Consider the following 57,671-nt stretch of genomic DNA (forward strand, 5'->3'; position numbering starts at 1 on the left):
TGCTGAATGGCGCTGCGCAACTGCACCAAGGGAAAATCCGCCATCGACAGTACGCCACCGCCCAGAATCAGGTACTCGGGATCCAGAATGTTCATTTCGCTGGCGATCAGCTGTGCCAGCCGCTGCACAAACGCCCGCAGATCAGGGTGATCGCCATGCCGGGTAAAGAGTTGCGAAATCCCCGTATCCGGCTGTTGTGCTGCCGCCCAGGTGCTGAGCCAGTGACCGGATATCAGGGTTTCGGCACAGCCCCGGTTGCCGCACGGGCAGGGCAGGTCGTTGTTCGCCAGCGGAATATGGCCCAGCTCGCCTGAGCCGCCATGATGACCATGATAAAAGCGGCCTTCCAGCCACAGGCTGTTACCCAGACCGGTGCCGGGATATAACCCCACGGCATTATTGGGTAACGTCTCCAACTGCAGCAGATCCCACAGCATCAGGTGGTTCACATCTTTATCCATGGCAACCGGAACGCCAAGGCGCGCGCTGAGCCGTGCCACGACGGGTTGTTGATCCAGCGCCTGAATAAAGGGCAGCGAGATCACCTGCTGGCGGTCACGGCTGAGAATGCCGGGCAGGCCAAGCATCACCCCGCTTACCGGCTGCGCCTCCAGCGTTTCGCAAATCAGATCGCCAAGCGCGACCAGCGCATCCGCCTGTTGCGACCAACTGGCGGTCGGCACTTTACGGAAGCCGCACCAGTTCCGGCCTTCTTCCATCAGCTGCAAACGGGTACTGGTGCCGCCAATATCAATGCCAAGCCAGCGTGATTTCATGCAGACTCCTGCGCCAGTCCCTGCGCGGCATCAATACTGTCGCGCATCATTGTCCAGGCGGTGGAGAGATCGTCATGCAGGTTGAACAGGCCCGAGGTGCCGACAATCAGCACTTCCGCTCCGGCTTCCAGCAGGGTGCGATAAGTGCGTTGATTACAGGAGCCATCGATCTCAATCAAATAGTGGTGGCCGTGGGCGCGTTTTAACGCACTGAGTGCCCGAATCTTCTCCACCATTTCCGGTATGAAGGGTTGCCCGGCATAACCCGGATCCACCGTCATCACCGTGATCTTATCCAGCAGATGCAGGTAATGATGAATAAAGGACACCGGCGTGGCGGGGTTCAATACCACGCCCGGTTTTTTCCCCAAACTGCGAATCAGGTTGATCACCCGGAAGGCATCCCGATTGATCGTCTCTGCGTGCGGGCAAATATAGTCCGCTCCGGCGTTGGCGACTGCCTCAATAAAATCGGTGGGCTGCTCAACCATCAAATGCACATCGATAGCCACTGGCGTGTGCGGGCGAATTTGCTCAATAAAGAACGGTGAGAGCGTGATATTTTTGACGTAGTGACCATCCATGATATCAACATGCAGGAAGTCAGCGCGGGTGTTCAGCACAGCCAACTGCTGCTTGATCTCCATCAGGTTCATACACATCAACGACGGGGAGATTTGAATTCGCATCATACTTCCTTTTTCTCAGTCAGAGGATTCAGTACCGCACTCAGGCGCTTGCTGCGCTTCATGGCACGGCGTTCATTGAGTCGGGCTTTACCCTGTTTCACGGCCAGCACCACAATCAGCACTGCGCCCCACATCGCCAGGCTGACGTGCTGGCTGATATTCATCAGGTTGAAGCCGGTTGAGAGGATCTGCAGGGCAATCAGCGCCAGCACGACGCCGGTCACACGGCCAAAACCGCCGTTGGGATCGGTGCCGCCAAGAATAATGGCCAGCACGGTCAGCAGCAGGTACGCATCGCCATAGCCCATACGCGCAGAGTTAAATCGCGCCATCATCACGAGCCCCGCCAGCACGCATAGCAGGCTGGAAATCACATACACCAGCACGATCATGCGATGCGTATTAATTCCGCTAAACCAGGTGGCATTAATGTTGCTTCCGCCCATATAGATGCACTTACCTGCACGGGTTTTCCCCAGGAACACCGCCAGCAGCGCCGCGGCCACGAAAAAGACCCACAGCGGCAGAGGAATGCCCAGCAGCGTGTCGGCGCCCAAAGCGCGCACCACCGGCGGCATGCCGCTCACCGCGGCGCCTTTTGTCAGCCAGATGCCGATGCCGTTGAGGGTAATCATCGTGGCCAGGGTCACCAGAATGGGATGGGCACCGATGCGGGTTACCATCACGCCGGTGATCAGGCCAATCAGTGCAGCAATCAACATGGCACCCAGCACCGCCAGCAGCAGCCAGGCCAGCTGCTGACCGGTTCCCGCCCCGTCTGGCAACATGCCGAGTAGCACCCAGGCGATGAACAGGCTGGTCAGATTGGCGGTGGTAATAATCGCCAGGTTTAATCCGCCACTCAGAATGGCAATAAACATCGCCAGGGTGAGCAAGCCCAGCTCAGGCAGTTGAAAGGCCATGCTGAGAAAGGTGGAATCGGTAAAAAAACGGCCGGGCAGCAGGATGCTGAACAGCGCCAGCGCAAACGCGATGAGCAGCAGCAGGCCGGTATTGGTACCGTCAGGTTTCAACGCAGTTAAAGGTTTCATGTGTGCTTCTCCCATCAGACAAAGCTGACGTCAGTCTCTTTGCGCTTTTTATAGTGCGTGACGGCGATGGCGACCATAATCACGCCACCGACCACGATGTTCATGAAATAGTTGGATACGCCAATCAGGTTGAGGCCGTTCTTTAAAATGGCGATCAGGAAAACCCCCATTAAGGTGCCGCTGACCGTGCCTTTTCCGCCCATCAGGCTGGCACCACCCAGCACGGTGGCAGCCAGCACATCCAGTTCACCGCCGACCAACGCGTTTGGCACCACTTCACCCATGCGATAAACCTGCACCAGTCCGCCAATGGCCGCCATCGCCCCCAGCCAGCCGTAGGCAAAGAGGTGAATCAAACCAACGCGAATCCCGATGCGCCGCGCGGACTCCGCATCACCGCCCACGGCATAAAGCTGGCGGCCCAGATGCGTTTTGTTGAGTAACACGGCCGTCAGGGTGGCGATGACCAGCAGGACGAGCAGGGGCAGGCCAAGCTGAAACGTCTGGCCCTGCCACTCAAACGGCAGCACGCTGCGAAGGGTGATCCACCATTCAGGCAACTGATAGAGGCTGCGTCCGCCGGTTGACCACATCAGCAGCCCAAACAGCAGCGACTGCATGCTGATCGTGATGATGATGGAGACCACCCGCAGCCAGGTAATGAGCCAGGCGTTGATCATGCCGAACAGCGTGCCGCAGGCCACCGCCAGGCCAATACTCAGCAGGGCATGATCAAACTGATAGCGTACAAACAGGGTGGCGATGAAGTACTGCACCACCGAGGCCACGGCAGCAAAGGAGATATCGATGCCGCCGGTGACCAGCACCACAAAGAGTCCAAGTGCGAAGATGCCGGTGACCGCATAGCTTTCGGCTAAATCCAGCAGGTTTTGTACGCTGAGGAACTGGTCGCTGGACAGCGAAAACACCCCAATAAACAGCAGTAAAACCCAGGTCAGCCAGCCCTGGCTGGAATGAGGACGTAAACGGGATAAGTCAGGCATTGATGACCTCCGCCAGTTGCTGTTCTTGCACTCGGTCTGGCTGGTATTCGGCATGGATCGTCCCCTCACGGAAATGCAAAATGCGGTCGCAGTTGTGCCAGACCTCTGGGACTTCATCGGAAATCAACATAATCGATAAGCCTTCTCGCGCCAGTTCGTGGATCAGCTGGTAGATACTGGCCTTCGCGCCGACATCGACGCCGACGGTGGGCGAGTCAAGAATTAACAGGCGAGGTTGAGTGAGTACCCACTTGGCTAAAACAATCTTTTGCTGGTTGCCGCCGGAAAGCGTGGAAATTGCCTGCTCGGGATCGGCAACCCGGACGCCAAGCTGCTGAATCCACTGCAGGATTAGCCTGTTCTTACGGTATTCATCAATCAGGTGAAAGCGGTTTTGCAGCTTATCGAGAATCGGCAACACCATGTTATCGGCCACCGACTGTTGCTGAACCAGCCCCAGCGTCAGACGGTCTTCTGAGACATAGCCAATACCGGCTTTGATGGCGTCTTCATGGCTACGGAAGCGTACCGGTTTCGTGTCCAGCCAAATCTTGCCGCTGTCGGGCTGGGTCATACCAAATAGCGACAGAGCCAGCTCGGTACGACCCGAACCCAGCAGGCCACAGAGCCCCAGCACCTCGCCTTCGTACAAACGAAAATTCACGTCGTGATACTGCCCGCTCCGGCTGAGGTGCTCGACTTCCAGCAACACGCGATCGCGCCTGCGCGTGACGTTTTTCAACGGATATTCCAGCTTCTGTCCGGTCATCAGTTCCGTCAGACGGTGCGGCGTCATGTCCTGTGCTGGCCAACTGCCAACCCTGCGGCCATCCCGAATAACCGTCACCCGATCGGAGATTTCCAGTACTTCATCTAGTCGATGGCTGACAAACACCACACAGATGTTTTTCTGTTTGAGATAGCGCACCGTGCGCAGCAGCTGATTCACTTCTGTTCGGGTTAGCGAGGCTGTGGGTTCGTCCATGATCACCAGCCTGGCATCGGCAACCAGTGCCCGGCAAATCGCGACCTGTTGCCGCTGAGCAATGGAGAGGTGCGCCACTTTCTCGTTGAGATCGAGTTCAAACTGAAGCTCGTCAACGATACGTCGGGCGCTGGCATGCAGCCTTTTACGCTGATGCCAGCCGAACAGGCCACGCAGGTTGTGTTCAAACGCAATGTTTTCGGCCACGCTCAGGTTAGGGAACAGAGACAGATCCTGATAGATCACCTGTATACCAAAGTCTCTGGCCTGCTGGGTTGAGAGGCGGGGCAAAATTTCCCCTTCGCCCAGACGGATCTCGCTGCCCTCATCCGGCGCATGAACGCCTGAAATCACCTTAATGAGCGTGCTTTTGCCACAACCATTGGTCCCGGCAAGGCAGTGCACTTCTCCGGCCAGCAGCGTCAGCGAAATATCGCTCAGCGCACGATGACCACCAAACGTTTTCGACAACGCATCTAACGTCACGAGCGTCTGCGGTGCGACAGGTCTCATCTCTACAACCCCAGCTTAATCAGTTTCGGCAGGTTGGCTTTATCCAGGCTTTCGGTGTTATTGCCCAGAAGGGTATGCGTCGTGTCATCGACCCGGACCTTGCCTAATCCCTCAATGGTCATGCCATCTTTAATGGGCGTGTTTTTCTCCATCATCTCGGCAAGACGGACAAACACTTCACCGGCCGTATGGGGATTCCAGATATAGCCGCCTTTGATCGCGCCCCGATTGACGAGCTGCGCGCCCTGGCCCGGACTGAAGGCTCCGATGACGCACACCTGGTTAACCTTATTGCGGTTCATTACGGCCCGGCCTGCGCCGATAGGGCCCTGTGAGCCAAAGGCTAAAATCCCTTTCAGATTGGGATATTTAGACATCAGCTCGTTGGTGGTACGGATAGAATCATCCAGCGATTCGCCTACGCCAAATTTGTCGGTGACCAACTGCATTTTGGGATAATGCTGTTTTTGATACGCCAGCGCAGCGTCGGTCCACTGCTGGTGGAGCGGCACCGTCAGGCTGCCAACGTACATGGCGTATTGCCCTTCATCGTGCATACAGGCTGCCAGCGCTTTCATATGGTTGATGCCGTGCGTGGCTGCATCCACTAACTCAAAGTCCCAGTTGGCGAATTTCTGACCCGGTGATTCATGGGTAATCACTTTGATGCCCGCATCGCGCGCCCGCTGTAAGACGGGCTCCAGGACTTTAGGATCGTTGGGAACCACGCCAATGATATCGACTTTCTGCGCAATCAAATCCTCAATAGCGCGAACCTGCAAGGCGGGATCGGCTGCGGTGGGTCCGACCATCCATGCATCTATGCCGCTTTTCGCCGCTTCACTTTTAATCCCGGCTTCCATCGCGTTGAACCATGGAATACCGCCAATTTTCACCACGATGCCCATACGTATTTTTTCTGCTGCCTGAGCCTGGAATGCGAATAATGCGATCAGGGAGCAGGCGATAAGCTGTTTTTTCATAGTGACTCCATTTATTGATTAATAAGCTGCACGGACTGAGGCCGTTGTGAACAGTCGATAATATTTACCCCGTTCCACGCCAGTTCCTGTTCCAGCTCTTTATCTTTTAACTGGTCGGTAATAAGAAAATCCACATCGCGATAATGACAAACACGCGCGAATGAGGGCCGAAGAAACTTAGAGCTATCCATTAATAAATGTTTGCGTTCAGCTGCCAGAATGAGTTGTTGTTTTAAATGTGCATTATGTTCATTCCCCTCGCGTAAATAACCGTCGTTGCCCAAACTGCTACAGGAAAAAAAGATTTTATTTATTTGAAACTCTTTTAACGGTTGTTCAGTTACGATGCCGTGAAAATCTTCATAGCGATCGGAATATTCGCCACCCAGGCAGATCGTGCGAATACTGCTGCGCGCCGCCAGGGTCTGCACAATGCGTAAAGAATTAGTTAATACAGTTAATTCAATATCCGGTAACTGTCGGGCCAGATAAAAACACGTGGTACTACTATCGAGTAATAAACAATCGCCTGGGCTAATAAACCCCAGCGCCCGCTTAGCAATGGTCATTTTGGCATCGATATGTTCATTAATTCGCTGCCGGAAAGATGATTCATACTCATTAATGGCCCGGTTATTTATCTGAATGGCTGCATTATATTGTTTAACCGGAACAGCGCCACCATGGCTTCGCTGGAGTATGCCTTTCTTTTCCAGTTGGGCTAAATCCCGACGAATCGTTTCCTGCGAAACCTGACATAAGGCGGTCAGTTCAGCGACAATCACGCGTCCATTACGCATTAATTCATCAATAATTCTCTGCTGGCGTTCAATCGGCAACATGCTGGCCTCCGAGGGTTATAAAGTACTGGAAGGCACGCGGCAAAAATGTGGCCTGAGCGTGGCTACGCAGGTCACTCTTCTCACAGCGTGCGTAAAGAGATATTTGTTGGGTTTTTTATGAAAAACTATGTAATAGGTATATTAAAGACGTGACTGATATCACTAAATTAGGGTTAATTAACCGTAAGAAACAGGGCTGACAGGCTTTTATGCCTGCACCTGTGGCGACTATAACATGTCTGTTTTTGACCGTTTATGTGTATTTGACCGATTCGACTGGCGGGAATGTCCGACGAATCCGATTGAGCGCAACAGAGTGAAACAGCATGATGACTATTCTGCAGAGATCACCGCCTTTCTTTTGTTGTAAAGCGGATGTTTTTTAGTCGGTTAGCTGCGCTTGCTGAGCACTTCACAGAATGCGGCCCTCGTGACGTGCGCTATTGCGCTATCATCTTCCACTCAAAGAAGTTGGGGTTCGATTTTCTTAATGTGGTATGGGATGAAATCGCTGTTTGCGTTGTCTGTTTTTATGGTTGCCGCTGCTCAGGCTGATCCGGTACAGAAGCTGTTTTCTGACTGGCAACTCACCTGCAATAATGCGGCGCATTGCGTTGCGCGCAGCATACCTGGCGACCAGGGCCTGGTTATGACGCTTTCCCGCAGTGCGGGATCCGATGACAAACCGTTACTGCGCATCGATTACGGCAGTGCATACAGCGGCGCGCTGCCCGGCCCGGCGCTGCAAGATAATCTTTTAGTCGATCAACGTCGGCTGCGGCCTGACTTCAAGCACTGGACGGTTGAGCCACACCATCTTGCTACCAGCAATCCTATCGCCATTAACGAATTTCTTGAACTGACCATGGATGCGAAAAGCCTGCAGCTGACGTTCAATGCCGGTCCGCAGATTTCGTTGCGCGGTATGAAAGCCGCGTTGTTATTTATGGACGATGTGCAGGGCCGGGTGAATAGCATGAGTGCCTGGGTCAGGCGCGGAGGAAGAACCGGCGTCCCGGCCGCACCGGCCGTACCGCAACTGCCGCCGGCGATGGCTGCGCCTGCGCCACTGACGCGTGACGAGACCAGCGGGCTGATCGACTACGGAACGTGGCGGGTAAATTCGGATACCTGTTCCCTTGATCCCCTGCGCCGCGAAGTCAGCGTCTCGCCGCTGACAGACAAAAAAGCGCTGCTGCTGGTCAGCTGTGAAATGGGCGCATATAACGTGATCGATCTGGCTTTTGAAGTAACGCGTGCGCCGCCCTATGTGGCGCGTGGGATTACGCTGACCTTGCCTTTTACCCCGCCGGGCGCATCAGAGCGCCAGCTGGAGCTGATTAACGCAGATTATGATGCGGCAAGCGGGCAGCTCTATACCTTTGGCAAAGGACGCGGACTTGGCGACTGTGGTACCGCGACCCGCTGGCAGTTTGACGGCGAGCATTTTGTTTTAGCCGAGTATGCCGAGGAGTCAACCTGCGATGCCTGGCACAGCAGTGACGACTGGCCCACGCTTTGGGTGAGCCAGTCAGCCCCATCAGCGGTGAGCGGTTAGGGAATCGCCTGGACCATCATCGGCGAGCCGTTCTGATTGCCTACCAGCTCAGCGAGCAGGTTGTTTACGCCGTCACTCATCGGCGTAAAGCGCGTCAGAGGCGAGCGGGTAACGACCACAAAAACCCCGACGTTTTGCTGGGGAACCATCGCCATATAGGTGATGAAGCCGCCGCCGCCGCCGGTTTTCTGGATAATGCCAGGGCGACCGTTGGCCGGCCCCATATAAACCCACCCCATTCCCAGCGCGTCGGCTTTGCCCGGCACGTCCATGCCGTCAACTTTATGCAACTGGTCGCGACGGTAGATCAGCGTCTGCAGGCGGTCGATCTGTGGCGTACGGTGATTTACCGAGGAGTTGAGGAACTGCTGCATCCAGCGGCCCATATCATCAGGCGTCGAATATACGCCACCGCTGCCGATGGCCGCCAGCGTGTTATTACACGGGCTGGCGCCTTTTTCCGCCACCATCAGGCGTGCGCACTGCTCAGGTGACGGCGTAAAGGTGGTGTCTTTCATCCCCAGTGGACGGGTAATTAACTGCTGCAGCAGGGCAGGATAAGGCTTACCGGCCGCGCGCGACAGCGCATCGCCCAGCAGGTCATAACCAAGATTGGAATAGGCCGCATTGGTGCCGGGGGCGGCTTTCAGGCTGGCCGTGTTTAACCAACGCCAGCGTTCACTCTGTGTCGGCCAGACAAACACCGGACGATGGGGTTTGCCGCCGGGCTGCTCTCGCGGCAGACCGCTGGTATGGGTAGACAGGTTAATCAGCCGAATGGGCTGACCATCAAAACTGGGCACCCGCTTTCCGGGCGGTGCATATTTACTGAGCGGATCGTCAAGGCGAATCTCCCCGCGCTCGGCCATCTTCACCATGACTTCACTGGTCATCAGCTTGCTGAGTGAGGCAATACGAATTAACGAATCCTTTTGGGGACGAATATTGTTTCCTGGCCGCGTGTCACCAAAGCTGGCGAAAACCCGCTGATTACCATCTATTGCGACCAGCGCCATGCCTGTCGCACCGCTGGCATAGAAGATATGCTCCGCATAGCGGTCAACAATTTGGGATGCCAGCAACGGATCGGGCGCAACCTGCGCCATGCTTTTAAGGGGAAGCAAAGAAACCAGTAGAGCCAGTACGTAAGGAGTGCGCATTTTCAACGGAGAGGGCTTCGCTATAGGAATCGGGTGAAAACCTATAGTAATCAGTTTGCGGATGACGGGAAGAGCAAAGGACAGTTTTTTTTGTTTCGGATTACAGCATGCGGGCCAGACGTACCGGTGACGTCATGGGATTGGCGCCGCATTTTGCCCCTGAAAGCCACCTGACTGAACCGGCGCAGGGCGAGCACGGGACACCCGTTCGGTCAGGTGCGTTTGTACATGCGCCGGGGATGGCCCACCTTGCCATACAGCATTTCGACCGTCAGAAAGCCGGTTTCCACGCAGTGCTCCAGGTAGCGGCGGGCGGTCGTTTTACTCAGCCCGGTTTCTGTCATCACCTCATCGACCGAAAAAAGGCGCGTTGTGGCGGGCGTAAACAGTGTCTGAACCCGGGCCAGGGTATTTTCCTCAATGCCTTTGCTGCCGTTATCGTGCGGGTAGTTCTTCGCCTGCAACTGATACAGCACATCGACATTTTTCTGATCGACAATTTTCCATGTGCGCTGTTGGTCTGCAAAGGCGATGAAGTTGGCAAGCGAGCGGTTAAGGCGTTTCCAGGATACCGGTTTAAGCACGTAATCAAAGGCACCGTTGCGAATGGCCTGGCTGCAGGTATCCATATCACTGGCCGCCGTAATAAAAATAATGGAGCAGTTCGCGTTGGCCAGCAACGGATCGCCAATCAGGGTGATGCCTTTGCCATCAGGCAGGTAGTTATCGAGCAGCACCAACTGTGGCGCGGTCAGTTCAAGCTGCTGTCTGGCTTCTGCCAGGGAGCTGGCTATGCCGACCAGCCTGAGCTCAGGGTGCTTACCAATCAGTTCTGCATGAAGCTGAGCCAGTTCAGGCTCATCTTCAACAATCAGGACGGTAACAGGATCATGTTGCATCGCGGATTTTCTCCGTTTCCGTTACGGGACAGCTGTTGGTTTGCGCACAGGGGATAAACAGCGAAAACACCGCGCCACGGGGCACGTTGTCGCTGACCTCAATGGTTCCCCCTGCACGGGTAATATAGCTTTCGGTTAAATACAACCCGATGCCGTGATCGCCTCGGGTTTTGGTGGTCATGCCACGTTCAAACATGCGCTCGCGGATTGCCGGCGTAATGCCCACGCCGCGATCCGCCACTTCGATGATCAGCTCACGGGTACTGAGTTTAATCAGTACTTCAACAGGTTCATGAGGCAACGGGGCGCGCTGGGTGGCTTCAATGGCGTTGTCAAGCAGGTTGCCAATCACCGAAATCAGTTCGGCATCGGAAAGCGCGGGAAACGGCTTATCCATCAGGCACGCGGGATCAAAGTGGAGAATGACGCCTTTTTCTCTGGCGCGCGCGGCTTTGCCCAGTAATAAGCCGCACAGCAGAGGCGAAGTGAATCGAGCCGAGACAAAGTCCAGCAACTCCTGCTCGTGCTCGGACTGCGCTTCAATGTAACCAATCGCTTCGTCAAAACGCCCCATGTGCAACAGCCCGGAAAGCGTGTTCATGCGGTTAAGCTGTTCATGACGCATGATGCGCAGGTTATCGACATAACGTTTCACCTGGCTGAGTTGGGCGCTGAGGGAATCGATGTCGTTAAAATCGCGAAAGGTGATCACCCATCCCATTAGCGCGTCCTCCAGCATGATACGCACCCGGCTGGCGATGACGGTCAGCGAGTTAAATTGGCAAATCTCATCGTGGGTATCTTTTTCCAGCATTACGGGCTGCGATAAAAAGGGCACCGGGGAGACGATCTGGCTGACAGACTCGCCGCGCAGCGCCTCGGCGGACTGTGACAGTCCCAGCAGCTTGCGGGCAGCCTGATTAATCACTTCGATCCGCAGTTGTTCATTGATAACAATGACGCCTTCATAGATCGATTCCATCATGGCTTTTTGCTGGCGGACCATCAGGCCGATCTCGCGCGGTTCCAGCGAGAAAATCTGTTTTTTAATATTACAGGTAAAAAACCAGGAGAAAATAAACAGGGCAATAAGCACCAGCGCCGCCACGATCAACAGGTTGATCATGTTGCTAAAGGTGATGGCATCCAGATAGCGGGCGAGGTAGCCAACAGAAACAATACCGACGACCTGGCCGCGATCGTTGAGGATAGGCGCCTTACTTCGCAGTGACATTCCCAGGCCGCCTGTCCGAATGGTGGTGATACTTTTCCCTGCCAGCACCGCTGCGTTATCGCCGCCCACCAGCGGTTTGCCAATTCGGTCCGCCGTCACCGAGTGAAAAAGATGCAGGGCCTGGTTATCGCCAATCACAATAAAACTGGCATCGCTTTTCCGGGCTATAGCCTTCATCAGCACATTGATGGTCGTGATATCACGATCCGCCACCGCTTTTTTCAGTTCCGGAATCAGCGCGATCTCGTCTGCCTGAACCTTCGCGCGCATGCTCATCGCCTGATAAAGCTGCCGGGTGATGCTGACGTAATAATAGCTTCCCAGTAACACGAACAGGACAGACGAAAAAACCACGAGCGAAAGAAACAGCTTCGTTTGAAATGACAACTTCATGACTGTCACACGTATTTTGGAATAATAACTTCAATGTATCATCTTTTTAACAATAGGAACTACATCGGTTTAATTATTTGATAAATAGTGATTTTTATCGATTTTTTAGGCTAAAAAAGCCCCTTGAAAGGCTGAATAACGGCAGCGGGGAATAAAAACCATAAACACCACGGCGATTATCACGATGCGGATCACGCTCTGGAAATAACACCATTAAAACTTTATGCCAGATACCTTCTTCTTCACGTAATTCCGCCTTTTTTCCCGGCATCCTGAAAAAAAACGATGACGCAAAGAGGATAATAATGAGCTCACCTGATAATTCTTTTCTGTCTGACACGCTGACCCGTTCACCGCGCAGGAAAACCCTGAAAGAGCAGTGGTGGCATATTATGGATAACTGGAAAGTCGGGATTATTCCTCTGCCGCTGTTTGTGCTGGCCGGTGCGCTCATTGCGGTAGACTGCCTGAGTGGAACGCTAAAAAGCGATATCGTGGTCATGGTCGCCACGCTGGCCTTTTTTGGCTTTGCCTGCGGAGAGTTTGGCAAACGCCTGCCCGTGGTGGGGCGTTTAGGGGCAGCGGCTATCTGCGCCACCTTTATTCCTTCTGCGCTGGTGTACTACGGTTTGCTTCCCGACATCGTGGTAACGTCCACGACGCAATTCTACAAATCGACCAATATTCTCTATCTTTACATTTGCTGCATCATTGTTGGCAGCATCATGAGCATGAACCGCACGGTGCTGATCCAGGGCTTTCTGCGCATCTTTTTCCCCATGCTCTGTGGTGAAATCGTGGGGATGATTGTCGGCATGGGCGTGGGTTTAGCGCTGGGGCTGGAACCCTTCCAGATTTTCTTTTTCATCATTCTGCCCATTATGGCGGGAGGCGTCGGTGAAGGTGCCATTCCGCTCTCCATCGGCTATGCGGCATTGCTCCATATGGATCAGGGCGTGGCGCTGGGCCGCATCCTGCCCATGGTTATGCTGGGTGGCGTGACCGCCATTATTATCTCCGGCTGTCTGAACCAACTGGGTAAACGTTATCCGCACCTCACCGGGGAAGGCCAGCTGATGCCAAACGTGACCAATGTTGAACCCGAGCCGCTGCAGTCCGTTTTCTCCGGTAAAGTTGACGTGACGGCGATTGCGTCCGGGGCGCTGCTGGCGGTGCTGCTCTATATGGTAGGGATGTTAGGGCAGAAGCTGACAGGACTGCCTGCGCCGGTAGGGATGCTGTTCCTGGCCGTGCTGGTAAAACTGGTGAATGGGGTTTCTCCGCGTATTCTGGCCGGTTCTCAGGTGGTCTATCGCTTCTTCCGCACGGCGGTAACCTATCCGGTTCTGTTTGCCGTCGGTGTCGCCATCACGCCCTGGCATATTCTGGTTACCGCGTTTACGCTCACCAACCTGCTGGTGATTATCAGCACGGTCAGTGCGCTGGTCGCAACGGGCTTCTTTGTCGGGAAAAAGATTGGCATGCATCCCATCGATGTTGCCATTGTTTCCTGCTGCCAGAGTGGGCAGGGCGGTACGGGCGATGTGGCGATTCTTACCGCCGGTAACCGCATGGGCCTGATGCCGTTTGCGCAGATCGCCACGCGCATCGGCGGGGCCATTAACGTTTCGCTTTCGTTGTTATTACTGAGCCATTTTCTCAAGTAAACCTGTTACGCCGACTGAAGCGCTCGCAAAGCAGCATGGCTCCCGAACGGTGCAGGCGTGAGATAGCCTGAATCCCTTGCCGGGAGTAGGGCTGAGAAAGCGGGAGAGGCTGAGAGAGACGAAAGCAGGCGTTCAGAAAAGCGACGTGCCAGCGCAGGGCTGGCACGTCGTGTTGGCCAGGCGACCTGAGGCAAAGCAGCAGGTCGCTCAGCAGCAAGTAGATTATGCGGGTTTCAGCAGTGCTTCTGCATGGCTGACGATGTTTTCCACCGTAAAGCCAAATTCAGCAAACAGCTTCTCGGCCGGCGCCGACTCGCCGAAGGTCGTCATGCCCACAATGGCACCGTCCAGGCCAACATATTTATACCAGTAGTCGGCGATGCCTGCTTCTACCGCCACGCGCGCTTTAACCGCAGAAGGCAGCACCGACTCACGGTAAGCGGCATCCTGTGCGTCAAACAGGTCAGTGGAGGGCAGTGAAACCACGCGCACCTTGTGACCGCCAGTTGTCAGCTTCGTCGCGGCACCCAGGGTTATTTCTACCTCGGAGCCGGTCGCAATCAGGATGATGTCTGGCGTGCCGTCGCACTCCTTCAGCACATAACCGCCGCGCTTGATGTTAGCCACCTGCTCTGCGGTACGCTCAGGCTGAGCCAGGTTCTGACGCGACAGGATCAGCGCTGTCGGGCCATGGTGGCGCTCAATCGCTGCCTGCCAGGCGATTGCCGTCTCCACCTGGTCACAGGGGCGCCATACGCTCATGTTTGGCGTCACGCGCAGGCTGGCAATTTGCTCAACCGGCTGGTGGGTTGGGCCGTCCTCGCCCAGGCCAATGGAGTCATGGGTATACACCATGATCTGCCGGGCCTTCATGAGTGCCGCCATGCGCGCCGCGTTACGGGCGTACTCAACGAACATCAGGAAGGTGGCGGTATAGGGCACAAAGCCGCCGTGGTGGGCAATGCCGTTACCGATCGCCGTCATGCCAAATTCACGCACGCCGTAATGGATGTAGTTTCCGGCCGGATCGTCTTTGATGGATTTTGAGCCAGACCAGATGGTGAGGTTGCTCGGTGCCAGGTCGGCAGAACCGCCCAGAAACTCTGGCAGCAGTTTGCCATAGGCTTCCAGGGCATTCTGCGAGGCCTTGCGGCTGGCAATTTTTTGCGGATTGGCCTGCAGCTCGGCAATAAACTTCGCGGTTTCCGCTTCCCAGTTTGCCGGCATGCCGCCGTTCATGCGGCGCTCGTACTCGGCCGCCAGCTCTGGATAAGCCTGCTTATAGGCCGCCAGTTTGTTGTTCCAGGCTTTTTCGCGCTCAGCGCCGGCCTGTTTGGCATCCCACTGCTGGTAAATCTCTTTGGGGATCTCAAACGCCGGATAGTTCCAGCCCAGTTGCTTACGGGTCAGCGCCACTTCTTCTTCGCCTAACGCCGCGCCGTGGGCTTCTTCTTTACCGGCTTTATTCGGTGAGCCGAAGCCAATGACCGTACGGCAGATGATCAGTGACGGCTTGTCGGTGACGCTCTGCGCTTCCTGAATCGCGGCTTTAACCGCATCGGCGTCATGACCGTCGATTTCACCCACAACGTGCCAGTTATAGGCTTCAAAGCGTTTGTGCGTATCGTCGGTAAACCAGCCTTCGGTTTCACCATCAATAGAAATACCGTTGTGATCGTAGAAGCCAATCAGTTTGCCCAGTCCGAGCGTACCGGCCAGCGAGCAGACTTCATGAGAAATGCCTTCCATCAGACAACCGTCGCCCATGAAAACATAGGTGAAGTGATCGACGATATCGTGATCGGGACGGTTAAACTGGGCCGCCAGCGTGCGCTCAGCAATCGCCAGACCAACGGCATTCGCCAGGCCCTGGCCCAGCGGACCTGTGGTCGTTTCCACGCCTGGCGTATAGCCAATTTCCGGGTGGCCCGGCGTTTTAGAGTGGAGCTGGCGGAAGTTTTTCAGTTCTTCAATCGGCAGATCGTATCCGGTCAGGTGCAACAGACTGTACAGCAGCATGGAGCCGTGGCCATTTGAAAGGATAAAGCGGTCACGATCCAGCCAGGCGGGGTTGGTTGGGTTGTGCTGGAGGAAATCGCGCCACAGGACTTCGGCGATATCAGCCATGCCCATTGGCGCACCAGGATGACCTGATTTTGCTTTTTGTACCGCATCCATACTTAATGCGCGAATCGCATTAGCCAACTCTCTGCGTGAGGACATAAAGGGTCTCCCTTGTTAAGCATCAGGGCGGGAGTGCTCCCGCCCGGTAAAAGAGGGGGAAAACTACAGGCGCGCTGCCAGCACATCTTCCAGTTTTTGCTGGTCAACGGCGAACTGACGAATACCGTCTGCCAGTTTCTCTACCGCCATCGGGTCCTGATTATGTTCCCAACGGAATTCGGCTTCGGACAGCGGGGAAGGCTGGTGGAAACATTCGGTTGAGGGTTCGAGCTTGCGCTCTACGGGCTCCTCACTGTTTTGCAACTCTTCCAGCAGGTTAGGCGAAAGCGTCAGGCGGTCACAACCGGCCAGGGCAAGCACCTGCTCAACTTTACGGAAGCTGGCGCCCATGATGATGGTGTCATAGCGGTGCTTCTTGTAGTAATCGTAAATGCGGCGTACGGATTTCACGCCGGGATCTTCATCCACGTGATACGGGTCCATCGGTTTGCGGGTGTTGTACCAGTCGTAAATACGGCCCACAAAAGGTGAAATCAGGTAAACACCGGCTTCGGCACAGGCACGGGCCTGCGCGAAGGAGAACAGCAAGGTCAGGTTGCACTGGATACCATTTTTTTCCAGTTCTTCAGCCGCCTTAATGCCTTCCCAGGTGGAAGCCAGTTTGATCAGGATGCGTGAGCGGTCAATGCCGTGTTCTTCATACATGCGAACCAGCTTTTCCGCTTTCGTGACGCACATGCCACGATCGAAGGAGAGGCGCGCATCCACTTCGGTCGAAACACGGCCCGGTATGCTTTTCAGGATTTCCATACCGAGATTGATTGCCACTTTGTCGCTGGCGTTGATGATCTGCGTCTCTTTGCTGCCGCCCTGCTTTTTCGCATAGTCGATGGCGTCATCAATCAGGTGTTTGTAAGGCTGGAGAGCAGATGCTTTCAGAATAAGCGAGGGGTTGGTGGTCGCATCTTGTGGGTGATAATTTCGAATCGATTCGATATCGCCACTGTCAGCCACCACGGTAGTGAACTGTTTAAGGGCTTCAAGCTGGTTCATTTCTACACTCCTTGAAAAAAACGTTGTAACGAAAGGGAACACCTCTGGCCTCGTGCCCTAATCAGTGCAGACATTACCGGTCGCAGTAACGCCGACTCACCACCTTGCAACAGACTGGGTGCAGTGAAAATGCGTTTTCTCTGAATGTTGTGCGATGAGGGTAGCGCGCAATCATCCGAGATGACATTTCAGCGGATAACGACTGCCCGGTTATTAAGAATAGCAGCCATGACAAATGACGCAGACCAGACTGTAACAATCTGTGCCTTAAGAAATGAGGTTCTTTGAAGCGCCTCACCGCTTTGCGGTTGTCTGCTTTCTATACTGGGCGTTCACTTACCTGGCGAAGAAGGATGTCAAATGGATGACCAACTGAAGCAAAGTGCGCTCGATTTTCACCAGTATCCCACTCCCGGCAAGATTCAGGTCTCGCCCACTAAACCGCTGGCCACTCAGCGCGATCTGGCCCTGGCCTATTCACCCGGCGTCGCCGCACCCTGCTTAGAAATTGCCGCCGATCCCCTGGCCGCCCATAAATACACCGCACGCGGTAATCTGGTGGCGGTTATTTCTAACGGCACGGCGGTGCTGGGCTTGGGCAACATTGGTGCGCTGGCCGGTAAGCCGGTGATGGAAGGCAAGGGCGTTTTATTTAAGAAGTTTGCCGGTATTGACGTCTTTGATATTGAGGTCGATGAGCACGATCCCGATAAGCTGATCGAGATCGTCGCGGCGCTGGAACCCACCTTCGGCGGTATCAACCTGGAAGATATCAAAGCGCCAGAGTGTTTCTACATTGAGCAGCAGCTACGGCAACGCATGAAAATCCCGGTGTTCCACGACGATCAGCACGGCACGGCGATTATCTGCACGGCGGCGGTGTTAAACGGGTTGCGTATTATCAAGAAGGCGATTTCCGACGTGCGGCTGGTGGTCTCCGGCGCGGGCGCCTCGGCGATTGCCTGCATGAATCTGCTGGTCGCGTTGGGTTTGCAGAAGCACAATATTCAGGTGTGCGATTCAAAAGGGCTGATCTATCGTGGGCGCGAGCCCAATATGGCGGAGACCAAGGCCGACTATGCGGTTGAGGATCAGGGAAAACGTACGCTGGCCGAGGTTATTGAGGGCGCCGACATTTTCCTGGGCTGCTCTGGCCCGGACGTCCTGACGCCTGACATGGTCAAAACCATGGGCAGCGATCCGCTAATTCTGGCGCTGGCGAATCCGCAGCCAGAAATTCTGCCGCCGCTCGCTAAGGCCGTGCGGCCCGACGCCATTATCTGCACCGGCCGTTCTGACTATCCTAATCAGGTGAATAACGTCCTGTGCTTTCCGTTTATCTTTCGGGGAGCGCTGGATGTTGGCGCAACGGCCATCAATGAAGAGATGAAGCTGGCGGCGGTGCACGCGATAGCCGAGCTGGCGCAGGCGGAGCAGAGCGATGTGGTGGCTTCGGCCTATAGCGATCAGGACCTGAGTTTTGGCCCGGAATATCTGATCCCCAAACCCTTCGATCCCCGGTTAATTGTGCAGATCGCCCCGGCGGTGGCGAAAGCGGCGATGGATTCCGGTGTGGCGACCCGGCCCATTAGCGACTTCGACGCCTATCGCGAGAAGCTCACGGAATTCGTCTATAAAACCAATCTGTTTATGAAACCGATTTTCTCTCAGGCGCGCAAAGCGCCGAAGCGCGTGGTGCTGGCAGAGGGGGAAGAGGTTCGGGTGCTGCATGCGACGCAGGAATTAGTGTCGTTGGGGCTGGCAAAACCTGTTTTGATAGGCCGCCCGAACGTTATCGCGATGCGCCTTGAAAAGCAGGGGCTGAAGATCGAAGCCGGAAAGGATTTCGAAATCGTCAACAACGAATCCGATCCCCGTTTTAAAGCATACTGGAACGAGTATTACCAGATGATGAAGCGGCGCGGCGTAACGCCCGAGCAGGCACAGCGCGCGGTGATCGGTAATCCGACGCTCATTGGGGCCATCATGGTCTATCGCGGTGAAGCGGATGCGCTCATCTGCGGCACCATCGGGGATTACAACGAGCACTACGAGATTGTGGAGAAAGTGCTGGGCCTGCGTTCCGATGTGAAAGTGGCAGGGGCCATGAATGCCTTGCTGCTGCCGCACGGCAACACCTTTATTGCGGATACCTACGTAAATGAAGATCCCACACCCGAGCAGTTAGCGGACATTACGTTAATGGCGGCCGAAACCGTGCGGCGATTTGGTATTGAACCGCGGGTTGCCCTGCTGTCGCACTCCAGCTTTGGCACCTCAAATTCTCCTGGCGCTCGAAAAATGCGTGACGTACTGGCGCTGGTGCAGCAGCGCGCACCTGAGCTGGAAATTGACGGCGAGATGCACGGCGATGCGGCACTGGTAGAGAGCATTCGTCGGGAGATCATGCCCGACAGCCCGCTGAAAGGCAGCGCCAACCTGTTGATTATGCCCAACGTGGAGGCGGCACGAATCAGCTACAACCTGCTGCGCGTCTCGCACGCTGACGGCGTGACGGTGGGGCCGGTGCTGATGGGGATGACCAAACCGGTGCACGTACTCACCCGTATCGCCTCCGTGCGGCGCATCGTTAATATGGTGGCGCTGGCGGTGGTAGAAGCACAAACCCAGCCGCTGTAACACAACGGGGCCGGATGCAGCCCCAATTTTCACCTTCGCGCATGAAAGCGCTGTTAACTTTGTCTTCCTGCCCGTTACGCGGGGCAGGAAGACGGACGTCACTCGGGCAGGTTAAGCCAGTTCTTCACCGGCAGAAAATCGCGGTAGAGCGCGGCCTCTGGCGAATCCGGCTCAGGATGATAATCATATTCCCAGCGTACCAGAGGCGGCAGAGACATCAGTATCGATTCCGTTCTGCCTCCGGTTTGCAGGCCAAACAGCGTGCCGCGATCCCACACCAGATTAAATTCCACGTAGCGACCACGACGATAGAGCTGAAACTGACGTTCACGCTCGCCAAACGGCAACGACTTGCGGCGTGCCACGATAGGCTGATAGGCGTCCAGGAATCCCCGGCCCACCGCCTGAATCAGCGCGAAGCTTTTTTCAAAGCCAGGCAGATGAACATCATCGAAGAATAGCCCACCAATCCCGCGCTGCTCGTCACGGTGTTTTAGGTAGAAATAGTCGTCGCACCACTTTTTAAAGCGCGGGTACACGTCCTCGCCAAAAGGCTGGCAGAGATCAAAAGCCGTCTGATGCCAGTGCAGCGCATCCTCTTCGAAACCGTAAAACGGTGTCATATCGAAGCCGCCACCAAACCACCAGATAGGCTCGGCACCCGGTTTTTCGGCAATAAAGAAACGGACGTTGGCATGGCTGGTCGGCACATAGGGATTGTGCGGATGAATCACCAGCGACACGCCCATGGCTTCAAAACTGCACCCGGCCAGTTCAGGCCGATGCGCGGTAGCGGACGCGGGCATCTGATCGCCATGAACGTGCGAAAAGTTGACGCCGGCCTGTTCAAAGACGGCGCCATCACGCAGCACGCGGCTTCGTCCGCCGCCGCCGCCGGGGCGCTGCCAGCTGTCTTCAATAAAATGGGCACCGCCGTCTTCGGCGGTCAGCTTGCGACAAATCTCATCCTGCAAATCCAACAGGAACGTTTTTACACGGGAGATATCTGGCATGTGATGAGCTTCTCTTGGTAAAAATTGGACGTGATTATAGCTGATTCATTATGACATTCGGCGATCGTACTCATCAAAGTAGTTGATTATTCCCGTGGCGATAGCCGACGCGATTTTTTGACGAAACGCGCTGGTGCCCAATAGCTGCTCTTCCCGTGGGTTGGTGATAAACGAGGTTTCCACCAGTACCGAGGGAATCGACGGGGATTTTAATACGGCAAAAGCGGCCTGTTCGGTGTGCTGACTGTGAAGGTGGTGCACCGGCCGGATCTGATCCAGCACATGTTTACCCAGCGTCAGGCTGTTCTTAATGGTATCCGTTTGCACCAGGTCAAAGAGGATCTGCTGCAGATAGTGATCCTGCGCTTCCACCTTTGCGCCACCGACCTTGTCGGCATCGTTCTCTCTGTTCGACAGATAGCGCGCCATGCTACTGCTGGCACCGCGGTTGGACAGGGCGAAGACTGAGGCGCCGTTGGCATCGGGGCTGGTGTAGCCATCGGCATGGATGGACATAAACAGATTCGCGCCATGCTGATGGGCAATTTCCACGCGCTGATAAAGCGGAATAAAGTGATCGCTGTCGCGCGTCAGCCGCACTTCAATGCGGGGATGGGACTGCAGCTCACGGCGCACGTTATTGGCAATTTCCAGGACGATATGTTTCTCTTCCGCGCCTTCTTCGCCCACCGCACCCGAATCAATCCCGCCGTGCCCCGGATCGATCATCACAATGCGTTTACCGTTACTGGCGGGTGGCTTGGGTGAGGAGTGACGGGAAGAGAGCGAAGCCTGCTGTTCTTTCGCCTGTACGGCGCGCGGGGACAAAACAGCCAGCGCCAGTCCTGACAGCAGAAGCTGGCGGCGGTGAATCAAACGTTTAAGCAAATGCATGTGCAGGTCCATAAGCAACAATCATGCAAAGTGTTATAGTGTAACGTTAGCGCCAAGGCGATCTTTCAAGCATTTCAGGTTATTACTTTGTATTTCAGCCCACTAACAGCCAAATCCCTTTTTTTTAACGTTGCCGCCAGTGGGGAGGGTTGCGCCCGACGAAGAAAGCGTGATAATCAGCAAATTGTGGTAAATAGCAGGAAAAGAAGATGGAAATCCGCACCTTCCGCCAGGAAGACTTTGAAGAAGTAATCACGCTCTGGGAACGCTGTGATTTGTTACGCCCGTGGAACGATCCGGAACTGGATATCGAACGTAAAATGCATCACGACGCCGATCTTTTTCTGGTGGCTGAAGTGGGCGGTGAAGTTGTCGGAACGGTCATGGGCGGCTACGACGGGCATCGCGGGGCGGCCTACTATCTGGCCGTGCATCCTGATTATCAGGGGCGTGGTTTTGCCAATGCCTTGATGAACCGGCTTGAAAAAAAACTCATTGCGCGCGGCTGCCCAAAAATCCATTTGATGGTACGTGAAGAAAACGATCAGGTCGTCGCCTTCTATGAAAAACTCGACTATGAAACGGTCGATGTGGTGTTGCTGGGTAAACGTTTAATCGAAGACCGTGAATATTAATTCCGTCTGGCCGCCTGAAGAGTACGACGATAAAGGTCAGCTGCGTCTGCCGTTTCTTTTTTGGCTGATTCTGCTGCTGCAGTCGCGTACCTGGCTGTTGCTGATCATGGCTGGCGCCTCACGCCAGCAGGGAAACGATCTTCTGGCGCTCTTTTATCCCGATCGCCAGGCCTTCTGGGTAGGGCTGGCGCTTGGCTTACCGGCGCTGGCGGGCCTGCTGCTGACCGGCTATCGTTCGCGTTTGCCCCGAGTGTGGCGCAGCTGGCGTCAGGTGTTGATGCTTTCCGTAGCAATTAACCTGATTTGGCAAGGCGCACAGCTGTATCTGGCGGACTTCCTCAGTTCACCGCTTCCCCTGTTACTGACGCTATTCGATCTGCTCGCGCTGCTCTGGTTATTCAGCAGCGTTCGGCTTCGCGCCTGCTTTTTACCCCAACCGCATGCTGAATAAACTTTTTGCCGCTTTGCGACTCCAATCAGTTCTGCCTTAATGTTCTTTTATTAACAGGAGTTTTCATGAAAGCTGTTCGTTACACGTTACTGACTGTGGCCATGCTGGTCAGTGGGTGTGCCAGTTCCTCCGGTACTGATGCTAACAGCAGCCAGCAGGTAAGCTGGTGGAATCCACTGAGCTATCACTGGTCTGCCGCGCTGCCGTGGAACTGGTTTGGTTCCTCGCTTACGGCCACAGAGCAGGGCGTGGGCGGCATCAATGGCTCAACGACCATGACCGAAGCCGCCATAAAAGAGGGGTTGAAAGGCAAGTACGATCTGCGTCAGGGCATGCGCGGCCATAACGGCCAGGTGGTGTCGTTCTGGCAGGCTATGGATGACGGCAAAGTGATGCTGGTGATTTATGGTCAGACGCAGGTCGATCGCATTGAGGTGCTGGACAGCCGTATCGCCAGCGCCGATGGCAGCAAAATCGGTGACGCGTTCAGCGCCAAATTCGACAAAGCCTTCAACAACTGCGTGCTGGCGAGCGGACTGGACACCCGTGACGTGGAGTGCCGCGCGCCCAACAGTCAGCATCTTCGCTATGTCTACAGCGGAACCTGGCACGGGCCAGAAGGGTTGATGCCGTCGGATGACACACTCAAGAGCTGGACGCTCAGCAAAATTGTCTGGCAGCGCTAAGTCTTTTTTCACACCGCTCAACCGCAGGGCATAACCGGCCCTGCGCGTCCAATTCTGTTTTTCGTCTTTCTTTTCCCGCCGCCTTATGCCTTTTTCGACTTTGAAATCAGCAAACGATATATAAAACCGTTACGGGTTTACGCTGAGTTATAAATAAACTGCTGTATCTGCAGATGAGATCTGCATCAAATTTCCTCAGGGTGAACCATGACCTTACCAGCGATGAAAAAAATCGTGAGCGGACTCGCACTGTCGCTGAGTCTGGCCGGTGCCGCAAACGCGACCGAGCTGTTGAACAGCTCTTACGATGTCGCACGTGAATTATTTGTCGCCCTGAATGCGCCTTTTGTCAGCCAGTGGGATGCCAGCCATCCTGACGACAAGCTGACCATTAAGATGTCCCATGCCGGGTCATCCAAACAGGCGCTGGCGATCCTGCAAGGCCTGCGTGCCGATGTGGTGACCTATAACCAGGTCACCGATGTGCAGGTGCTGCACGATAAAGGCAAACTGATCCCTGCCGACTGGCAAACCCGCCTGCCGAATAACAGTTCGCCGTTTTACTCCACCATGGCGTTCCTGGTGCGCAAGGGAAACCCAAAGCAGATTCACGACTGGTCCGATTTAACCCGTGACGATGTGAAGCTGATTTTTCCTAATCCCAAAACCTCGGGCAACGGACGTTATACCTATCTTGCTGCCTGGGGCGCCGCCAGCAACGCTGACGGGGGCGATCAGGCTAAAACCCGCGCTTTTATGACAAAATTTCTGAAAAATGTTGAAGTCTTCGATACCGGTGGCCGAGGTGCTACGACCACCTTTGCTGAACGCGGTCTGGGCGATGTGTTGATCAGTTTTGAGTCTGAAGTGAATAACATCCGCAACCAGTACGGCAAAGACGACTACGAAGTCGTGGTGCCTAAAACCGATATTCTCGCGGAGTTTCCTGTTGCCTGGGTAGATAAAAACGTCGAGCAGAATAAAACAGCCGATGCAGCGAAAGCCTATCTGACCTGGCTGTATTCTCCTGCGGCGCAGAAAATTATTACGGATTTCTATTACCGCGTGAACAATCCGCAGTTAATGGCGCAGCAAAAAGCCCGTTTTCCTGCCACGAACCTGTTTCGTGTTGAAGACATTTTTGGCGGCTGGGATAACGTGATGAAAACCCATTTCGCCAGCGGTGGCGAGCTAGACCAGTTATTAGCGGCGGGGCGGTGATCATGTTTGCAGCCAGCCAAAAACGCGTCCTGCCCGGTTTCGGTCTCAGCCTGGGCACCAGCCTGCTCTTTACCTGTCTGGTGCTGCTGCTGCCAATCAGCGCACTGATTATGCAGCTGTCGCAGATGACGTTGCAGCAATACTGGGACGTGGTCACCAATCCGCAGCTCATCGCAGCCTATAAGGTCACGCTGCTGTCGGCCGGTGTGGCCTCACTGTTTAATGCCGTATTCGGCATGTTAATGGCGTGGATCTTAACGCGTTACCGTTTTCCGGGCCGCACGCTGCTCGATGGTCTGATGGATCTGCCGTTTGCGCTGCCGACCGCGGTTGCTGGCCTGACGCTGGCCGGTCTGTTTTCCGTGAACGGCTGGTATGGACAGTGGTTCGCGCATTTTGATATCAAGATCTCCTATACCTGGATCGGTATCGCGCTCGCGATGGCCTTCACCAGTATTCCGTTTGTGGTGCGTACCGTGCAGCCGGTGCTGGAAGAGCTGGGGCCTGAATATGAGGAAGCGGCTCAAACGCTGGGCGCCACGCCCTGGCAGAGCTTCCGCCGGGTCGTTCTGCCTGAAGTGGCACCGGCCTTACTCGCGGGCACCGCGCTGTCGTTTACCCGCAGCCTGGGCGAGTTTGGTGCGGTAATCTTTATTGCCGGCAACATCGCCTGGAAAACCGAAGTGACCTCGCTGATGATCTTCGTGCGCCTGCAGGAGTTTGACTATCCGGCAGCCAGCGCCATTGCCTCGGTCATTCTGGCGGCATCGCTGCTGTTACTTTTCGCTATCAACACTTTACAAAGCCGCTTTGGTCGTCGTCTGGGAGGCCATTAATGGCAGAGATTTCGCAACTCAATCATGCCGACCGCCAGCCTGTTAACTGGGCCAAGTGGCTGCTTATTGGTATTGGTGCGCTGATATCCTTGCTGCTGCTGGTCGTGCCGATGGTGTCCATCTTCTGGGAGGCCCTGCATAAAGGACTGGGCATCACCTTAAGCAATCTGACCGACAGCGACATGCTCCATGCCATATGGCTCACGGTGCTGGTCGCATTGATTACCGTGCCGGTGAATTTAGTGTTCGGCACGCTGCTGGCCTGGCTGGTGACACGCTTTACCTTTCCGGGACGTCAGTTGCTTTTGACGCTGTTCGATATTCCCTTTGCGGTATCGCCTGTGGTCGCCGGTCTGATGTATCTCCTGTTCTGGGGCATTAACGGCCCGGCGGGCGGCTGGCTGGATGCCCATAATATTCAGGTGATGTTCTCCTGGCCTGGCATGGTGCTGGTCACCGTCTTCGTTACCTGTCCGTTTGTGGTGCGCGAACTGGTGCCGGTGATGCTGAGCCAGGGCAGTCATGAAGATGAAGCCGCGGTGCTGTTAGGTGCCTCGGGCTGGCAGATGTTCCGTCGCGTGACGCTGCCGAATATTCGCTGGGCCATGCTGTATGGCGTCGTGCTGACCAACGCCCGCGCGATTGGTGAGTTTGGCGCGGTTTCCGTGGTTTCGGGTTCTATTCGCGGTGAAACCTACACCTTACCGCTTCAGGTTGAATTACTGCATCAGGATTACAACACGGTGGGCGCCTTTACTGCCGCAGCCTTACTGACCGTGATGGCAATCGTGACGCTGTTTCTGAAAAGCATTGTGCAATGGCGTTTAGAGCAACAGCACAAACGCCTGCAACTGGAGGACAATCATGAGCATTGAGATTAACCAGATCAACAAATCCTTTGGTCGCACAGCGGTGCTGAACGATATCTCACTGGATATTCCTTCTGGCCAGATGGTGGCCTTACTGGGGCCGTCCGGTTCCGGTAAAACCACGCTGCTGCGCATCATTGCTGGACTGGAACATCAGAACAGCGGTCAGATTCGTTTTCACGACCACGATGTCAGCCGCCTGCACGCCCGCGATCGCCAGGTCGGATTTGTCTTCCAGCACTATGCGCTGTTCCGTCATATGACGGTCTTCGACAATATTGCCTTTGGCCTGACCGTGCTGCCGCGCCGTGAGCGTCCGTCCAGTGCGGAAATTAAAAAACGCGTCACGCGCCTGCTGGAGATGGTGCAGCTTTCCCATCTGGCGAACCGTTTCCCGGCCCAGCTTTCGGGGGGGCAGAAGCAGCGCGTCGCGCTGGCAAGAGCCCTGGCCGTGGAACCGCAAATCCTGTTGCTGGATGAGCCCTTTGGTGCGCTGGACGCTCAGGTGCGTAAAGAGCTGCGCCGTTGGTTACGTCAGCTGCACGAAGAATTGAAGTTCACCAGCGTGTTCGTCACCCACGATCAGGAAGAGGCGATGGAAGTGGCCGATCGCGTGGTGGTGATGAGCCAGGGCAGCATCGAACAGGTGGGGACGCCGGATGAAGTCTGGCGCGATCCCGCCACGCGCTTCGTGCTGGAATTCCTGGGTGAGGTTAACCGCTTCGACGGTGAAGTGCATGGTTCTCAGTTCCATGTCGGGGCGCACCACTGGCCGTTAGGCTATACCTCTGCACATCAGGGCGCGGTCGATCTGTTCCTGCGCCCGTGGGAAATCGACGTTTCGCGCAGAAGTAGCCTGGAAACGCCGCTGCCCGTTCAGGTCTTAGAAGTCAGTCCTCGTGGTCACTTCTGGCAGCTGGTGGTGCAGCCAACGGGATGGCAGAGCGAGCCCTTCTCGCTGGTCTTTGACGGTGAACAGACCGCGCCGTTGCGCGGCGAGCGCCTGTTCGTGGGGCTGCAGCAGGCCCGACTGTACCAGGGCGCGACACCGTTACGGGCGGTTGCCTTTGCACACAGCGCCTGATATTTTCTTTTTTCACGCAGGGCGGGACAGTGTCCCGCCTTTTTAATGACCTGAATACCGCGATAACCCGGGCTGTGGCCTGGATCAGGGCGGAGAGGGTTTTGCCAGGAAATGCATCGTGACCACTCTGGAAGACACCATCGGCAATACGCCGCTCATCAGATTACAGCGCCTGGCGCCTGACAACGGCAGTGAAGTCTGGCTTAAGCTGGAAGGCAATAACCCTGCCGGTTCAGTGAAAGATCGGGCCGCCTGGTCGATGATCCACCAGGCCGAGTTGCGCGGCGACATTACGCCGGGCGACCAGTTGATCGAAGCCACCAGTGGCAATACCGGCATTGCGCTGGCGATGATTGCCGCGATGAAGGGGTATCGGCTGCGGCTGCTGATGCCCGACAACATGAGTCAGGAGCGGCAGGATGCGATGCGCGCCTACGGCGCAGAGCTGGTGCTGATTAGCCGCGAGCAGGGGATGGAAGGCGCACGCGATCGGGCTCAGGAGATGGCGGCACGGGGCGAAGGAAGGGTACTGGACCAGTTCAATAACCCGGATAACCCGCTCGGCCATTACCAAACCACCGGGCCTGAGCTGTGGCAGCAGTCGAAACAGCGAATGACCCACTTTGTTTCCAGCATGGGTACCACGGGAACCATTACTGGCGTAGGCCGGTTTTTAAAGGATCACCAGACCGGCGTTAAAGTGATTGGCCTGCAGCCTACCGAAGGCAGCAGCATTCCCGGCATCCGCCGCTGGCCCCAGGCTTACATGCCGGGCATTTATCGCCCTGAGTTGGTGGATGACATCATTGATATGGGACAGCAGGAAGCCGAAGAAACCATGCGCGCGTTAGCGCGACGTGAAGGCATCTTCTGCGGCGTCAGTTCCGGCGGTTCGGTTGCTGGCGCACTGCGCATCGCCCGGGCGAATCCGGGGAGTGTGGTGGTGGCTATCGTCTGCGACCGGGGCGATCGCTATCTCTCAACCGGAATTTATCAGTAGCGTCCTCCTCAATACCGATGCGTTAAAAAAGGCGTGTGTTGCCCACCAGGGCGCATAAGCCTTTTTTATTTACCGGTGTTGGCACTATGCTTAGTCGCATCTGTAAGGATCGCGTAAAACCGGCTGCGCATTACGTTGGCTCGGTTCAAAATAGCGCCAGTTACGCATGAGAGATAACAATGAAAATCTTGCTGGTAGATGACGACGTAGAGTTAGGCACCATGTTAAGCCAATACCTGATAACAGAAGGTTTTGACGCTCAGCTGGTGTTAACCGGCAGTGCCGGGGTTCAGGGAGCGCTGTCGGGGGAGTTTAGCGCCATGATACTGGATATTATGTTGCCCGATATGAGCGGCACCGACGTGCTGCGCCAGGTACGTCAGCAAAGCCGCCTGCCGGTAATTATGCTGACCGCCAAAGGCGATAATATTGATCGGGTCATCGGGCTGGAAATGGGCGCGGATGACTATATGCCCAAACCCTGTTATCCCCGTGAACTGGTTGCGCGTTTGCGCGCGGTCCTGCGCCGGGTTGAGGAGCTTGCACCGCAGCAGGACAAAAAAGAGATACTGCAGTGGGGCGAGCTCACCCTTAACTCTGCCAGGCGGATTACGGAGTGGAAGGGCAAAACGTTTGACCTGACCGCCTCAGAATTTAACCTGCTCGATTTGCTGCTGCGTTCACCCGATCGGGTAGTGACGAAAGACGAACTGTCAGAAAAAGGTCTGGGCCGACCGCGCGAAGCTTACGATCGCAGCGTGGATGTTCACATCAGTAATATTCGTCAGAAGCTCAGTGCGCTCACGGCGGAGAGCATTACGATTGAAACCGTTCGCAGCATTGGCTATCGCATTCGATGAGTCACAGCTATCGCGGACGCATGTTCTGGAAAATCCTGCTGGGCTTTTGGCTGGTATTTTTCATCATCAGCCAGCTTATCTGGCTGGGGTTTTCACTTTCCGGAACCCGCCACCATCCGCCTGAACTTCAGGTAACACAGCGTCTGGCGGATGTGTTAATGGCATCAGCCACGTCCGTGCTGGAACGTGAAGGGCCAGCCGCACTCAAGGTGATGACAGCAGAGTGGACGCCTCAGGAACGCCAGTTCCTCAGCATAAGTCCTGTTGATGACCTTCAGCCCGCCGTCAGCGCGCCGCCGCCTGTTTCCGATACCACTGATAAATCGTTTTTCCCCAATCGGTTGGTGCGTCAGGTAAAGGGTGCAGACGGCAACGATTATGAACTGATGTACGACCTCAGAGGAATGCGTGAGCTGAGTCGGGAAGGGCGACCACACAACTTTCTGAACATACCTGAACCCATGTTTATTTTTGCTGGCTCGGTAGGGCTGCTGTTCAGTTTGCTATTGGCCTGGAACCTGACCCGGCCAATGCGACAGCTACGCGAAGGGTTTTCGCGCGTGGCTAATGGGGATTTACGCGTCCGGCTTTATCCGGCACTGCGTAAACGCCACGATGAGCTGTCGAGCGTGGCTCAGGCATTCGATGCCATGGTAGAGCGGCTGGATACGCTGGTGAAGGCGCGTGAGGCGCTGCTTCATGATATCTCTCACGAACTGCGCTCACCGCTTGCTCGCCTGCAGTTGGCCACCGGGCTGGCACGTCAAAGGCCAGAGAATGTCAGTACCTCACTGGATCGCATTGACGAAGAAGCGCAACGACTTGATAAGATGATCGGCGAGCTGTTGACTCTGGCGCGTGCAGAACACGAAAGCATGCCGGGAGAACACTATTTTGACCTTGCGGGATTGCTGGAGGCGGTGGTGACAGACTTACGTTATGAAGCGCAGATCCCCGGTGTGGATGTCGTGTATGACGTTGATGAGCGCGCCGATCATACGGTGCGTGGTAATGCGGAACTGTGCCGCCGTGGCATTGAAAACGTATTACGTAATGCCCTGCGCTTCTCGCTGCCGGGACAACGTATTCATGTGAGCCTGAAGGTGGAATCGCAGTGGCTGGCTATTCACGTACGTGACCAGGGGCCGGGTGTGGAAGAAACCAAACTTTCCAGTATCTTTGACCCGTTTGTACGCGTGAATTCTCCGCTGATGGGTAAAGGTTACGGGCTGGGGTTGGCTATCGTACGTAAAGTGGTGTTGGCGCATCATGGGGAAGTGCACGCCGTTAACCGACCGGAAGGCGGGCTGGAGCTCACGCTGCGTTTGCCGCGCTGGCAGCCGGATTAACGCGGAAAACGAACATAAAAAAACGGCACCCTCAGGTGCCGTTTTTCGTTTACTTCCTGATGCGAATCACAGGGGTTTCACCCACAATGACCTGACCAGAAAGCTTCGTCAGATCTTTGATTTCATCCATGTTGGAGATGACAACAGGCGTCAAGGTTGATTTCGCTTTCTCTTCCAGCAGCGCCAGATCGAACTCAATAACCACGTCGCCTTTTTTAACCTTCTGACCTTCTTCAGCGATACGTTTGAAGCCTTCGCCTTTCAGTTCAACGGTATCAATACCAAAGTGAACAAAAAGCTCAATGCCGTTATCTGATTCGATTGAAAAGGCGTGGTTGGTTTCGAAAATCTTGCCGATAGTTCCGTCAACCGGAGCAACCATTTTGTTGCCGCTTGGTTTGATCGCAATACCGTCACCCACGATTTTTTCTGCAAACACCACATCTGGTACGTCTTCAATGTTCACGATTTCGCCTGACAGAGGCGCTACGATATCAATTGTCCCAGCGCTATCTGTTTTTTCGCCAAAAAGTTTAGAAAACAAACCCATGATCTTCTCCTAAGCAGTAATTTGGGGCCAGCATCTCGTGGATCAGCAGAGCGTTTTTTCTTTAATGAACTTGTTAACCAGGTTCATTAAGTCTTCCGCCGTAGGTTGAGCCAGTGCCTGCTCTGCCAACGCCTTCGCATCTTCGAAATGTGTATTACGAATAATTTTCTTGATGCCAGGGATAGAAATGGCACTCATGCTGAATTCGTCCAGCCCCATTCCCAGTAACAGTAGTGTAGCACGTTCGTCACCTGCCAGCTCACCACACATGCCAGTCCATTTACCTTCAGCATGAGACGCATCAATAACTTGCTTGATGAGGTTCAGCACTGATGGTGTCATTGGGTTATACAGGTGCGAAATCAAATCATTACCACGATCTACTGCGAGAGTATACTGCGTCAAATCGTTTGTCCCAATGCTAAAGAAGTCGACTTCTTTAGCCAGGTGGCGGGCAATCACGGCTGAGGCAGGCGTTTCGACCATAATGCCGACTTCGATTGACTCATCAAACGCTTTGCCTTCTTCGCGTAACTGCGCTTTAAGCATGTCCAGCTCGGCTTTCAGACTGCGGACTTCTTCGACCGAAATAATCATCGGGAACATGATACGCAGCTTGCCGAACGAGGAGGCACGCAGAATGGCGCGCAGCTGAGCATGCAGGATCTCTTTACGATCCATCGCGATACGAATAGCACGCCAGCCGAGGAAGGGGTTCTCTTCTTTTGGCAGATTCATGTAAGGCAGGTCTTTATCACCGCCAATGTCCATGGTGCGCACGATAACGGCCTGCGAGCCCATCGCTTCAGCAACGGCTTTGTACGCCTGGAACTGCTCTTCTTCGGTCGGCAGCGAATCGCGATCCATAAACAGGAACTCGGTGCGATACAAACCGACACCTTCAGCGCCGTTACGCTCTGCGCCGGCGATATCACGCACGGTGCCGATGTTGGCGCAGACTTCAACCTGATGACCATCCAGAGTTACCGCGGGCAGATCTTTCAGCTTGGCCAGTTCATGTTTTTCGGACAGGTACTGGTTCTGAACCGCTTTCAGCTCTTCCTGAACGGCGTCAGACGGATTGACGTGAATCGCATTGTTTACGCCATCCAGAATGATGAAGTCACCGTTCTTAATGGAGGTGGTCACGTTACCGGTGCCGACGATCGCAGGGATTTCTAACGAACGCGCCATGATAGACGTGTGCGACGTCCGACCGCCCAGGTCGGTAATAAAGCCCAGCACCTTTTTCAGGTTTAGCTGTGCGGTCTCTGACGGCGTTAAATCTTTCGCCACCAGAATAGATTCGTCCTGGATTGCGCTCAGATCGACAATGTGCAGACCTAAAATATTTTGCAGCAGGCGTTTACCGATGTCGCGCACGTCCGCCGCACGCTCTTTCAGGTATTCATCATCCAGCTCTTCCAGCGCTTTAGCCTGAGCGTCAATCACGGAATTCACCGCGGCATCGGCAGTTGCGTGATCTTTTTTGATCAGGTCGGTGATTTCCTGCTCCAGCTCTTCATCTTCCAGCAACATGATGTGGCCTTCGAAGATCGCTGCTTTTTCTTCACCCAGGGATTCGCTGGCTTTGATGCGAATGGCTTCCAGCTGTTCAGCCGCTTTGCCGCGGCCCTGAAGAAAGCGCTGGATCTCCTGCTCAACCTGATCATCTGAAATCTTTTTACGGTTGATGACGATCTCGTCTTCTTTCAGCAGCAGAGCTTTGCCGAAAGCGATACCTGGTGATGCTAAAATGCCTGAAATCATAACCCTACCTTTTAATCACGATGGCTGACTGGACTCGTTGCATTGCCATAGTCGTGGGACACGTACTCTACGAAAGCAATAACGCGGACAGTTTGTCCGCGATCAAGATGTTGCACGCAATGGCGCAGAAGAGTCGTTTTAAAGCGGTGCAGAAAGGAGATTACTCCAGTTCCGCCATCAGCTTAACTAAATGCTCTACGGCTTTTTGCTCATCTTCACCTTCCGCAGAAAGGGTCACAACGGTGCCCTGGGTCAGACCCAGCGTCTGCAGCTTAAACAGGCTTTTAGCGCTGGCAGATTTACCATTGGAGGTGACAGTGATTTCTGACTGGAAGGCTTTAGCTTCTTTGACAAATTGCGCAGCAGGGCGAGTATGCAGTCCGTTTGGTGCGGTAATGGTAACTTCTTGCTGGAACATTCTATTTCCCCAACTTTTTCAGGATTAGTGTTATGGATCTAAAGTCTAGCCTGGAGCCCTAACTTTAGCCTGTGAAGGTGCGCGGGTATACATCTTACTGTCTAACAATGCGCTTGAATGAGTCTTTCATTCCCGCTGAGTGTCAAAAAGCGATTTGAGCACGTCACCCGTTAATTATGCCGTGATTTGCCCTTTCACTAAATCTGAATCTTGACTCAGCTTGATCCACTTCAAAGGAGGATTAATTTCAGGCTTCGAAATAATTGGCAGTCTAAATACCAGAGCCACGTGAGTGAAATCAATCTGCGACATGGTGAAAGTGAGATCTGGGCCACAAAAAAGCACCCATCCGGGTGCTTTTTAGGCATTTATCCGCATCTGTTTCGGGCTATTGCAGCTCTTTTTCGGTAAAGAGATCGGCAAACAGGGCGGTACTGAGATAGCGTTCGCCGGAAGAGGGGAGAATCACGACGATATTTTTATTGGCGTAAGCTTCATCTTCCTGCAGCTTCAGCGCGGCGGCAACGGCGGCGCCAGATGAAATACCGGCCAGGATGCCTTCTTCTTCCATCAGACGACGTGCAGTGGAGATAGCTTCTTCGTTGGTGATAGCCACTGCCAGGTCAATCAGCGACAGCTCCAGGTTGCCTGGAATAAAGCCAGCACCGATCCCCTGAATCTTGTGGGGGCCGGGTTTCAACTCTTCGCCCGCCATTGCCTGGGCAATGACCGGTGAGTCGGTTGGCTCAACCGCGACCGTGATCAATTCTTTTTTGCCTTTGGTGTTTTTTATGTAACGACTTACCCCGGTCAGGGTACCGCCGGTACCCACACCGGCGATGAACACGTCCACTTCGCCATCCGTATCTTCCCAGATTTCCGGGCCGGTGGTCTTTTCATGAATTTCCGGGTTAGCCGGGTTGCTGAACTGCTGCAGCAGCAGGAATTTGTCTGGATCGCTGGCAACAATCTCTTCAGCTCTTGAGATGGCACCTTTCATGCCTTTTGCGCCTTCGGTCAGCACCAGATTTGCGCCTAACGCTTTCAGCAGCTTGCGCCGCTCAACAGACATGGTATCCGGCATGGTGAGCGTCAGTTTATAGCCGCGTGCCGCCGCCACGTAGGCCAGCGCGATGCCGGTGTTGCCGCTCGTCGGCTCAACCAGTTCAATGCCAGGCTTAAGAATACCGCGTTTTTCCGCGTCCCAAATCATATTGGCACCGATACGGCATTTCACACTGAAGCTCGGGTTACGGGACTCCACCTTCGCCAGGATGCGGCCGTTACCGATGCGGTTCAGTCGAACCAGCGGCGTATGACCAATTGTTAAAGAGTTGTCTTCATAAATCTTGCTCATAGCCTGTCCTTAACTGTATGAATTATTGGGAACCCTCAGAGCATACCTGTTCTTCTTTCTGGCGGAAGGAAAGAAATCATATATCTATATGTCTCATGGCAATAAGACCTGCCAAAAATTGCATAAGGATAGTTGATGATTTAGCTCAGGTGCCACGAGCAAGCTTCGCACGATAACGATCGACCCACATTGCCGTTGCGCCACAAACAGCTACTGGCATAATGGCCAGATTAACGACCGGAATCATCGTAAACAGGCTGACCAGTGCACCAAACTGCATGTTTGCCGTCTTGTGCTGACGCAGCGCCTGGCGCATCTGCTGAAAACCCACCTTGTGGTTATCGAAAGGATAGTCACAGTACTGAATCGATAACATCCACGCGCTGAACATAAACCATAAAACGGGCGCGACAGTCTGCCCAAAGCCCGGAATAAAGTAGAGCAGCAGTAAGCCCAGCGCGCGTGGCAGGTAGTAGCCCAGCTTCTGCAATTCGCGTTTCATAATGCGGGGAACATCTTTGAGCAGGCCTACCCAGCCGCTGTCAGGTAATGGTTTCCCGGTCAGGCGCGCTTCCAGTTGTTCGGCCAGTAGCCCACAAAAGGGGGCGGCAATCAGGTTGGCAAGGGTGGAAAAGAAGTAACTGAACACCAGTACCACGGAAATCACCGACAGCGGCCACAGCAAATAGCTCAGCCACTGTAGCCAGTCGGGAACGTGGGACATTAACTGCGGGATCCAGCTATCAAGCTGGTAAAAAAGCCACACGAAAGCCCCGCCCAGCAGAAGGATGTTGACCAGTAAAGGGATAATCACAAAGCGTCGAATACCGGGCAATCTGACCAGCTTCCAGCCCTCGCTGAAGTAATGCAAACCGTTAAAAGCGGAAACCGAATTGTTGACAACCATAAAGCCCGTTCTCCTGAAGATGGTAAGGCGCGTCTACTATAACCTGGCTTTTTCACCTCTCCAGGTGCCGTTTGGGTAAAAAAACAGCGAAAAAGCGTGGGTGGTCTATCTTATTTGTGAGAAAATACTGCACAGACTTGCACTTATCTGGCAGGGCAAATACAGTTAGAGAATAAAGTTTGCCGCGGTGGCAAGGTATTGGAACAACAGAGAATACAATGATGCAGGATTTGCGTCTGATATTAATCGTTGTTGGCGCGATCGCCATTATAGCGCTTCTTATTCACGGACTGTGGACCAGCCGTAAAGAGCGCTCTTCAGTGTTCCGCGATCGCCCGCACAAACGTTTGAAACAACGTGATGAACATGATGATGAGACGCTTACCGACGACGTTGATGACGGCGTGGGTGAAGTGCGTGTGCGCCATGCCCGCGACCATCAGGAACCTCACTTCGATGATATTCGCGATACGCAGCCAGACGAGCAGCATGCGCCTGTAACGCCACAGCGTGCACGTCAGCCTGCCACATCAGCGCCGGAAAGCGATCCCCTGTTTGCGCCAGCACCTAAGCCTGAATCCGCACAGCCGCGGCCAGCGCCTGCACGCCAACAGCCCGCGCCTCAGCCAACCTTTGTTGCGCCACCGGTACAGGCAGATCCTCTGCTGGATTCTGACCCGCTGGATAGCGTTCAGCCCAATCCCGTTTATCAGGCTGAGCCTGAACCCGCGCCTGAGGTCGTCAGCCCGCCGCCGCCTAAGCAACCTGAAGCGCGCCCTGCAACCAGCAGCAAGCCGAAAGAAGCGGTGCTGGTTCTGCATGTCGCCGCCCATTCCGGTGGTCAGCTAAATGGTGAAGCCCTGTTACAGGGGATTTTGCAGGCCGGTTTTCAGTTTGGTGAAATGAATATTTTCCATCGTCACCTCAGCCCTGCGGGCAGCGGCCCTGTGCTGTTTAGCCTGGCCAATATGGTGAAACCTGGCTCGTTCAATCCGGATGAAATGACTGATTTCACCACGCCCGGCGTGTCTATTTTTATGATGGTGCCGTCGTATGGCGATGCGAATCAAAACTTTAAGCTGATGCTACAGTCCGCACAGCGTATTGCGGACGATGTGGGCGGTGTGGTTCTCGATGACGAGCGCCGTATGATGACGCCACAAAAACTGGAAACCTACAAAGCGCGTATCCGCGATGTGGTTGAATCCCGGGACTAATCCACACTTTTTCAATTTGTTATGATAAACCCCCGCCTGTCGGGGGTTTTTTATCTGATGGGGTTATATGAAATCCGTCCAGGAACACATCACCGAACTGCGCACGACGCTGCGCCATCATGAATACCTTTATCACGTTATGGACGCACCGGAAGTACCGGATGCGGAATATGACCGCCTGATGCGCGAGCTGCGCGAGCTTGAAGAACAGCATCCTGACCTGATTACGCCTGACTCACCTACGCAGCGCGTCGGGGCGGCTCCCTTAATGGTGTTTGAGCAGGTCCGCCATGAAGTGCCCATGCTGTCACTGGATAATGCCTTTGACGAAGCCAGCTTCAGAGCATTTAACAAGCGCGTGCAGGATCGGCTAAAAAGCAGTGACGATCTGGTCTACTGCTGTGAACTCAAACTGGATGGCCTGGCCGTAAGTCTGTTGTATGAAGACGGACTGTTAACCCGTGCGGCAACCCGCGGTGACGGCACGACCGGCGAGAATATTACAAGCAACGTGCGGACAATCCGCGCGATCCCACTGCGGCTCAAAGGCGAGAACATTCCTGCCCGCGTCGAAGTGCGGGGCGAGGTGTTTATGACGCAAAACGGCTTTGAAAAGCTGAATGCGGAAGCGCGCCGCACCGAAGGCAAAGTCTTTGCCAATCCGCGCAACGCCGCGGCAGGTTCACTGCGCCAGCTCGATCCCCGTATTACGGCAAAACGACCTCTCACGTTTTTCTGTTATGGCATTGGCCTGCTGGAAGGCGGCGAGATGCCGCGCAGCCATATGGCGCGTCTGCAACAGTTTAAAGCGTGGGGCTTGCCGGTCAGCGATCGTATTCGTCTGGTTCATAACGCGGATGAAGCGCTGGCCTTTTACCACGAGGTTGACGCGCAGCGTGCAGAACTGGGGTTTGACATCGACGGCGTCGTGATCAAAGTCGATTCTCAGGATCTGCAGGAGAAGCTGGGCTTTGTCGCCCGTGCGCCGCGTTGGGCGGTAGCCTTTAAGTTTGCCGCTCAGGAGCAGATGACCGTCGTGCGCGACGTTGAATTCCAGGTGGGCCGCACTGGCGCGATTACGCCTGTGGCGCGCCTGAAGCCGGTGCAGGTCGCTGGCGTAATGGTCAGCAATGCGACCTTGCATAATGCCGATGAGATAGAACGTCTTGGTTTGCGTATTGGCGATAAAGTTGTGATTCGCCGTGCCGGTGACGTGATTCCTCAGGTAGTGAATGTCGTTGTCAGCGAACGCCCTGAAGACGCGCGTGAAATCCTGTTCCCTTCCCACTGTCCGGTATGCGGATCCGATGTTGAACGCGTCGAAGGCGAAGCTGTCACACGCTGTACCGGCGGGTTGATCTGTGGTGCCCAACGTAAAGAAGCGCTGAAACATTTTGTCTCGCGCCGCGCCATGGACGTCGAGGGGATGGGCGATAAGATTATCGATCAACTGGTAGAGAAAGAGTACGTCAAGACGCCGGCAGACCTGTTTCGATTAACCCGTGAAACCTTAACCGGCCTGGATCGGATGGGGGCGAAATCGGCGCAGAATGTGGTCGACGCTCTGGAAAAAGCCAAATCCACTACGCTGGCGCGTTTCCTGTATGCGCTCGGTATTCGCGAGGTTGGCGAAGCGACCGCGGCTAACCTGGCTAACCACTTTGGCGAGCTACAAAAGGTAATGGATGCCGATCTGGACGCGCTGATCGCAGTGCAGGATGTGGGCACCGTGGTGGCGAAGCACGTACGTCACTTTATGGAAGAAGAGAGCAATCGCGACGTGATTCGCCAGTTGGTCGAAGACATTGGTATCAACTGGCCCCAGGTGGTAGTGGTTAAAGCGGAAGAGATTGACAGTCCGTTTGCAGGCAAAACCGTGGTGCTCACCGGCTCGCTGTCACAGATGAACCGTGACGACGCGAAAGCGCGCCTTACCGAACTCGGCGCGAAAGTCAGCGGAAGCGTATCGAAGAAAACCGATCTGCTTATCGCGGGCGAAGCGGCCGGTTCAAAACTGGCGAAGGCGCAGGAACTGGGCATCGAAGTGATCGATGAAGCTGAAATGATTCGTCTGCTGGGAGCCTGACATGGACAAACAGTATCTGGTTGAAATAGCTAACACGGTCATGCCGTTTGGCAAATACAAAGGCCGGGTGCTGATTGATTTGCCTGAACCTTACCTGCTGTGGTTCGCCCGCAGTGGCGACTTTCCTTCAGGACGTTTAGGTGAGCTGATGCAACTGACGTTGACGATTAAAATTGAAGGGCTGGAAGGCCTGGTGAAGCCCCTGAAGCGCGGTGAGTAATTACGCTGCCTCGTTATATTGAGCAAACGAAGCAGCGATTTTCTACGCGTTTCGGTTATTTCTGCGATTCCACCACGGCGGCTTTATCTTTTTTAGCCTGCAACGCATTGGTTTTCTTATAACGCCCGGCAATAAACGAACACACCATCAGCTGCACCTGATGAAAGATCATCAGTGGCAAGACGATAATGCCCACGGCGCTGGCGGGGAACAGAATGTTCGCCATCGGCACACCGTTTGCCAGACTCTTTTTAGAACCACAGAACAGGACAACGATCTCATCCTGACGGCTGAAGCCAAACAGGCGAGAGGCAAAGTAGTTAATCAACAGAACGATAGTCAGCAGCAGTAGACATCCCGCCAGAATCCACAGCAGCGTATCAACGCCAACCCGTTTCCAGATGCCGTTTACCACCGCTTCACTGAAGGCGGAATAGACCACCAACAGAATAGAGGTTTGATCCGTAATACCAATCAGACTCCGGTTTCTTTCCACCCAGCCGCTGATCCAGCGACGTGACAGATGGCCTAAAACAAAAGGCACCAACAGCTGCAGCATGATTTTACCCACCTGCTCAAGGCCATCACCCGGTCCGCTGTTGTTAACGTCCATAACCAGATTCACCAGCAGGGGAGAGATAAATACGCCCAGCAGGGAAGATGCCGAGGCGCTACAGACCGCGGCAGCAACGTTTCCGCCCGCCATTGAGGTAAAGGCGATAGCTGACTGTACCGTGGCCGGTAAAATACACAGATAGAGGAAGCCGGTATAAATCTCGGCACCAACTTTCACCGGATGCCACCAGACAATTAACATACCGATAGCCGGGAACAGCACAAAGGTACTGCACATAATCCAGAGATGGAGCCGCCAGTGGCTGCTACCGGCAATGATTTTTTCCCGCGACAATTTGGCGCCATGCATAAAGAAAAGCAGCGCAATCGCGGCGGTGGTCAGGTACTGAAAAAAGTCAACAAAATGACCTCTGGCAGGAATAAAAGAGGCCAATAATACGGTGATGATAAGCTTTATCATCATTGGGTCTATACGTAAAAATCCCATCGTTAAAATCCGGTTAAATTTAGGCTGAGGTGATTGTGCGCGATGTGGGTTTAGAAATAAAATTGATTTATTAGATTAATCTATGTGAGAAATCGATGAATTACTCTTTGCGTCAGCTACGCACCTTTGTTGCTGTAGCGCATTACGGCGGTTTTAGTCAGGCAGGGCAGGCTATTGGTCTGAGCCAGTCGGCCGTAAGCCACAGCATAAAAGAGCTGGAAAATGAAATTGGCGTTCGCCTGCTGGATAGGACGACGCGCGAAGTCGTGCTGACCGAGGCGGGCCAACAGCTGGCCTCCCGCATGGAAAGGCTGCTCGAAGAGATAAACACGACGCTGCTTGATATTCGCAGCTACGGTGAACAGCGCAGTGGCACGGTGCGAATCGCGGCCAGTCAGACCATCTCTGCGCACCTGATGCCGCAGTGCCTTGCTGCCAGCCAGCATAGCTATCCGGACATAAAAATCATTTTGCACGACCGCGTACAGCAGTGGGTGCTAGAAAGCGTCCGCAATGCTGAAGTGGATTTTGGCATCGTCATCGGACCGCTTAACGACACCGATTTTGACGGCTGCGCTATTCTGGATGAACCTTTTTTGCTGTTATGCCGTGAGGACGATCCGCTTGCCGAGGTAGCACAGGCGCAGTGGTCTATGTTGGACGGCAGGACGATGGTATTGCAGGATTACGCGTCAGGTAGCCGGGTATTAATTGATGCGGCTTTACGCCAGCAAAATATCAACGTTAATGTCGTTCAGGAGATCGGCCATCCCGCGACGCTGTTTCCTATGGTCGATGCCGGCATTGGGATTAGCATTTTACCGGCGCTAGCGTTACCGCTTCCGGCAGGACGGGCGCTGACGGTGCGCCGTCTTTATCCGGAGATCAATCGCACCCTGACTTTAATTAAGCGTAAAAATCGCTCATTAACGCCAGCGGCCGAAGCGATCTGGCAGGAGGTGCGTCAGCAGGCAAGATTGCTGACGCAACAACGCGAGTCAAGACCGGCGTTTTAGATATAGACATCGAGTTGATTGGTCTGCGTCGGGCGGTTAACGCCATCTGCAGATGCAGTATTACCTTCTTTTTGCGCCTGCTTTGCTTCAGCTTTCTGTTGCTCTTTGCGTTGTAACTGCTGGATTTGCGCTTCTAAAACCTGGATTTGTGCCTTAATCGTATCTTGCTGCTTCTTTTTCTGCTCTGTGGTCATCGTCTTATCGTCACCCAAACTTTTCAGTTGGTCGTTGAGACGAGAAATCTGCTTATTCAGGCTGGCGATTTGTGATGCGGTATCACTTGAGTTGGTTGTGTCTGATGAACTGCTGCTTCCGATACTCGGCGTGCTGGTTAATATCGTTGTCATTATGATCTCCTTGCAAATAGACGTTTTAGGTTATCGGACGCTTGCCGCAAAAGCTTAATGCCCCAAAATGTTAATTTTACGAAAAGATTCTTACAGTCTGGCGTCAGGACGGATAAATTTGGTGGCTCGTGCAGGATTGCCTCGGCCTGGTGGGCCTCGCCCTGCGGGTGATGCTGGCGCATCAGCCTGAATCGCTTTGCGATTCAGTCGAACCTGCGGCAGGTTCTCATCCCGCACGTTTTACGCATAGCAAAAAGGCGCCTTTAGGGCGCCTTTCAACATTGGTGGGTCGTGCAGGATTGCCTCGGCCCGGTGGGCCTCGCCCTGCGGGTGATGCTGACGCATCAGCCTGAACCGCTTTGCGATTCAGTCGAACCTGCGGCAGGTTCTCATCCTGCACTGCAGACACTGGCGCACAGAAACGAAAAAAGCGCCTGAAGGCGCTTTTTTCTAAATTTGGTGGGTCGTGCAGGATTCGAACCTGCGACCAATTGATTAAAAGTCAACTGCTCTACCAACTGAGCTAACGACCCGAAGTGGTGGGTGATGACGGGTTCGAACCGCCGACCCCCTCCTTGTAAGGGAGATGCTCTACCAACTGAGCTAATCACCCACTTCGGTACTGCTTCACAAGAGTGTCATCTGACTAAGATATGGTGGGTGATGACGGGTTCGAACCGCCGACCCCCTCCTTGTAAGGGAGATGCTCTACCAACTGAGCTAATCACCCATATCTTATCTCTTGTCACTGCGGGCCACCTTAAACCTTCTTAAGAGTGGTGGGTGATGACGGGTTCGAACCGCCGACCCCCTCCTTGTAAGGGAGATGCTCTACCAACTGAGCTAATCACCCCCGCTGTGTGGAGTCGCATTATAGGGATAGTTGATTTTGAGTCAACGCTTTTTAAAACATAATTGTGCGTTCGGTTTAATTTTAAACATCCCGTAGGGATTTTATCCAATGTGCTGGTTTTCTTAGCAGAAATACAGGCTTTGCGGCCGCTCTGCTGTCTTGCATGCATTGAGGATTCATCATCAGATGCTAGAATATGCGCACTGTTTTCGCGTCTAACCCGTTTTTTGTCATCCAGACAACGAACCTGCGCATTTAAGGCAATACTGAATGAAAATCAAAACTCGCTTCGCGCCAAGCCCTACCGGCTTCTTACACGTAGGTGGCGCTCGTACCGCACTCTACTCATGGCTCTTTGCCCGTCATCATCAGGGCGAGTTTGTACTGCGCATTGAAGATACCGATCTTGAGCGTTCTACACCGGAAGCCATCGAAGCCATTATGGATGGGATGAACTGGCTGAGCCTGGACTGGGATGAAGGCCCTTATTACCAGACCAAACGCTTCGACCGCTACAACGCCGTCATTGATGAAATGCAGGAAGCGGGTACTGCCTATAAATGTTACTGCTCGAAAGAACGTCTTGAAGCGTTGCGTGAAACGCAGATGGCCAACGGCGAAAAACCCCGCTATGACGGCCGCTGCCGTGACAGCCATGAGCATCACGCTGCTGATGAGCCGCATGTAGTGCGCTTCCGTAATCCACAGGAAGGCTCTGTTATTTTTGACGATCAGATTCGCGGTCCGATTGAGTTCAGTAACCAGGAACTGGACGATCTGATTATCCGCCGTACCGATGGCTCACCGACTTACAACTTCTGCGTCGTGGTCGATGACTGGGATATGGGCATCACCCACGTTGTGCGCGGTGAAGACCACATCAACAACACACCGCGTCAGATCAATATCCTGAAGGCGATAGGCGCACAGGTACCGGTTTATGCCCACGTTTCGATGATTCTGGGTGACGACGGTAAGAAACTGTCTAAACGTCATGGTGCAGTAGGCGTGATGCAATACCGTGATGACGGCTATCTGCCAGAGGCGTTGCTTAACTATCTGGTACGTCTGGGCTGGTCACATGGCGATCAGGAAATTTTCTCTGTCAAAGAGATGACGGCGCTGTTTAGCCTGGACGCGGTCAGTAAATCGGCCAGCGCCTTTAATACCGAAAAACTGCAGTGGCTAAATCACCACTATATTAATGCGCTGCCGCCTGAGTACGTGGCAACCCATCTGCAGTGGCATATTGAACAGCAGAACATTGATACCCGCACTGGCCCGGAACTGGCAAAGTTGGTGACCTTGCTGGGCGAGCGCTGCAAGACGCTGAAAGAGATGGCCGCATCGTGTCACTATTTCTATCAGGATTTTTCAGAATTCGATGCCGATGCTGCGAAAAAGCATTTACGTCCAGTCGCGCGTCAGCCGCTGGAAGTGGTTCGCGACAAGCTGGCCGCATTGACTGACTGGAATGCAGAAACGGTGCATCAGGCTATTCAGCAGAGCGCGGATGAGCTGGGTGTGGGCATGGGCAAAGTCGGCATGCCGCTGCGCGTCGCCGTCACCGGCGCCGGTCAGTCTCCCGGACTGGATGTGACGGTGGAAGCCATTGGCCGTAGCCGCAGCGTTGAGCGTATTGAAAAAGCACTGGCCTTTATTGCTGAGCGTGAAGCACAGAGCCAGTAACCGTTCTCTTACACGGCGGCTTGCGGCCGAGCGCTTTCTGGCATTCACCGATGAAGGCCAGGCCGCGGGACGTGATTGTCTGAGACGAAAAAAAACCGGAAGCATCGCGCTTCCGGTTTTTTTATTGTTCGTGAATGCCCAGTCGGTCAAGCACACCTTTTATCCCTTCCCGCAAAATCAACGCCGTGAGCTGATCTTGCTCGTTCTGACTCATTTGCTGGACAGAACTTATCAATAACGCAGGTAATGAATTCGGTGGGGGAGTATAATTTGCCGTGGGTTCATTAAGGTTGCGCGTCGACTGAATGAAACTTTTCACGCGTTCATCAATATGAATCAGTCTGGCTTTTCCGCCCTGAACGCCGGGTTTTGGCGTGGTCGTCCAGTTCTCGCGTTTGATCCATTTGTTCACCGTCTGCCGACTGTAGCCCGTTTCGATTGCCAGTTCTTCCGGAGTTAGCCATTCCTTTTTCACGATGCTGTCCCTGTTCAATACATTAGCCATACATATTACAGCAAATCGTAACGCGTGAAAGTAACAGGAAACGAAATTGCCTTTTGTCTCTCAACAAAAGGCAGGGGATTGTTTATTGCGCAGTGCTTGGCTGCTCGGCTGCGGGGCGGAAAGCGAGGAAGTAAGCCAGACCAACGAAAACGGCACCGCCGACGGCATTACCTAAGAATACCGCCACGAAGTTAGGCAAATATTCAGCCCAGCTCATCTGTCCGGCAAAGATCGCAGCAGGAATAATGAACATATTCGCCACAACGTGCTGGAAACCAATGGCCACAAACGCCATGACCGGGAACCACATCGCGAAAATTTTGCCGACCACATCTTTACTGGCGAAGGCCAGCCACACGGCAAGACATACCAGCCAGTTACAACCGATGCCAGAGATGAACGCATGCAGGAAATCGGCATGGACTTTGGCATTCGCAATCGCCAGCGTCTTTTTCAGGTAATCACCCTCGGTCATGGCCAGCATGTGGCCAAAGAACCAGGCGATAGCGATGCTGCCAAGGAAGTTGGCAATCGTTACCCAGAACCAGTTACGTAATACGCTGTAGCCACTAATACGGCGTGCAAACCAGGCAACAGGCAACGTCATCATATTACCGGTTAACAGTTCGCCACCGGCCAGAATGGTCAGGATCAATCCCACCGGGAACACCGCAGCCCCTAAGAAGCCGCCAAATGAGCCCCAGTCAGCAGGGAGAGAGTTAATGACATGAACATCCAGCAAGAAACCTGTAGCAATAAAGGCACCTGCCATGAAGCCAAGAATGATTAAGGAGCTAATGGAAGCATGGCTTTTTGCCACGCCAGCCTGAATCGCCAGTTGGGCGATCTCTTTGGGTGTATGCAGCGACATATATTCTCTATTGATTTTAGTATTGGAGCGAAAACGCCTGGTTGAAGAACGGTGCGCTGGAGAAAACCATGCAGCCGTATTAGATAGCGGGCTAAGTTTTACACGACATTACCGGGAAGACAAGATAATTCCCATAACATATTTAACCGTGAATTAACTTAACTGCCGATAAAAAGTTACTCTTCAACCAGGCTCCTTTCACGATGTTAACAAGGGCAGGAGAGAAACAAACGCACGTCATCACGCTGAGTTTGCCGTCTTTTTCAGCGATCAAACACAGAATGTGATTTTGCCGTTGACACTCCATGGGGGGTTGCATATTATGCCGTCCGTCGCTTAACACGACGGTTTTTTCGGTTCGGGGCTATAGCTCAGCTGGGAGAGCGCTTGCATGGCATGCAAGAGGTCAGCGGTTCGATCCCGCTTAGCTCCACCAAACTTCTTCCCAAAAGTTTGGCACTGAAAAAATGATTTCCAGATGTGGGGGTATAGCTCAGCTGGGAGAGCGCTTGCATGGCATGCAAGAGGTCAGCGGTTCGATCCCGCTTATCTCCACCAAATCTCTGGCTTCTCAGCCTTTCTGATATTTCTCTTCGTCAATCCACACACAAGCGTATATAGCGTGCCTGTGCGATTTATCCTCTTTGACGTTATCTTTCTGCAACACAGCAGGCGTTTATCACCTGGCGTTGTGCCTGAATTCAGCCTAATTGTTGCGTCAGCCATCGACGGAAGTCATTAAGCTGTAGAATAAACGCCTCAGCCGTCGCCCGTGGTGCCTGACTTTCTGCGAAAAAGAAGGCTATTGCCGCTTCACGCCCCGGATAACGCGCAACGAACCGCTCAACGTGCTCCTCAAGGCTGCGCGGCCAGTCCGTGTCGCTATCTTTACGTAACATATTGGTGGCGCGAATCAGTTTTCTGGCAGCCGCGCGCTGAAGTGGCCGCTGCTGCCAGGGCTGGCTGGCGCGGGACAGACGCGTTGCATACTCGCTCAGCACCTCTGTGACATCGCGGTTTATCGCCCAGGCCAGCGCGCGGGATGGCCTGTAAAGCGCAAACAGCACAGAGAGATCCTGGCCATAGAGACAACGGCAATGGTGCTTCAGCCAGAATCCCCAGGAAAGGCTGTTCTCCGGCGCGCGGGCCTCATCGAGCGTGCCGATATCAAAATCGACTTTACTCACTACCGGATGCTTTACGGCCAGCGCCTTTTTCAGAGCGGCCAGGCTGTTTTGCTGCGCCCGATCAGGTGAATGGCGGAATATCAGGCACAGGTCCAAATCAGATTCTTCCTCAACGGCGCTTCCCGACGCTACGTTGCCGTAAAGATAAACGCTGTGCAGGCTATCCCGATAGTCAGCGCTCAGGTGGGCCAGGGCATCGTCAATGACAGCCTGAAACGCGGGCTGAACGTCTGCAAAGGGCAGGGTAAGAATAAAACCCTGTGGATCCAGACTCATAATGGCTCCTGTATGGCAAACACAGTCGATAACTGAACGATGCGGAGGTGCGTGGTAAACCGCGAGATCTTCCGCTTAGCAGACAAGGGCAGTATTTATCAGGGCGACAGATGGGGTCAACTTTCTTGCCCGGCACTCAGGTTCCGGCGGACAAGGGGTTATGGATGAGAGGGTGACAAAAAAGGCGAGTCGTTTGACTCGCCTTAATGTGGGCAGAACGCGAACTCAGAATGCCAGTACCAGGCCTGCAATCGCCGCAGACAGCACGCTGACCAGCGTTGAGCCGTACAGCAGTTTCAGACCGAAGCGTGAAACCACGTTACCTTGCTCTTCGTTCAGTCCCTTGATGGCGCCAGCGACGATGCCGATAGACGAGAAGTTGGCGAATGAGACTAAGAATACTGACAGGATGCCCTCCGCGTTCGGTGACAGCTGACCGGCAATTTTCTGCAGATCCATCATGGCCACAAACTCGTTGGAAACCAGTTTGGTTGCCATGATGCTGCCGACCTGCAGGGCTTCACCTGATGGCACGCCCATCACCCACGCAAAGGGGTAGAAGACATAACCCAGCACGCCCTGGAAGGTCACGCCGAAGATGAAGTCAAACAGCGCGTTCAGGCCCGAAATCAGTGCGATAAAACCGATCAGCATGGCTGCAACGATGATGGCGACGCGGAAACCGGCAAGAATGTACTCGCCCAGCATTTCAAAGAAGCTCTGACCCTGATGCAGATCCTGCAGTTGCAGATCTTCTTCGCTGTCAACGCGGTAAGGGTTGATGAGCGACAGCACGATAAAGGTACTGAACATATTCAGCACCAGCGCAGCGACAACATACTTAGGTTGCAGCATGGTCATGTAAGCGCCCACGATAGACATGGAAACCGTCGACATCGCAGTGGCCGCCATGGTGTACATACGGCGTTGAGACATTTTGCCCAGAATATCTTTGTACGCGATAAAGTTCTCAGACTGTCCCAAAATCAGAGAGCTTACGGCGTTGAAAGATTCCAGTTTGCCCATGCCGTTGATCTTAGACAGCACGGTACCAATTCCACGGATGACCCATGGCAGGATGCGGAAGTGCTGAAGAATACCAATCAGGGCTGAGATGAACACGATGGGGCACAATACGTTCAGGAAGAAGAACGCCAGGCCTTTATCATTCATGTTACCGAACACGAAGTTGGTACCCTGAGCGGCATATTTCAGAAGATGATCGAAGAAACCGGCAAATCCTTTGACGAATCCCAGACCGGCTTCCGAGTTCAGGAAGAACCATGCCAGAACGATCTCAATAACCAGAAGCTGTACGATGTAGCGAACCCGAATACTTTTTCTGTCGTGGCTGACCAGCAGGGCCAGCACGCCAACGACCACTAGTGCTAAAAGAAACTGCAAAATATGGGACATGATTGCTCCAAATTTGAGGAGGATTGTATTTTGCTGCGTATTCTATGTAACGGCTTACCGAAAAACGAGATCTCCACCACAATATAAGTATTCAATATCGCCAATTTTCTCAGAATACTCTCACCGATCACGCCCTGTAACCAAATTGTTCACATCATATTCACTTAAACCTATTGTCTGTAATTTAAACAACACGTAGAGTAGGGGAATTGCGCCTGACCTTGAGGCATTCTGCACCTCCAATTTATAGCAAGGGCTATACTTTATAGCACTATCTATTACACTGATTACTAAAACCGCATTTCACTTGCACCTGTGTCGCTTTAAGCTGCACAGGTAAACCAACGACAGGGTAGCCAATATGTTTGAAAGCCGTGCCGCCGAGCGCGCCGCTCGCGGAGCAAGAAAAGTGAAACTCGCCCTGTTGGGGCCCGCGTTTATCGCCGCTATCGGCTATATCGATCCGGGCAACTTTGCGACCAATATCCAGGCGGGTGCTGCTTACGGTTACCAGCTCCTTTGGGTCGTGGTATGGGCCAATATCATGGCGATGCTTATCCAGTTGATGTCAGCCAAATTGGGCATTGCGACGGGCAAAAACCTCGCGGAACACATCCGCGATCGTTTTCCCCGTCCGGCGGTGTGGTTCTATTGGGTACAGGCGGAGATCATCGCGATGGCGACCGATCTCGCAGAATTTATCGGTGCCGCTCTGGGCTTTAAACTGCTGCTGGGTGTGTCCCTGATGCAGGGCGCTGTGCTTACCGGCGTGGCCACCGTGCTTATTTTGATGCTGCAAAACCGTGGGCAAAAGCCGCTGGAGCTGGTGATAGGTGGCCTGCTGCTGTTTGTGGCGGCAGCGTACATTGTGGAGCTGTTTTTCTCCCAGCCCAAGGTCAGTGAACTGGTGACAGGTATGGCGCTGCCGTCTCTGCCCAACGCGGATGCGGTCTTTCTGGCCGCGGGTGTGCTGGGCGCCACCATTATGCCGCACGTGATTTATCTGCATTCTGCATTGACCCAGGGAAAAAGCAGTGACAGTCAGGCCCGGCGCTATTCATCCACCAAGCTTGATGTCGCCATTGCCATGACCATTGCGGGATTTGTCAATCTGGCGATGATGGCCACGGCCGCTGCCGCCTTCCATTTTAGCGGCCACAGCGGGATTGCCGAGCTCGATCAGGCTTACACCACGTTGCAGCCGTTACTGGGCCACGCTGCCGCCACGGTGTTTGGCTTAAGCCTGGTCGCGGCGGGGCTGTCTTCTACCGTGGTGGGCACCCTGGCCGGACAGGTGGTCATGCAGGGATTTATAAAATTCTATATTCCGCTGTGGGTGCGACGCGCAGTAACCATGGTGCCTTCGTTTATTGTGATCTGGGCCGGCTGGGATCCTACGCGCGTGTTAGTCATGAGTCAGGTGTTGCTGAGCTTTGGTATCGCGCTGGCTCTCATTCCGCTGCTGGCCTTCACCGGCAACCGTGAGCTGATGGGCGAGGCATTGGTCAATTCACGGCTGATGCAAAACACCGGCCGCGTCATCGTGGTGCTGGTGGTGAGTCTTAACGCCTATCTGCTGATCGGCCAGATGATGGGAATGTAATGCCGCTGCCTGGCAACCCGTCAGGCAGCCCATCTTTAGCTTTTAAAGCCTGTTGCCTTGAGCTTTATCCGTATCCGTTTATATTTTCTTCTGTCTTGTTGATTCAGGAGCGGAACGATGCGGACACCGGATTATCCTTCAGAAGACCAGCCAAAATGGGCTGCGGTCGACGACTACTTTTCTCAGCAACTTATTCCTGCCGATAGCCATTTTCAAGCCGCGCTTGTCGCCAACCGTCAGGCGGGGCTGCCTGCTCACGATGTTTCTGCCCTGCAAGGCAAGATGCTCGGGCTGTTTATCAAAATGATTAATGCCTCACGCGTGCTGGAAATTGGCACGCTGGGAGGTTACAGCACCCTCTGGATGGCCCAGGCGCTGGGTGCGGAAGGAAAAATTACCACTCTCGAAGCTGACAGCCATCATGCGCAGGTTGCCAGGCAGAACATTCACCGAGCGGGGCTGTCCGAACGTGTCGATCTGCGTCTCGGTGCAGCGCTGGACGTGCTGCCTCAACTGCAGGGGCCGTTCGACCTGATCTTTATCGATGCGGATAAGCGAAACAATCCGCACTACCTGCGTTGGGCAGTCACTCTGGCGCGCCCCGGCACGGTCATTATTGCCGACAACGTTGTACGAGGCGGGGCGGTAACAGAGGGGACGTCCACAGACTGCAACGTGCAGGGCGTGCGTGAATTTTTCCAACTGCTTGCCAGCGATCCCCGGCTGGACGCGACGGCGATTCAAACCGTAGGCGAAAAGGGCTGGGATGGCTTTGTCATGGCCAGAGTGAAGTAGAGCTGGCACTATCACCTCAGGTGGGCTGCCAACCCGTACGGGCTAACAGGCGCGCTTTAGCGATAGCGTTCAGGATAGCGATGGTGCTCGCGGCGTTCAGCGTGCCAGTGGCGATGCTCATGCTCCCAGCGACGTTGTCTGTCGCGTGCGTGCCAGCGGCGTTCGCGTTCCCACTGCTGATGACGTCGCCACGCTTCGTGTCGCCACCAGCGACGCTCTTTATAAGCATAGCGATCGTTAAACCAGCGCGGCTCACGCCAGTGGTGACCGTCCCAGTAATAACCTCGGCGGTCGCGATCGCCCAGATGAAGCGTTACGCCGGGCGCGAGACGCACGGATGTATCTGAGGCCTGAGCGGTGTGCATTGCCAGCGGCATTAACATGGCTACAACGGCAGCCAGTAAGATTCCACGTATCATGATTTTCTCCTGACGGCAGCGTGTCTCCGCTGCTGATACGCTATTTTGTCGGTATCAGGCCGGAGAAACCTGTGGAAGCCGTCTGAAAAACCGTTAAAGCTCAAGGTTTGAGAGTTTTCTGGCGCAGCCGCCTGGCGAACCAGGCGGTGCGGTTACAGCAGCGCGGACTCAATTGCGGCCAGTTCATCATCCCTTAGGGGCGCCTGACTCAGCATTTGTAGGGCATCATCGATTTGCGCCGTTTTACTCGCGCCTATCAGTACCGAGGTAATGCGGGGATCGCGCAGTACCCACGTCAGCGCCATCTGTGCCAGCTTCTGGCCGCGCTGTTGCGCAATAGCATTAAGCCTGCGAACTTTTTCCATCTTTTCGTCAGTAAGCTGGCTTTCGTTCAGGAATTTGCTGCCGCTGGCAACGCGAGAATCCTGCGGGATGCCCTGCAAATAGCGATCGGTCAGCACGCCACCCGCCAGCGGCGAGAACGCAATACAGCCTGCTCCATGCGCATCCAGCGTCTGAAGTAATCCCTGTTCCGGTGTACGTTCAAAGAGCGAATAACGAGGCTGGTGGATCAGGCACGGCGTGCCCAGATCGCGCAGAATCGCCATCGCGTCGGCCGCCCGTTCCGCGGGATATTTTGAAATCGCCGCATACAGCGCTTTACCCTGCCTGACCACATGATCCAGCGCCCGCATGGTTTCTTCTAGCGGCGTGTCCGGATCCGGACGGTGGTGATAGAAGATATCGACATATTCCAGCCCCATCCGACGCAGGCTCTGGTCCAGGCTCGCGACCAGATATTTTCGGGAGCCCCAGTCGCCATAAGGACCTTCCCACATGGTGTAACCGGCTTTGGTCGAAATAATCAGTTCATCGCGATGAGCCTGAAAATCTTCACGCATGATGCGGCCAAAATTCACTTCGGCGGAGCCGGGAGGCGGGCCGTAGTTATTCGCCAGGTCGAAATGCGTAATGCCGTGGTCAAACGCGTGGCGCAGCAGTTGACGGCTCACGTCCAGTTGCGTGTTGTCGCCAAAGTTATGCCACAGGCCCAGTGAAATCGCGGGAAGTTTCAGGCCGCTGCGCCCACTGCGACGCCACTGCATATGCTGATATCGGTCCGGATGAGGGAAAGCTGTCATAGTAAGGTCCTGAGTAAAAAACAAATAAATGTGCCAAAACCGCCTCAGTGTATACGCTTACACTCAGTATTAATTCGTGTGAAGTCGCATATTCACGGAATAATGCACGGTCGTAACGCGGGCTTGCCATGCAATACATCGGCTAAATTTGCTGCCATTCTCGCCAAATTTTCGCCATGTCAGATACTTATCAGAACAATCCCCCTCAAAGGAATTCGCTATGTCCGATTTTACGGTTGGTGATTATCTGTTGGCTCGCTTACAGGAGTGCGGCGTCAGACATTTGTTCGGCGTACCGGGTGACTACAATCTGCAGTTTCTGGACCGCGTTATTGCGCACCCGGATATTGGCTGGGTGGGATGCGCCAATGAGCTGAACGCCGCTTACGCCGCAGACGGCTACGCGCGTTGCACGGGCGCAGCCGCCTTGCTGACCACCTTTGGCGTGGGAGAACTCAGCGCCATTAATGGTCTGGCAGGCAGCTTTGCCGAATACCTGCCAGTCATCCACATCGTGGGCGCGCCATCAAGCCAGGCGATGCAGCAGGGGGATTGTGTGCATCATACGCTGGGAGACGGGGACTTCGGTCACTTCATCCGAATGGCGAAGGAGGTCAGCGCCGCAACGGCAGCGTTGACGGCTGACAATGCCACGGCTGAAATCGACAGGGTTATACTTACTGCACTTCAGCAGCATCGTCCGGGCTATTTAATGCTGCCGGTTGACGTTGCACAGCGGCAAACCTCTGCGCCTGATCAGCCGCTAATGCCCACTACCGCGTCGTCTGATGAGGTGCGCATCGCATTTCAGCAGGCGGCAGAGCGGTTGCTGGCACCTGCGAAGCGGGTTTCGCTGCTCGCCGATTTTCTTGCCCAGCGCTGGCAACAGCAGCCGGCGCTGGCGGCCTTACGGACAGAACGTGCGTTTCCCTGTGCCACGTTGTTAATGGGTAAAGGTGTACTGGATGAACAGCAGCCGGGCTTTGTCGGTACCTATGCCGGCGAAGGCAGTGAAGGTGACGTGCGGCAGCAAATTGAAGAGGTGGACGTGACGATTTGTGCTGGCGTGCGGTTTACCGACACCATTACGGCGGGTTTTACGCAGCAGTTCAGTCAGGCACGACTTATCGATATTCAGCCGCACAGCGCGAGCGTAGCGGGACAGACGTTTGCCCCGTTGTCGATGGCAGAGGCATTGCAGGCGCTGCTGCCTGTCTTCGAACGCCTGGGGGCAGGCTGGCAGGCCGCCTGTGCGCCACGGGCGGCAGAGCCGGTTTCCGACGCCGCCCTTATCAGCCAGTCTGCTTTTTGGCAGGCAATGCAGGGGTTTCTGCAGCCTGGCGATATTATTCTGGCGGACCAGGGAACGGCGGCATTTGGTGCCGCATCTCTGCGGTTGCCCGTTGGGGCACAGCTTTTAGTGCAGCCGCTCTGGGGCTCTATCGGCTATACGTTACCCGCCGCGTTTGGTGCGCAAACGGCCCGCCCCGGGCAGCGCGTTATCCTGATTATTGGCGACGGTTCGGCCCAGTTGACCATCCAGGAGTTAGGATCCATGCTGCGAGATCAACAGCATCCCCTCATTTTTCTGCTAAACAATGAAGGCTATACTGTGGAGCGGGCGATTCACGGCGCCGCGCAACGTTATAATGATATTGCCCAATGGAACTGGACAGCGCTGCCGCAGGCGATGACTCTGGAATGCCAGGCGCAGAGTTGGCGCATCAGTGAAACCGTGCAGCTCCAGGCGCTGATGGCGCAGCTCACACAGCAGCGCAGGCTGTCGTTTATTGAAGTGGTGATGCAAAAAGATGACCTGCCGCCGTTATTGCGCAAAGTCTCAGCCTGCCTGAGCCAGCGCAACGGCGGTTGAGATTCGGAAAGTTGCCTCTGTGCAGGCCAGCCTAACGCGGTTAGGCTGTTGCACACACGAGTCAGACGCTCACCAATAACTTCGGTGAGCGTTGTTGTTTTATCGGCAGGATTTTATAGTGTCCTCCAACTCTTTAAGACCCCCAAGCGGAGCACCAGAAGAATGACAACTTATGCCTTGGTCGGCGATGTCGGCGGCACCAATGCCCGTCTCGCTTTGTGTGAGGTGGAAAACGGCAGCATCTCCCAGGCCAAAACATTCGCAACATCAGACTACGACAGCCTCGAAGCCGTCATCCGCCACTATCTTGATGAACAAAAGCAGGATATCAAAGACGGTTGTATCGCCATTGCCTGCCCGATTACCGATGACTGGGTTGAGATGACCAACCACGACTGGGCATTTTCGACCAAAAAGCTGAAAGAAAACATCGGTTTTGAACACCTGGAGATTATTAACGACTTCACAGCGGTTTCCATGGCCATCCCTATGCTGGGTGCGGAACATGTCATTCAGTTTGGTGGCAAAGAGCCGATCAAGGATAAGCCTGTGGCCATTTACGGCGCGGGTACCGGGCTGGGCGTGAGTCATCTGGTCCATGTTGATAAGCGTTGGGTCAGTCTGCCCGGCGAAGGCGGCCACGTTGACTTTGCGGCCAACAGCGAAGAAGAAGATCAAATCCTCGAAGTGTTGCGGGAAGAGCTAGGCCATGTGTCGGCCGAGCGCGTTCTGTCCGGCGCGGGGCTGGTCAATCTCTATCGGGCGATTGTGAAAGTCGATCATCGTGTACCCGAAAATCTCAAGCCCAAAGAAGTGAGTGAGCGTGCGCTTGCTGACAGCTGCACCGACTGCCGTCGTGCACTGTCGCTGTTCTGCGTGATTATGGGACGTTTCGGCGGTAACCTGGCCCTGAACCTTGGCACCTTCGGTGGAGTGTACATCGCGGGCGGTATCGTGCCGCGCTTCCTGGAGTTCTTCAAATCGTCGGGCTTCCGGGCGGCCTTCGAAGACAAAGGGCGCTTTCGCGATTATGTCGCCACGATTCCGGTCTATATGATCACCCACGATCAACCCGGATTATTAGGCGCTGGCGCGCACCTGCGCCAAACGCTGGGCCGCATTATCTAATGCCTGCCGTTGCCCTTCCCGGTGGGAAGGGCTGTGTCCATTCCGCCATTCCCCTACAAACGCATGAGCAGCCGGAAGGTTTTGACCTTGCTACGACTGACCGGCACCTGAAAATCCTTGTCCCTTAGCTTCAGCAGATAAGTATTATTGAACCAGGGTTCAATCTCTCTGATCTTATTCAGGTTGACGCAGTACGAGCGGTGACAGCGAAAGAATTGCTGTTCAGGCAGGCGTGCGCAAAATTCGCTGATGTTCATCGACATCACGTAATCTTCGCGGCGCGTATACACGAAGGTTAATTTTTCGTGGGCTTCAACGTAGTAAATATCGTTTACGTCGGTCACGATGATGCGCTCATCTTTGATCAGGTTAACCGTGAGGGCATGTTGCGCACTCGGTGCCTGGGTAATCGTATGCTGCTGTTGCCAGCTGGCTTCCAGCTTGTTGAGCATCGTGATAATACGTGACTCATGATAGGGCTTGAGAATATAGTCAAATGCTTCCAGCTCAAAGGCCTCGACCGCATGCTCTTTCCAGGCGGTAATAAAGACAATGAGCGGCTTGTAAACGAACTGATGGATATTCTGCGCCAGTAACATGCCATCCAGAGACGGGATATTAATGTCGAGAAAGATCACATCAACCCGGTGCTGTTGCAGATATTTCAGCACGTCGAGTCCGTCATCAAAGCAGGCTTCAATGTCAATTTTACTGTGCTGCTGAATCATCCAGCTCAGCTCTTGCTGGGCAAGGAATTCATCCTCTACGATGATGGCTTTCATGCAAGATTCCCCACCAGTGGCTGTCCGTTTTTGCCCAGCGTAAAGGCAATCTCTGTGCCGGGTTGATGACGCACGATATGCAGTCCCTGGCCCGAAAGCAATTTGACCCGGTGATGCACGTTTAACAGACCGATTTTATTGCCCGGCATGTCGTTGCGCGCGACCTTGTCGATCACCTCATCGCTAATGCCTTGTCCTGTATCTCGCACGGCAATGCGGACCTTGTCGCCCAAATCGCGCACGCTCAGCGTGACCACGCCTTTGCCTTTACAGGGTTGAATGCCATGCACGATGGCGTTTTCGACCAACGGCTGAATCAGCAGGCTGGGCAGCGAGAAATGCAAATCCTCATCCACGTCATAAATCATCGTCAGCTTGTCGCCGAAGCGAGCCTGTTCAATGGCGATGTAATCCTTTACCTGCCACAGCTCTTTTTTAATATCGATCAGCTCATCGTCATTCAGTTCGAGGTTGTAACGCAGATAACGCGATAAGTTAATGACCAACTGACGCGCCGTATCCGGATTAAGGCGGATAGAAGATGAAATCGCATTGAGCGCATTAAACAGGAAATGCGGATTTATTTTACTCTGGAGCGCACGCAGTTCCGCTTTATTGGCCATCTCTCGCAGCTGCTCGGTGCGGGAAACTTCAAGCTGGGTGGAGATAATCTGCGACAGGCCCACGGCCATCTCTTTTAGTGAACCCGTGATACGGTACGCACGGCGATAGTAGATTTTTAAGGTGCCGGTAACCTGTCCTTTTTCCCGCAGTGGAATGACGATCATTGAATGAATGTCTTTTGTCCGATGGGCTTCATCATTGTTTTTAATGATGATTTTTCCGCTGTGAATCGCCTGAGCCGTGGTGGGGCTGATACCGTCATCGCCGTGCTGATAGTTGTGCTCGCCATAGCCAACATAGGCCAAAATCTTCTGTTTATTGGTCATGGCGACGGCATCCGCTTTGATTTCCCGCCGGATAATATCGCAAATGTTGCGAAGTGAATCGCTGTTCACCTGCCTGAAGAGCGGCAGCGTCTGGTTAGCAATATCCAGCGCCAGCTTGGCCTGACGCGCTGCAATGGCCTCTTTCTCGCCCTCTACGCTCTGCACCAGCAACACGATTAAGCCAATGCTGGAGGCACCGAGAATCATCGGCAGGGCGATTTCAGACACAATCGCCAGCCCCAGCGCGACAGGTTTGGCCCATAGCACAATCAGCAGCATCGTCAGACTTTCACAAAACATACCGCCCAGAATCCCTACCAACCAGCGCCGTTCGCGCTGCACCCGACGGTTGATTCCCCCCGCGACGATCCCGGCTATGATGCTGGTGATCAGGCAAGGCACAGAGGTAACGCCATGAACATCAATCAGAAAGCGGTGCAGGCCGGCAATCACGCCTGTGGCAATTCCCACCCAGGGGCCAAAGAGAATGCCGCCCGCCATCACCGCAATCACCCGCACGTTAAGCAGTGATCCCTCCACGTTAACGCCTGACCAGGTACTGAATAGGGCGAACAGGGAAAAAATCGCAATGACGGCGGCTTTTTCCAGCGAGGTATGCTCATCCTTTTGTAACAGCTGACGAAAAGGCCGGGTTCGCGTCAAAAAAAACAGGCAGATCAGCATCAGCGCGGCGCGATCAA

Annotated in this window: 51 protein-coding genes, 6 tRNA genes and 2 other RNA genes (2 of these 59 cut by a window edge); 24 read left to right on the plus strand and 35 right to left on the minus strand. The window is 54.4% G+C overall.

Annotation, left to right across the window (positions count from 1 at the left end; genetic code table 11):
- The 7 genes in view from alsK to AAIE03_RS03050 are tightly spaced (at most 14 nt apart) and all read right to left on the minus strand, a layout consistent with a single transcriptional unit that may run on beyond the window.
- A protein-coding gene (alsK, locus tag AAIE03_RS03020; protein ID WP_014594269.1) for an allose kinase crosses the window boundary here: on the minus strand, positions 1-776 show its 5' portion. 121 nt of this gene lie to the left of the window's left edge; only the first 776 of its 897 coding nucleotides appear in the window; its start codon is at positions 774-776; its stop codon lies off the left edge, out of view.
- On the minus strand, positions 773-1,465 hold the full coding sequence (alsE, locus tag AAIE03_RS03025; protein ID WP_015699768.1) for a D-allulose 6-phosphate 3-epimerase: 693 nt from the start codon (positions 1,463-1,465) through the stop codon (positions 773-775). The genes alsK and alsE overlap by 4 nt, the downstream gene beginning before the upstream one ends.
- Positions 1,465-2,517: an ABC transporter permease gene (locus AAIE03_RS03030; RefSeq protein ID WP_072138199.1), complete on the minus strand. Its 1,053-nt coding sequence runs from the start codon at positions 2,515-2,517 to the stop codon at positions 1,465-1,467. Before AAIE03_RS03030 ends, alsE begins: the two co-directional genes overlap by 1 nt.
- Positions 2,518-2,531: 14 nt before the next feature.
- Complete coding sequence (locus AAIE03_RS03035) at positions 2,532-3,521, minus strand: ABC transporter permease (RefSeq protein WP_014605306.1); 990 nt, start codon at positions 3,519-3,521, stop codon at positions 2,532-2,534.
- On the minus strand, positions 3,514-5,019 hold the full coding sequence (locus tag AAIE03_RS03040) for a sugar ABC transporter ATP-binding protein (protein WP_013026664.1): 1,506 nt from the start codon (positions 5,017-5,019) through the stop codon (positions 3,514-3,516). The genes AAIE03_RS03035 and AAIE03_RS03040 overlap by 8 nt, the downstream gene beginning before the upstream one ends.
- Before the next feature lie 2 nt (positions 5,020-5,021).
- Positions 5,022-6,002, minus strand: coding sequence for a substrate-binding domain-containing protein (locus AAIE03_RS03045; RefSeq protein WP_019106056.1), 981 nt, complete (start codon positions 6,000-6,002; stop codon positions 5,022-5,024).
- An 11-nt stretch (positions 6,003-6,013) separates the two neighbouring features.
- Complete coding sequence (locus AAIE03_RS03050; protein WP_498562773.1) at positions 6,014-6,844, minus strand: DeoR/GlpR family DNA-binding transcription regulator; 831 nt, start codon at positions 6,842-6,844, stop codon at positions 6,014-6,016.
- A gap of 490 nt (positions 6,845-7,334) precedes the next feature.
- Here AAIE03_RS03050 and AAIE03_RS03055 point away from each other — a divergent pair, with 490 nt between their 5' ends.
- Positions 7,335-8,402: a DUF1176 domain-containing protein gene (locus AAIE03_RS03055; protein ID WP_105082806.1), complete on the plus strand. Its 1,068-nt coding sequence runs from the start codon at positions 7,335-7,337 to the stop codon at positions 8,400-8,402.
- Here AAIE03_RS03055 and ampH read toward each other — a convergent pair.
- From ampH to AAIE03_RS03070, 3 genes are all read right to left on the minus strand, one after another.
- Positions 8,399-9,562 carry a D-alanyl-D-alanine-carboxypeptidase/endopeptidase AmpH gene (gene ampH / locus AAIE03_RS03060; protein WP_014594262.1) on the minus strand — a complete coding sequence of 388 codons (1,164 nt, stop codon included), beginning with the start codon at positions 9,560-9,562 and terminating at the stop codon, positions 8,399-8,401. The two genes, AAIE03_RS03055 and ampH, sit on opposite strands and share 4 nt — an antisense overlap.
- A gap of 212 nt (positions 9,563-9,774) precedes the next feature.
- Positions 9,775-10,461 carry a response regulator gene (locus AAIE03_RS03065; protein ID WP_013026659.1) on the minus strand — a complete coding sequence of 229 codons (687 nt, stop codon included), beginning with the start codon at positions 10,459-10,461 and terminating at the stop codon, positions 9,775-9,777.
- Positions 10,451-12,088, minus strand: a complete 1,638-nt coding sequence (locus tag AAIE03_RS03070; protein ID WP_064374164.1) for an ATP-binding protein — start codon at positions 12,086-12,088, stop codon at positions 10,451-10,453. Before AAIE03_RS03070 ends, AAIE03_RS03065 begins: the two co-directional genes overlap by 11 nt.
- Positions 12,089-12,393: 305 nt before the next feature.
- Between AAIE03_RS03070 and AAIE03_RS03075 the strand changes: the two genes are divergently transcribed.
- Positions 12,394-13,755 carry a 2-hydroxycarboxylate transporter family protein gene (locus AAIE03_RS03075; protein ID WP_014594259.1) on the plus strand — a complete coding sequence of 454 codons (1,362 nt, stop codon included), beginning with the start codon at positions 12,394-12,396 and terminating at the stop codon, positions 13,753-13,755.
- Positions 13,756-13,977: 222 nt separating this feature from the next.
- Here the strand turns inward: AAIE03_RS03075 and tkt are convergent, their stop codons facing one another.
- On the minus strand, positions 13,978-15,978 hold the full coding sequence (gene tkt / locus AAIE03_RS03080; RefSeq protein ID WP_019106053.1) for a transketolase: 2,001 nt from the start codon (positions 15,976-15,978) through the stop codon (positions 13,978-13,980).
- Positions 15,979-16,041: 63 nt separating this feature from the next.
- A complete protein-coding gene (tal, locus tag AAIE03_RS03085; RefSeq protein WP_014594257.1) occupies positions 16,042-16,992 on the minus strand; it encodes a transaldolase in 951 nt (316 codons plus the stop codon).
- A gap of 360 nt (positions 16,993-17,352) precedes the next feature.
- Between tal and maeB the strand changes: the two genes are divergently transcribed.
- Positions 17,353-19,632, plus strand: coding sequence for an NADP-dependent oxaloacetate-decarboxylating malate dehydrogenase (gene maeB / locus AAIE03_RS03090; RefSeq protein ID WP_105082805.1), 2,280 nt, complete (start codon positions 17,353-17,355; stop codon positions 19,630-19,632).
- A gap of 98 nt (positions 19,633-19,730) precedes the next feature.
- Here the strand turns inward: maeB and hemF are convergent, their stop codons facing one another.
- Together hemF and amiA are read right to left on the minus strand one after the other, a co-directional pair.
- The gene (hemF, locus tag AAIE03_RS03095) at positions 19,731-20,645 is read right to left on the minus strand and encodes an oxygen-dependent coproporphyrinogen oxidase (protein WP_013026653.1); all 915 of its coding nucleotides are present in this window, start codon (positions 20,643-20,645) and stop codon (positions 19,731-19,733) included.
- Between the two features lie 48 nt (positions 20,646-20,693).
- Positions 20,694-21,539, minus strand: coding sequence for an N-acetylmuramoyl-L-alanine amidase AmiA (gene amiA, locus AAIE03_RS03100; RefSeq protein ID WP_029568366.1), 846 nt, complete (start codon positions 21,537-21,539; stop codon positions 20,694-20,696).
- Positions 21,540-21,748: 209 nt separating this feature from the next.
- On the opposite strand from amiA, the gene AAIE03_RS03105 reads away from it, so the two are divergent.
- The 10 genes from AAIE03_RS03105 (at position 21,749) to AAIE03_RS03150 (ending at position 30,530) form a co-directional block, all read left to right on the plus strand.
- Positions 21,749-22,174, plus strand: coding sequence for a GNAT family acetyltransferase (locus tag AAIE03_RS03105; RefSeq protein WP_006117810.1), 426 nt, complete (start codon positions 21,749-21,751; stop codon positions 22,172-22,174).
- Positions 22,164-22,625: a DUF2919 family protein gene (locus tag AAIE03_RS03110; RefSeq protein WP_013026651.1), complete on the plus strand. Its 462-nt coding sequence runs from the start codon at positions 22,164-22,166 to the stop codon at positions 22,623-22,625. The genes AAIE03_RS03105 and AAIE03_RS03110 overlap by 11 nt, the downstream gene beginning before the upstream one ends.
- Positions 22,626-22,690: 65 nt before the next feature.
- A complete protein-coding gene (locus tag AAIE03_RS03115; RefSeq protein WP_014594254.1) occupies positions 22,691-23,311 on the plus strand; it encodes an RpoE-regulated lipoprotein in 621 nt (206 codons plus the stop codon).
- A 207-nt stretch (positions 23,312-23,518) separates the two neighbouring features.
- A complete protein-coding gene (locus tag AAIE03_RS03120; protein ID WP_015699780.1) occupies positions 23,519-24,532 on the plus strand; it encodes a sulfate ABC transporter substrate-binding protein in 1,014 nt (337 codons plus the stop codon).
- 2 nt (positions 24,533-24,534) lie between these two features.
- Positions 24,535-25,368, plus strand: a complete 834-nt coding sequence (cysT, locus tag AAIE03_RS03125) for a sulfate/thiosulfate ABC transporter permease CysT (RefSeq protein WP_014594252.1) — start codon at positions 24,535-24,537, stop codon at positions 25,366-25,368.
- On the plus strand, positions 25,368-26,243 hold the full coding sequence (gene cysW, locus AAIE03_RS03130) for a sulfate/thiosulfate ABC transporter permease CysW (RefSeq protein WP_022623469.1): 876 nt from the start codon (positions 25,368-25,370) through the stop codon (positions 26,241-26,243). Before cysT ends, cysW begins: the two co-directional genes overlap by 1 nt.
- The gene (cysA, locus tag AAIE03_RS03135; RefSeq protein WP_013026646.1) at positions 26,233-27,321 is read left to right on the plus strand and encodes a sulfate/thiosulfate ABC transporter ATP-binding protein CysA; all 1,089 of its coding nucleotides are present in this window, start codon (positions 26,233-26,235) and stop codon (positions 27,319-27,321) included. The genes cysW and cysA overlap by 11 nt, the downstream gene beginning before the upstream one ends.
- 118 nt (positions 27,322-27,439) lie before the next feature.
- Complete coding sequence (cysM, locus tag AAIE03_RS03140) at positions 27,440-28,321, plus strand: cysteine synthase CysM (RefSeq protein WP_028725107.1); 882 nt, start codon at positions 27,440-27,442, stop codon at positions 28,319-28,321.
- Between the two features lie 179 nt (positions 28,322-28,500).
- Positions 28,501-29,181 carry a response regulator transcription factor gene (locus AAIE03_RS03145; protein ID WP_013026644.1) on the plus strand — a complete coding sequence of 227 codons (681 nt, stop codon included), beginning with the start codon at positions 28,501-28,503 and terminating at the stop codon, positions 29,179-29,181.
- A complete protein-coding gene (locus AAIE03_RS03150) occupies positions 29,178-30,530 on the plus strand; it encodes an ATP-binding protein (RefSeq protein ID WP_228225601.1) in 1,353 nt (450 codons plus the stop codon). Before AAIE03_RS03145 ends, AAIE03_RS03150 begins: the two co-directional genes overlap by 4 nt.
- Positions 30,531-30,579: 49 nt before the next feature.
- On the opposite strand, the gene crr is transcribed toward AAIE03_RS03150, so the two are convergent.
- The 5 genes from crr to cysZ form a co-directional block, all read right to left on the minus strand.
- Complete coding sequence (gene crr, locus AAIE03_RS03155) at positions 30,580-31,080, minus strand: PTS glucose transporter subunit IIA (RefSeq protein ID WP_013026642.1); 501 nt, start codon at positions 31,078-31,080, stop codon at positions 30,580-30,582.
- Positions 31,081-31,122: 42 nt separating this feature from the next.
- Complete coding sequence (ptsI, locus tag AAIE03_RS03160; protein ID WP_013026641.1) at positions 31,123-32,850, minus strand: phosphoenolpyruvate-protein phosphotransferase PtsI; 1,728 nt, start codon at positions 32,848-32,850, stop codon at positions 31,123-31,125.
- Positions 32,851-33,010: 160 nt separating this feature from the next.
- Positions 33,011-33,268: a phosphocarrier protein Hpr gene (gene ptsH / locus AAIE03_RS03165; RefSeq protein WP_003848868.1), complete on the minus strand. Its 258-nt coding sequence runs from the start codon at positions 33,266-33,268 to the stop codon at positions 33,011-33,013.
- A 388-nt stretch (positions 33,269-33,656) separates the two neighbouring features.
- Positions 33,657-34,625, minus strand: a complete 969-nt coding sequence (cysK, locus tag AAIE03_RS03170; protein ID WP_013026640.1) for a cysteine synthase A — start codon at positions 34,623-34,625, stop codon at positions 33,657-33,659.
- A 145-nt stretch (positions 34,626-34,770) separates the two neighbouring features.
- Positions 34,771-35,532 (minus strand): sulfate transporter CysZ, encoded by a 762-nt coding sequence (gene cysZ / locus AAIE03_RS03175; RefSeq protein ID WP_013026639.1) that lies wholly within the window; start codon positions 35,530-35,532, stop codon positions 34,771-34,773.
- A gap of 218 nt (positions 35,533-35,750) precedes the next feature.
- Here cysZ and zipA point away from each other — a divergent pair, with 218 nt between their 5' ends.
- From zipA to AAIE03_RS03190, 3 genes are all read left to right on the plus strand, one after another.
- On the plus strand, positions 35,751-36,749 hold the full coding sequence (zipA, locus tag AAIE03_RS03180) for a cell division protein ZipA (protein ID WP_014594250.1): 999 nt from the start codon (positions 35,751-35,753) through the stop codon (positions 36,747-36,749).
- 67 nt (positions 36,750-36,816) lie between these two features.
- Positions 36,817-38,835 carry an NAD-dependent DNA ligase LigA gene (gene ligA, locus AAIE03_RS03185; protein WP_498562774.1) on the plus strand — a complete coding sequence of 673 codons (2,019 nt, stop codon included), beginning with the start codon at positions 36,817-36,819 and terminating at the stop codon, positions 38,833-38,835.
- A 1-nt stretch (position 38,836) separates the two neighbouring features.
- Positions 38,837-39,055 carry a DUF3820 family protein gene (locus tag AAIE03_RS03190; protein WP_013026636.1) on the plus strand — a complete coding sequence of 73 codons (219 nt, stop codon included), beginning with the start codon at positions 38,837-38,839 and terminating at the stop codon, positions 39,053-39,055.
- 55 nt (positions 39,056-39,110) lie between these two features.
- On the opposite strand, the gene AAIE03_RS03195 is transcribed toward AAIE03_RS03190, so the two are convergent.
- Positions 39,111-40,118, minus strand: a complete 1,008-nt coding sequence (locus tag AAIE03_RS03195; RefSeq protein WP_013026635.1) for a bile acid:sodium symporter family protein — start codon at positions 40,116-40,118, stop codon at positions 39,111-39,113.
- 95 nt (positions 40,119-40,213) lie between these two features.
- Between AAIE03_RS03195 and AAIE03_RS03200 the strand changes: the two genes are divergently transcribed.
- Positions 40,214-41,134 carry a LysR family transcriptional regulator gene (locus AAIE03_RS03200; protein WP_014605313.1) on the plus strand — a complete coding sequence of 307 codons (921 nt, stop codon included), beginning with the start codon at positions 40,214-40,216 and terminating at the stop codon, positions 41,132-41,134.
- On the opposite strand, the gene AAIE03_RS03205 is transcribed toward AAIE03_RS03200, so the two are convergent.
- The 7 genes from AAIE03_RS03205 to AAIE03_RS03235 all read right to left on the minus strand — a co-directional run bounded on the left by AAIE03_RS03205 (position 41,131) and on the right by AAIE03_RS03235 (position 42,334).
- Positions 41,131-41,481, minus strand: coding sequence for a FlxA-like family protein (locus tag AAIE03_RS03205; protein ID WP_013026633.1), 351 nt, complete (start codon positions 41,479-41,481; stop codon positions 41,131-41,133). The two genes, AAIE03_RS03200 and AAIE03_RS03205, sit on opposite strands and share 4 nt — an antisense overlap.
- 119 nt (positions 41,482-41,600) lie before the next feature.
- Positions 41,601-41,732: non-coding RNA, RtT sRNA (locus AAIE03_RS03210), on the minus strand.
- 31 nt (positions 41,733-41,763) lie between these two features.
- Positions 41,764-41,895: non-coding RNA, RtT sRNA (locus AAIE03_RS03215), on the minus strand.
- 43 nt (positions 41,896-41,938) lie between these two features.
- Positions 41,939-42,014 (minus strand) — tRNA-Lys (locus AAIE03_RS03220).
- Between the two features lie 4 nt (positions 42,015-42,018).
- Positions 42,019-42,094: transfer RNA gene (locus tag AAIE03_RS03225), tRNA-Val, on the minus strand.
- A gap of 41 nt (positions 42,095-42,135) precedes the next feature.
- Positions 42,136-42,211: transfer RNA gene (locus tag AAIE03_RS03230), tRNA-Val, on the minus strand.
- A gap of 47 nt (positions 42,212-42,258) precedes the next feature.
- Positions 42,259-42,334: transfer RNA gene (locus tag AAIE03_RS03235), tRNA-Val, on the minus strand.
- Positions 42,335-42,604: 270 nt separating this feature from the next.
- Between AAIE03_RS03235 and gltX the strand changes: the two genes are divergently transcribed.
- Entirely contained in the window at positions 42,605-44,023 is a 1,419-nt protein-coding gene (gene gltX / locus AAIE03_RS03240; protein WP_013026632.1) for a glutamate--tRNA ligase, read from the plus strand.
- A 121-nt stretch (positions 44,024-44,144) separates the two neighbouring features.
- Here the strand turns inward: gltX and AAIE03_RS03245 are convergent, their stop codons facing one another.
- Entirely contained in the window at positions 44,145-44,498 is a 354-nt protein-coding gene (locus AAIE03_RS03245; RefSeq protein ID WP_024471562.1) for a YfeC-like transcriptional regulator, read from the minus strand.
- A gap of 112 nt (positions 44,499-44,610) precedes the next feature.
- A complete protein-coding gene (locus AAIE03_RS03250; RefSeq protein WP_013026630.1) occupies positions 44,611-45,399 on the minus strand; it encodes a formate/nitrite transporter family protein in 789 nt (262 codons plus the stop codon).
- A gap of 360 nt (positions 45,400-45,759) precedes the next feature.
- Between AAIE03_RS03250 and AAIE03_RS03255 the strand changes: the two genes are divergently transcribed.
- Positions 45,760-45,835: transfer RNA gene (locus AAIE03_RS03255), tRNA-Ala, on the plus strand.
- Positions 45,836-45,881: 46 nt separating this feature from the next.
- A tRNA-Ala gene (locus tag AAIE03_RS03260) sits at positions 45,882-45,957 on the plus strand.
- A 143-nt stretch (positions 45,958-46,100) separates the two neighbouring features.
- On the opposite strand, the gene AAIE03_RS03265 is transcribed toward AAIE03_RS03260, so the two are convergent.
- Together AAIE03_RS03265 and AAIE03_RS03270 are read right to left on the minus strand one after the other, a co-directional pair.
- Positions 46,101-46,862, minus strand: a complete 762-nt coding sequence (locus AAIE03_RS03265) for a nucleotidyltransferase domain-containing protein (protein WP_498562775.1) — start codon at positions 46,860-46,862, stop codon at positions 46,101-46,103.
- Positions 46,863-47,087: 225 nt separating this feature from the next.
- Positions 47,088-48,278: a NupC/NupG family nucleoside CNT transporter gene (locus tag AAIE03_RS03270; RefSeq protein ID WP_014594244.1), complete on the minus strand. Its 1,191-nt coding sequence runs from the start codon at positions 48,276-48,278 to the stop codon at positions 47,088-47,090.
- Positions 48,279-48,639: 361 nt separating this feature from the next.
- On the opposite strand from AAIE03_RS03270, the gene AAIE03_RS03275 reads away from it, so the two are divergent.
- Complete coding sequence (locus tag AAIE03_RS03275) at positions 48,640-49,881, plus strand: Nramp family divalent metal transporter (protein WP_013026627.1); 1,242 nt, start codon at positions 48,640-48,642, stop codon at positions 49,879-49,881.
- A gap of 117 nt (positions 49,882-49,998) precedes the next feature.
- Positions 49,999-50,676: an O-methyltransferase gene (locus tag AAIE03_RS03280; protein ID WP_158151307.1), complete on the plus strand. Its 678-nt coding sequence runs from the start codon at positions 49,999-50,001 to the stop codon at positions 50,674-50,676.
- A 56-nt stretch (positions 50,677-50,732) separates the two neighbouring features.
- Here AAIE03_RS03280 and AAIE03_RS03285 read toward each other — a convergent pair whose 3' ends face one another.
- Positions 50,733-51,095 (minus strand): DUF2502 domain-containing protein, encoded by a 363-nt coding sequence (locus tag AAIE03_RS03285; RefSeq protein WP_013026625.1) that lies wholly within the window; start codon positions 51,093-51,095, stop codon positions 50,733-50,735.
- A gap of 152 nt (positions 51,096-51,247) precedes the next feature.
- Positions 51,248-52,237, minus strand: coding sequence for an L-glyceraldehyde 3-phosphate reductase (gene mgrA, locus AAIE03_RS03290; protein ID WP_498562776.1), 990 nt, complete (start codon positions 52,235-52,237; stop codon positions 51,248-51,250).
- Between the two features lie 220 nt (positions 52,238-52,457).
- Between mgrA and AAIE03_RS03295 the strand changes: the two genes are divergently transcribed.
- A complete protein-coding gene (locus AAIE03_RS03295; RefSeq protein WP_498562777.1) occupies positions 52,458-54,110 on the plus strand; it encodes a thiamine pyrophosphate-binding protein in 1,653 nt (550 codons plus the stop codon).
- Positions 54,111-54,272: 162 nt separating this feature from the next.
- On the plus strand, positions 54,273-55,238 hold the full coding sequence (gene glk / locus AAIE03_RS03300; RefSeq protein WP_014594240.1) for a glucokinase: 966 nt from the start codon (positions 54,273-54,275) through the stop codon (positions 55,236-55,238).
- Positions 55,239-55,291: 53 nt separating this feature from the next.
- Here glk and AAIE03_RS03305 read toward each other — a convergent pair whose 3' ends face one another.
- The gene (locus AAIE03_RS03305) at positions 55,292-56,020 is read right to left on the minus strand and encodes a LytR/AlgR family response regulator transcription factor (RefSeq protein ID WP_498562778.1); all 729 of its coding nucleotides are present in this window, start codon (positions 56,018-56,020) and stop codon (positions 55,292-55,294) included.
- A protein-coding gene (locus tag AAIE03_RS03310; RefSeq protein WP_026021025.1) for a sensor histidine kinase crosses the window boundary here: on the minus strand, positions 56,017-57,671 show its 3' portion. It continues 16 nt past the right edge of the window; 1,655 of the gene's 1,671 nt are visible here — the last part of the coding sequence; the start codon falls outside the window, past its right edge; it ends in the stop codon at positions 56,017-56,019. Before AAIE03_RS03310 ends, AAIE03_RS03305 begins: the two co-directional genes overlap by 4 nt.

The sequence above is a fragment of the Pantoea sp. Ae19-2 genome (assembly GCF_059801205.1).

Coding starts and splice junctions, on each gene's coding strand:
- glk (WP_014594240.1), top strand. CDS start 54,273: ATGACAACTTATGCCTTGGTCGGCGATGTCGGCGGCACCAATGCCCGT.
- AAIE03_RS03055 (WP_105082806.1), top strand. CDS start 7,335: ATGTGGTATGGGATGAAATCGCTGTTTGCGTTGTCTGTTTTTATGGTT.
- amiA (WP_029568366.1), bottom strand. CDS start 21,539: ATGCATTTGCTTAAACGTTTGATTCACCGCCGCCAGCTTCTGCTGTCA.
- AAIE03_RS03280 (WP_158151307.1), top strand. CDS start 49,999: ATGCGGACACCGGATTATCCTTCAGAAGACCAGCCAAAATGGGCTGCG.
- cysT (WP_014594252.1), top strand. CDS start 24,535: ATGTTTGCAGCCAGCCAAAAACGCGTCCTGCCCGGTTTCGGTCTCAGC.
- crr (WP_013026642.1), bottom strand. CDS start 31,080: ATGGGTTTGTTTTCTAAACTTTTTGGCGAAAAAACAGATAGCGCTGGG.
- AAIE03_RS03285 (WP_013026625.1), bottom strand. CDS start 51,095: ATGATACGTGGAATCTTACTGGCTGCCGTTGTAGCCATGTTAATGCCG.
- AAIE03_RS03205 (WP_013026633.1), bottom strand. CDS start 41,481: ATGACAACGATATTAACCAGCACGCCGAGTATCGGAAGCAGCAGTTCA.
- ptsI (WP_013026641.1), bottom strand. CDS start 32,850: ATGATTTCAGGCATTTTAGCATCACCAGGTATCGCTTTCGGCAAAGCT.
- AAIE03_RS03200 (WP_014605313.1), top strand. CDS start 40,214: ATGAATTACTCTTTGCGTCAGCTACGCACCTTTGTTGCTGTAGCGCAT.
- ptsH (WP_003848868.1), bottom strand. CDS start 33,268: ATGTTCCAGCAAGAAGTTACCATTACCGCACCAAACGGACTGCATACT.
- AAIE03_RS03045 (WP_019106056.1), bottom strand. CDS start 6,002: ATGAAAAAACAGCTTATCGCCTGCTCCCTGATCGCATTATTCGCATTC.
- AAIE03_RS03275 (WP_013026627.1), top strand. CDS start 48,640: ATGTTTGAAAGCCGTGCCGCCGAGCGCGCCGCTCGCGGAGCAAGAAAA.
- AAIE03_RS03040 (WP_013026664.1), bottom strand. CDS start 5,019: ATGAGACCTGTCGCACCGCAGACGCTCGTGACGTTAGATGCGTTGTCG.
- hemF (WP_013026653.1), bottom strand. CDS start 20,645: ATGCCAGATATCTCCCGTGTAAAAACGTTCCTGTTGGATTTGCAGGAT.
- cysW (WP_022623469.1), top strand. CDS start 25,368: ATGGCAGAGATTTCGCAACTCAATCATGCCGACCGCCAGCCTGTTAAC.
- AAIE03_RS03075 (WP_014594259.1), top strand. CDS start 12,394: ATGAGCTCACCTGATAATTCTTTTCTGTCTGACACGCTGACCCGTTCA.
- cysZ (WP_013026639.1), bottom strand. CDS start 35,532: ATGGTTGTCAACAATTCGGTTTCCGCTTTTAACGGTTTGCATTACTTC.
- ampH (WP_014594262.1), bottom strand. CDS start 9,562: ATGCGCACTCCTTACGTACTGGCTCTACTGGTTTCTTTGCTTCCCCTT.
- cysA (WP_013026646.1), top strand. CDS start 26,233: ATGAGCATTGAGATTAACCAGATCAACAAATCCTTTGGTCGCACAGCG.
- AAIE03_RS03250 (WP_013026630.1), bottom strand. CDS start 45,399: ATGTCGCTGCATACACCCAAAGAGATCGCCCAACTGGCGATTCAGGCT.
- tal (WP_014594257.1), bottom strand. CDS start 16,992: ATGAACCAGCTTGAAGCCCTTAAACAGTTCACTACCGTGGTGGCTGAC.
- AAIE03_RS03150 (WP_228225601.1), top strand. CDS start 29,178: ATGAGTCACAGCTATCGCGGACGCATGTTCTGGAAAATCCTGCTGGGC.
- AAIE03_RS03270 (WP_014594244.1), bottom strand. CDS start 48,278: ATGTCCCATATTTTGCAGTTTCTTTTAGCACTAGTGGTCGTTGGCGTG.
- AAIE03_RS03305 (WP_498562778.1), bottom strand. CDS start 56,020: ATGAAAGCCATCATCGTAGAGGATGAATTCCTTGCCCAGCAAGAGCTG.
- AAIE03_RS03195 (WP_013026635.1), bottom strand. CDS start 40,118: ATGGGATTTTTACGTATAGACCCAATGATGATAAAGCTTATCATCACC.
- zipA (WP_014594250.1), top strand. CDS start 35,751: ATGATGCAGGATTTGCGTCTGATATTAATCGTTGTTGGCGCGATCGCC.
- AAIE03_RS03120 (WP_015699780.1), top strand. CDS start 23,519: ATGACCTTACCAGCGATGAAAAAAATCGTGAGCGGACTCGCACTGTCG.
- AAIE03_RS03105 (WP_006117810.1), top strand. CDS start 21,749: ATGGAAATCCGCACCTTCCGCCAGGAAGACTTTGAAGAAGTAATCACG.
- mgrA (WP_498562776.1), bottom strand. CDS start 52,237: ATGACAGCTTTCCCTCATCCGGACCGATATCAGCATATGCAGTGGCGT.
- AAIE03_RS03070 (WP_064374164.1), bottom strand. CDS start 12,088: ATGAAGTTGTCATTTCAAACGAAGCTGTTTCTTTCGCTCGTGGTTTTT.
- AAIE03_RS03265 (WP_498562775.1), bottom strand. CDS start 46,862: ATGAGTCTGGATCCACAGGGTTTTATTCTTACCCTGCCCTTTGCAGAC.
- tkt (WP_019106053.1), bottom strand. CDS start 15,978: ATGTCCTCACGCAGAGAGTTGGCTAATGCGATTCGCGCATTAAGTATG.
- AAIE03_RS03190 (WP_013026636.1), top strand. CDS start 38,837: ATGGACAAACAGTATCTGGTTGAAATAGCTAACACGGTCATGCCGTTT.
- ligA (WP_498562774.1), top strand. CDS start 36,817: ATGAAATCCGTCCAGGAACACATCACCGAACTGCGCACGACGCTGCGC.
- AAIE03_RS03295 (WP_498562777.1), top strand. CDS start 52,458: ATGTCCGATTTTACGGTTGGTGATTATCTGTTGGCTCGCTTACAGGAG.
- AAIE03_RS03035 (WP_014605306.1), bottom strand. CDS start 3,521: ATGCCTGACTTATCCCGTTTACGTCCTCATTCCAGCCAGGGCTGGCTG.
- cysK (WP_013026640.1), bottom strand. CDS start 34,625: ATGAGCAAGATTTATGAAGACAACTCTTTAACAATTGGTCATACGCCG.
- AAIE03_RS03030 (WP_072138199.1), bottom strand. CDS start 2,517: ATGAAACCTTTAACTGCGTTGAAACCTGACGGTACCAATACCGGCCTG.
- AAIE03_RS03065 (WP_013026659.1), bottom strand. CDS start 10,461: ATGCAACATGATCCTGTTACCGTCCTGATTGTTGAAGATGAGCCTGAA.
- AAIE03_RS03050 (WP_498562773.1), bottom strand. CDS start 6,844: ATGTTGCCGATTGAACGCCAGCAGAGAATTATTGATGAATTAATGCGT.
- AAIE03_RS03145 (WP_013026644.1), top strand. CDS start 28,501: ATGAAAATCTTGCTGGTAGATGACGACGTAGAGTTAGGCACCATGTTA.
- maeB (WP_105082805.1), top strand. CDS start 17,353: ATGGATGACCAACTGAAGCAAAGTGCGCTCGATTTTCACCAGTATCCC.
- gltX (WP_013026632.1), top strand. CDS start 42,605: ATGAAAATCAAAACTCGCTTCGCGCCAAGCCCTACCGGCTTCTTACAC.
- AAIE03_RS03115 (WP_014594254.1), top strand. CDS start 22,691: ATGAAAGCTGTTCGTTACACGTTACTGACTGTGGCCATGCTGGTCAGT.
- alsE (WP_015699768.1), bottom strand. CDS start 1,465: ATGCGAATTCAAATCTCCCCGTCGTTGATGTGTATGAACCTGATGGAG.